The organism is Planococcus sp. TJ-307 (assembly GCF_058268435.1).
The window spans coordinates 172,039-216,378 of sequence record NZ_JBZDOJ010000005.1 but is presented as its reverse complement, the minus strand read 5'-3'; the positions used below and the strand labels follow the sequence as shown (position 1 = coordinate 216,378).

The window sequence follows — 44,340 nt, the reverse complement described above, 5'->3', positions numbered from 1 at the left end:
GGTCTGAAAAGACGCGCGATTCGCTCGTGATCTGCATAACGCTGATCAGTAGTTTTGCGCGGGCCGTTTTGCGCGACCGTTGCGTTTTGTTGACGTTTTGCTGTTCAGTTTTCAAGGTTCAAGTTGTTTGCCGCGCTCATTGGCGACTTTATTAATATATCCTATTCCGTTCTCGCTGTCAATACTATTTCAAAATATTTTTCTCGAGCCGTCTTAAGGACATATATAAATATAAACCGCCACGAGCTAAAAATCAACCTTTAATTTTCAAAAAGCGCATTTTAATTTTTTGATAGTCTGCAACAAACAGTGTAATCCCCGCCAACACTATACTTCCGCCGATAATTTGAGAGGCGCTCAGGCTTTCTCCAAGGATGTAATAGGCAAGAATAGCAGCACCTACCGGCTCAAAAAGAATCGCAATTGATATGACATTGGTACTGACCCACTTCAAAGCCCAGTTGAATAAAGTATGCCCTAACAAGTTTGGAATGAGTGCTAACAGCAAAAACCACATCCACTCGGAAGCAGGATAAGGACCAAACGATTCCCCTTTGAATAAAATATAGAAGAATAACGTTATAGTACTAATGCTATAAACTACAAATGTATAGGTTACCAGTGATAACCTTTTTCTTACATCTTGGCCGAATAACAAGTAAGCAGTAATCAATGCGCAGGCAATCAACGCCAATAAATCTCCGTATAGAGCACTGCCACTTATTTTAAAATCTCCATAACCAATTAACACACTGCCTAAAATCGCAATAGCTCCAGCCACCAAAGTCTTAAGAGAAATTTTCTCATTAAAAAAGATGTAAGTTCCGGCAAAAGCGAATAAAGGCTGCAAAGTCACGAGCACAGTTGAACTGGCGACTGATGTATAGTTGAGAGATTCAAACCACAAAATAAAATGAAATGCTAAAAAGATTCCAGCTATAGAAGTAAACAGCCAATCTCTCTTGCTTAGCTTTTTAATTTCATGGGTATATTTTAGGAAAAAGATCGGGCTCATAATCAATACGGAGAACAGCATTCTATAAAAAGCGGTAACTCCTGAATCAGCTGATGTCATCTTCACAAAAATAGCTGATAGCGCTACAGAGAAAACTCCTACTATAATAGGGATATATGGATGGATAGCCGGTTTTTCCATTCAGGCACCTCTTCTTTTACTTATTTACCGACGACGCACCTAATAAGTTTGCCACTTTCCACCATCAGAATCAATATCAGAACAAGAAATGAGGGATTGTCCTTATGGAATTTTTCAGTTCATTACAAGTCTCATCGTATGAAACATTCTTTAAACTTGTGATCGCTGCTCTTTTAAGTTTAGTTATTGGGTTGGAAAGGGAATTAAAAAGAAAGCCTGTTGGATTAAAAACAAGCGTCGTTATTTCGACTTTTAGTTGCCTATTGACGATCATCTCAATTGAGTCCGCATATATTGCACAGGGCAGCCAGTATGACAATGTTAATATCACCATGGATCCGCTGCGCCTCGCCGCACAGATTGTATCGGGTATTGGTTTCTTAGGAGCCGGTGTCATATTAAAACGCGGCAATGATTCTATATCGGGATTGACGACGGCGGCTATGATTTGGGGTGCGGGTGGAATCGGTATTGCAGTGGCAGCTGGCTTTTATATAGAGGCTGTAACTGCAGTTCTGCTTGTTTTAATCGGGATTGAACTTCTGCCTCCCCTACTCTTTAAGTTTGGACCTAAACGCTTAAAGATGGTGGAAGCGAATTTAAAAGTGATCGTCGAAGATCAAGCGGCGATAAAGGAGGTGTTCAACGAATTAAAAACTGGCGGATCAGTTGTCGAAAGTATTTCCATTACTCATACAGACCAAGAGAGTACCGCTTCCTTCCACGTGGTATCGATTCGCATGTCCTTTTCACATGAAAAAGACCCAATCGATTTGTACAAAGAAATATCCGAGATGGAAAAAGTAAAACGAGTTGAAATTGAATTGATTTGATCGAGGAGGAATTTTTATGCAAGAGTTTTTTGGTTTATTGAAAAATGGCAATAAGCCGTCTTTGACGGCAGCAATCATTAATACGTTTATCGCTATTATGAAAGGAGTCGCGTTCTTTTTTACCGGAAATGTTGCAATGTTTGCGGAGACCATGCACTCGATCGGCGATGCCGCCAATCAGTATTTCGTTTTTATCGGTTCTGCCCTTTCGAAAAAAGCGCCGACTAAACGATTCCCGAATGGTTTTGGGCGTCTATTGAATATTGTATTGCTAGGAGCCGTATTGATTGTTGGGATTATGGCTTATGAAACCATTATTGAAGGCTGGCACCAAATGACTCATCCTGTTGAAGCACAAGGATTTATTATTAGTGTGGTCGTATTATCAATTGCAATTATTCTGGAATTTTTTGTTCTTTATAAAGCAGGTAAAGAAATCTTGCACGAAGCGGGTGTTGAAGGCGGTCCGATGGCTCCATTGACCACGAGCTTTAAGCATTTGGATCGAGCGAAGCCGGCTACGAAACTAGTCTTCCTTGAAGATTTGGTTGCGACTGGAGGCGGCGTATTGGCTCTGACCGCAGTATTGATTGCGCATTATACAGGCTTTCTGCAAATTGAGGGCGCGGCTTCCATTGCAATTGGCTTTATGATGCTTTATGTAGTCGGGAAAGTCTTTTTGGACAATGCCCGAGGAGCGATCGGTGAAACAGACGAACAAATGGTCAATCACATCGCTCACTTGTTGAGCGAGCATCCTGACGTACGGGACATAAAAGAATTGGAAGTTGTAAAAGAAGGCGAATTCCTTCATGTTGAAACAAAAATTGAAGTTGATCCAAATTTAAATGTCACTCAGGCCGATGCTTTGCAGGAACGTTTAGCAGAAATTCTTCTTAGCCAACCGAGTGTCAATGACGTGATTGTTTCTCTTGATGCGGACGATGGCGAAACCCATTGGAAACATCTCAGCAATCGTCCCGCCTCACTCGATCAAAAATAAACGAAAAAAAAAAGGTTCGGCGCTATGCGCTGAACCTTTTTTCTATAGAGAAGCTTGTAGAATTTCTTTGACGTCTTGGCCTTTTAATTTTGCAAAATTGCCGAATTCGCCGTAAACCATAGCTTTTTCAACCATCAAGTCTACTTTTGAATCATCAATATCGTAGTAGTCTAAGCGTGTTGGTGCCCCCAGTGAAGTCCAAAATGCTGATAATCGATCGATTCCTTCGTACGCGATATCAGACTCCGATTTTCCTGTTGGATCCACGTCGAAGACACGAACGGCCATTTGAGCAAAACGCGCAGGGTTGATTTTTACGTTGTGGCGCATCCATTGCGGGAAGAGAATTGCCAATCCACCTGCATGGGGAATATCATAAACTGCAGATACTGCGTGCTCGATATTGTGTGAACCCCAGTCGCCTCTATAGCCCATCTCAAGGAATTTGTTCAAAGCCATTGTTCCGGCAAACAGGATCGTTTCACGGTGTTCGTAGCTCTGAGGGTCTTCCATCAATTTTGGTGCCGTTTCGATGACTGCTTTTAAGACACCTTCGCACATACGGTCTTGAACCGGTGTATTCGTCGCATCATTAAAGTATTGTTCAAAAATATGGGACATCATGTCCACAATTCCGTAGACCGTGTGGTTTTCCGGTACCGATAATGTATAGGTCGGATCCAGGATTGAGAATTGCGGGAATGACAACGGGCTTCCCCATCCATATTTCTCTTGTGTTTCTTCATTGGTAATAACAGAACCCGCATTCATTTCAGAACCGGTTGCAGCGAGTGTCAGAACTGTCCCGAAAGGCAGTGCTTCTTTGGGCTGAGCTTTGCGGGAAACGAAATCCCATGCATCTCCGTCGTACTTAGCGCCACAAGCAATGAGTTTGGTGCAGTCAATGACTGAACCGCCGCCTACTGCTAAAATCATCTCTATGCCTTCTTTTTTGCAGATTTCAATGCCTTTTTTGGCAGTTGAGATCCGTGGATTTGGTTCTACTCCTGCAAGCTCGAAAACTTCCAAGTCAGCTTCTGACAACATTTGAATGACTTCGTCGTACAGGCCATTCTTTTTGATGCTGCCGCCACCATATACAAGCAATACTTTCTTGCCGAATTTCGGCAATTCTTTCTTGGCCTCTTGCAGCTGTCCTTTGCCAAAAATAAGTTTTACCGGGTTATAAAATGAAAATGCATTCATCCAATCATCCTCCTCTATTCAAATTTTATTATGGAGTTTCTCCAATCAAAAAGCAAAAGATTGAGACGGAAAAACCGCCTGGATTGGGATCCAGGCGGTTTTTTAAAGTCTTATACCCATCCACGGAAGCGTGAAGCTTCAGCAGTTCTGCGGGCGCCGACCATATAAGCTGCCAAGCGCATATCTATATTGCGTGTTGTGGCAACGTTGTAGACATTTTCAAATGCGTCTACCAGTTTTTTGTTGAGTTTTTCGTCCACTTCTTCCTGCGTCCAGTAATAACCTTGGTTATTTTGCACCCATTCAAAGTAGGAAACCGTCACTCCACCAGAGCTTGCTAAAACATCAGGAACCAATAGGATTCCGCGGTCTGTCAGCATTTTAGTGGCTTCAGCAGTTGTCGGGCCGTTCGCTGCTTCGACAACGATAGAAGCTTTAATGTCGTTGGCATTTTCTTCTGTAATTTGGTTTGCGATCGCTGCAGGTACCAGGATGTCGCAATCCAGTTCAAACAACTCTTTGTTTGTAATGGTGTTATCAAACAACGTTGTAACCGTTCCAAAGCTGTCGCGGCGATCCAATAAATAATCAATGTCTAAGCCATCCGGATCATGAAGAGCACCGTAGGCATCTGAGATTCCGACTACTTTTGCTCCAGCGTCATGCAGGAACTTCGCAAGGAAGCTTCCGGCATTGCCAAAACCTTGAATCACAACGCGCGCCCCCTGCATATCCAGTCCGCGCTTTTTGGCAGCTTCATTAATACAGATGGTGACACCTTGAGCCGTTGCTTTGTCTCGGCCTTGAGAGCCGCCAAGAACAATCGGCTTGCCCGTAATAAAGCCAGGAGAGTTGAATTCATCGATTTTGCTGTATTCATCGTACATCCACGCCATAATCTGTGAGTTCGTAAACACGTCCGGTGCCGGAATGTCTTTGTTCGGTCCGACGATCTGGCTGATCGCACGAACGTAGCCACGGCTCAATTTTTCGATTTCATGCATGGACATTTCGCGCGGGTCACAGATGATGCCGCCTTTAGCTCCGCCATAAGGCAATTCCACAATTCCACATTTCAATGTCATCCACATTGATAAAGCAATGACCTCATCACGATTTACATCCGGATGAAAACGGACTCCACCTTTTGTCGGTCCCACTGCATCACTGTGTTGAGCACGGTAACCTGTAAAGACTTTTGTTTTGCCATCATCCATCCGTACTGGAATGCGCACTTCCAAAATCCGCATCGGTTCTTTTAGAAGTTCGTACATCGCATCTTCGTATCCAAGCTTATCCAATGCAGTTTTAATAACATTCTGCGTAGACGTCAACAAGTTCAAGTTTTCAGCCATTGTATTAGTTCGCCTCTTTTTAGTTAGTAATTACTCAGCATCTAGTGTAACACATGTCAAGATTTATGTGCCATGCCGATGTTATTTAGAGAATACTTTTTGAATGCGCTCAATCGCCCAATCCAATTCATCTTTTGTGATGATCAACGGCGGCGCAAAGCGGATGACCGTGTCATGCGTTTCTTTGCAAAGAAGACCTAACTCTTTTAATTGTTCACAGTACGGTCTTGCTGCTTCTGTCAATTCCATGCCGATGAACAACCCACGGCCTCTGACTTCTTTAACAGATGGGTGTTGGATTTCACGCAATTTGCCCATGAAGTATTCACCCAGTTCCTGCGAACGCTCTGCAAGCTTCTCGTCAAGCAATACTTCCATAGAAGCAACTGATACGGCACAAGCAAGCGGATTGCCGCCAAAAGTTGAACCGTGTGAGCCTGGATTGAATACGCCAAGTACAGATTTATCAGCAACTACACATGAAATCGGGAATACCCCGCCGCCTAGTGCTTTGCCCAAGATGTACATATCCGGATTTACATCTTCCCATTCACACGCGAACATTTTGCCAGTACGTGCAAGACCGCATTGGATTTCATCCGCAATGAAAAGAACATTGTTTTCGCGGCAAAGCTCTCTCGCAGCTTTCAAGAAACCTTGTGGAGGCATAATGATTCCGGCTTCACCTTGGATCGGTTCGATCAAGAACGCAGCAGTGTTCGGCGTAATTGCATTTTTCAATGCTTCCAAGTCACCAAAAGGAACCAAGTTGATGCCAGGAAGCATCGGACCGAAACCTTTGCGGTATTCAGGATCTGATGATAACGACACAGCTGTCATTGTACGACCGTGGAAGTTGCCGTCGCACGCAATAATTTCTGCCTGATTTTCCGCAACGCCCTTAACGTCATAAGCCCAGCGGCGAGCTGCTTTAATGGCCGTTTCCACAGCTTCAGCACCAGTGTTCATTGGCAATGCCATTTCTTTGCCGGAAATGTCACAGATCATTTGGTACCAAGGAGCCAGCTTATCATTATGGAACGCACGTGAAGTCAACGTAACACGGTCTGCCTGGTCTTTTAATGCCTGGATAATTTTTGGATGGCGATGTCCTTGGTTAACAGCTGAATAAGCTGACAGCATATCCATGAATTTATTGCCTTCAGGATCTTTGACCCAAACACCTTCTGCTTCTGTAATTACGATTGGCAGTGGGTGATAGTTGTTTGCCCCGTATTTTTCTGTTTGCTCAATAATCGTTTGTGTTTGTGTCATGTAATTTCCTCCTTTTTTTAAAAAAAGGCAGACCTTAGTCTGCCTTTTAATGAATTATTATACCAGTTTCTGATTGATTAATACATTTCAGAAGTAGTTTTTGCTTGCATGTGAAGACCGATATAGTCCGGGCCGCCTGCTTTCGAATCTGTTCCAGACATGTTGAATCCGCCAAATGATTGGTACCCAACGATAGCGCCTGTACAGCCGCGGTTAAAGTAAAGGTTTCCTACATGGAAATCTTCACGTGCTTTTTCCAGGTTCGCGCGATTGTTTGTGATCACTCCGCCAGTCAAGCCATACTCGGTGTTGTTGGCGATTTCGATTGCATGGTCAAAATCTTTTGCTTTTGTCAAGCCGACAACCGGGCCGAAGATTTCTTCCTGCATAATGCGCGCCTGCGGATCAAGATCAGCAAAAACAGTTGGGTTAACGAAGAAACCTTTAGAATCGTCGCCGTCTCCACCAGCAACCAAACGTCCTTCTTCTTTGCCGATTTCGATATAGTCCATGATTTTTTTGTATGAGTTGCCATCAATAACAGGCCCCATGTAGTTGGATTGATCAACCGGATCACCGATCGTCAATTCTTTTGTCAATTCAATTACGCGTTCCAAAACGGTATCGTAAACATCTTCAACGATAACCGCACGTGAACCCGCTGAACATTTCTGTCCGCTAAAGCCAAATGCTGATTTTACAATTGATTGTGCAGCAAGCTCAAGATCCGCTTCCTTGTCCACCACCATTGTGTTCTTGCCGCCCATTTCAGCAATCAGGCGTTTCATCCAAACTTGTCCTTCGTTTACTTTTGAAGAACGTTCTGCAATGCGCAGGCCGACTTCTTTTGAACCCGTAAATGAGATAAAGCGTGTATTCGCGTGATCTACCAAGTAATCTCCAACTTCAGAGCCTGGTCCAGGAATGTAGTTGACTACGCCTCGCGGCATGCCCGCTTCTTCCAGAACTTCAATGAATTTGTAAGCCACAACCGGTGTAGTTGAAGCTGGCTTTAATAGAACCGTGTTTCCTGCAACCATTGCAGCAACTGTTGTTCCAGCCATAATCGCAAAGGCAAAGTTCCATGGAGAGATAACAACGCCTACCCCCAATGGAATGTAGTCATAGCGGTTGTCTTCGCCTGGACGGCTTTCTACTGGCATGCCATCTTTCAAGCGCAGCATTTGGCGAGCGTAGTATTCCAGGAAATCGATGGCTTCTGCAGTATCCGCATCTGCCTCGTTCCACGGCTTACCGGCTTCTTTTGTCAAAAGTGCTGAGAATTCGTGCTTGCGGCGACGAACAATCGCAGCTGCTCTCATCAAAACATCAGCGCGAATTTCGGGTTTCACTTTTTTCCAAGTTTTAAAAGCTTCATCAGCTGCCTGCATTGCCTGCTCAGCCAATTCTTTAGTTGATTTTGACACGCGGCCAATAAGTTCTTCTTTATTTGAAGGGTTAAACGAAACAATTTTATCTTCAGTGGTTACGCGTTCGCCACCAATAATCAACGGATAGTCTTGGCCCAGGTAAGCTTCAACTGTTTTCAAGCCTTCCAGAAAGTCTGTGCGGTTTTGGTCAATCGAAAAATCTGTGAATGGTTCGTGTTTGTAGGGAATCATGTAAATCCTCCTTGAGTTTTAAGTAAGCGCAAAAAAAATTTGCACTTTTAAACTGTTTCCACTTATAATAATGCAAAAGATTGTTGCATAATTCAAGTGTTTTTATTTAAAAAGTCAAAATAATTTTGGAGTGAACAGCATGAAACCGGAAAAAAACGATTTATCGCCGTTCTATAAATTTGCTGGAGAACACGTGGCCATCGGGATTCACGCCATCGATCTCAAAGGAAAAACCGTCTTATATAATAAAAAAATGAGGGAAATTGAAGGGTTCGACTTTGAGGAACTGGCGGACCGTTCGCTGCTTGAAATGTTCCGATTCGACCAACATGAAAGTACCCTGCTGCAAGTTTTGCAAAGCGGAACACCGGTTTTTAACGTTAAGCAAACGTACTGGAACCGTAAAGGCCAGGAAATCACCACCATCAATGATACGTATCCTGTCCGCGATGGAGAAACTTTAATTGGAGCCATCGAATTATCACGCGACGTGACTACTCTAGAAAAAGTGATTTATCAGCCGCTCCGAAAATACGATGAGCCCATTACCTTCTCGACCATTACCGCTGTATCAAAAAGCATGAAAAAAGTAATTGCTACAGCCGAAAAAGCAGCAACGGCGAAACTGCCAGTGCTGCTGGTCGGGGAGTCGGGAACCGGCAAAGAATTAATTGCCGAAGCGATTCACTGGGCACACTCATCCGACAGGCAGATGTATACACTGTACTGCCACGGAACGGATGGCTCTATCATTGATCAATTGGGAGAAGACATCCAGAAAGTCGGTGATGGCACGATTTACTGCGAACGAATCGATTTGCTGCCGCTGTCTTTGCAGGAACAGTTGCTGGAAATGGCTGAGGAAGGTTCGCGCGGCAATACGTATTTCATCGCCAGTGTCGGTGACGATCCGGTTGAATTGATCTCTTCGAATAAATTATTGAAGGACTTGTTTTACTTCTTTTCCTCAATGACCATCAAAGTAGAACCACTGCGCTCCCGAAAAGAAGACATTTTGCCGTTTGTAGAAGACTACTTTTCCCGCCACCGGATGAAGGTCGGTTCAGTTGTCCGCGGATTGGATCCAGAAGTCAGTGACTTGCTGCATGCATACGACTGGCCAGGAAATTTAAAAGAACTTGAACTCTTGCTTGATGAGACCACTTCCATGCTGACAACGCAGGAAATCGTTACAGCCGACATGATGCCTCATCATTTCAAGCTTAAAAGTGATTTAAAGGATGCCCTGAAGCCTGAAGACTTTATTGTTCAATCAAATACGGAGCTTGTGCCTTTAGAAGAATATTTATTTGAGGCTGAGATGTACTATCTGCAAAAAGCGATGGATTTAAACAGCGGTAATGTAACAAAAGCCGCTGCCGCTCTCGGCATGAGCCGCCAAAATTTGCAGTACCGGTTACGAAAAATCAAAAAAAACGAAGCGCAGACATGATGTCTGTGCTTCGTTTTATGTTGTCTTACTGCCCAGAGCGTTTGATCCACTCTTGCATTTTGTCTTTCAACGAATTGAATCCTTCAGAATCGCTTTCGTTAACGTGTGATTGAAGAGATTGTTTTGGCTTTTCAGTTCTTTGAGCTGCTGGTGGCTGCTCTTGAAGTGCGCGGATTGACAAGCTGATTTTTTTAGATTTTTCATCAACTTCCAATACTTTCACGTCAACTTCTTGTCCTACTGCCAAATACTCACTTACTTCTTTTACGTAACCGTGAGTGATTTCTGAAATGTGAACCAATCCTTGTGTTTGGTCGTCTAAAGCTACGAATGCACCGTATGGCTGGATTCCAGTTACTTTACCTGAAACCGTATCGCCTGTTTGGTATGTTTTTGTCATGTTTACCCGCTCCTAGTCATATCTAATTGTCCTGTACACCTATTGGCATCTGTATATTATAGCACAGGTATATGCTTAGAGCAAAATCAGAAATTTTTTAAGTTTTCCATCCGCCATCCGACCGCAGTTTTTTCCATGAAATACATTTCCTGAATCGCGCTAGTTGGAGATTCAGTGACATATTTTATGTCAACGATGCCACTCAAATGAGTTGGCATGTTGGGGCTGAAATGAGTCCTGAAAGTAAGTTGCTCCAGTTCCGAAAATGGACGGAAGCTGGAAAGGTCCAGAAAGTACTGCAACTCTTCGTTGGTCCAGTCGGTTTCTGCCATCAGTTTTTTCATCACAGCAACATCTTCGTTTTCAGCAGCCTTGAAAAATACGCCAGCCACTTCTCCCGCTCCTGTTTCAGCCGGCAATTGGTTCTGGGAGTGATCCGATATTGACGCATAGAGAGAATCAATCGTTTGTACAAACTGTTGATTTTCATCTAGCAAATCATACGTATTGTATTGCTGGTAGTCGATTTGCCAAATTTGGTCTTTCTCTGTAACCAATACTGCATCTAATCGTTCAAGAAATTCATCTGAACCGACTTGTGGATAAATATAAACCTTATCTTTCATCCGCCCTTTATGAGAATCTGCGGAGAGTTCGATCCAATTTGCGTTTTCCGTCAGTTCTGGGATTGGCTGCCACACTTCTTGAAACACTTCGAGTGTCGGTTTGATCGGACTGTTTGCCAGCAAATGCCAAAGTGTTTCCGTATCATCCAGTTTATTGGCGTAATGATACATAAACAGCACATCAAGAGGTGGTACCCCCGCCAAAATCTGCAGATCATAAGAGGATTCGAATGACTCATATAGAGATTCAATCCGGCTATAGTCAAAATCCTTTAGGTCCACCAATTCATCCTCAATCACTAAGTTGCCATTGGGCAGCTTATCAGCGAGTTCACCTGACTTTTCCATTTCCAGAGCATCCGCCAAGTCATCGAACTTCAAATCATCATAATGCTCAGATGACGTCCAATCACTCGCTTCCATTTCTTCAAGGATCGGCAGCATCAAATAGGCTATTGGATTAGAAGAAGACACACCATTCCAAGCCTCGCGGTATTCTATTTTCACTTTTCCTTCTTCATCAAAAACCGGGAAATTGCCGCTGCCTTTTACCAACTGCCAAAAAGTTTGCAAATAGGCCACTTCTACTCCATCAAACAAAGCTGGTACTTCGTCTTCTTCCAATAATGCTTGCTCCATGGTAATTAAGTGCTGCGGAATCGTATCTAGAGGCACCAAAAAGCCACTACTATCAAAGTAAGGTTCGATGCTTAATACATTCAAATATTGCCAAGCGTATGGATCGTTCATAATCGGTTGTTGCTGATTTACAAAACTTACATCTCGCACCGTTCTAAACCGATTTTCGTTGGGGTGTGCGACCACGAATAGATTGGATTCAGGTAGAGCTTCCACAACCATGCGCAGCTCTTCGGGATAGCTTTCTGTTTGCGCCAGCAATTTTTCCGGTGACAGCTGGTCCATGACAATTGTCGATTCCAATTCCTGCCGATATTTCATTAGAATGCTATCCGCAAATACACGCAACTCATCGGTCTTAGCCGCATAATCTTGTAAAAAAACTTCCACTTCGTCGCTCAGTATAGAATTGCCCACCGATAAGGACTGCACCATGCCCCGTGGTGTTTCGACTTCCCTGAAAAGCCGCTCCACCTTGAACTGCAATTCAATAGGATCTTCTTTAAATGATTCGAGCGTTTCTTCACTGAAAACAAGTTCCATTTCGCTGTCAGCTCGTTTGACATACTCCAGTTGTTCATACTGTTCTTGAGTCATACCTAACCGTGCCGGCGAGGTTCTTTTAATGGTTTCGTATTGGCTGCGCCAATCTGCAACCATTTCGTCAGTCACTATGTCTTCTTGCTGAAAAACGGTAGTTCCTGCAGTTGATGATTGTTGATTCGTGACAGCAAAAGTTGCGCCAATGACCACAGCCAGAAATAAGGCTGCAGCTCCCAATACAATTGCCGTTTTTTTCTGCACGCGTGGCTGTGCCGATTGGAGAAGCATAGCATCTGTGGCACCAATGGACTTTTTTTCCGGTTGCTGTTGTCTAAAAGGAGGTGGTGGCGTAAAACGCTGGTACGATTTTTGAAGCATCGCCAGCCTTTGCGTTATCTGCAGCTCGTTCAACTGCAATTGAGATTGCAATTTCTGCAGTCCTTCATTCTTCAGCTCAACAAACCGTGATTCGGATTTTTTTGTAATCGTTAGGACTTCCTCTAAAGAAAGCTCTTGAAAATAAAACAAAGCTAGACAAATCCTTTGAGCCAGTTCCAATTGTTGCAGTGCATCGTGCAATTCCTGGTCTTCCAAAAACCCAAGAACTTGATGCTGTCTTTTGCTTTCGACTGAAAAATCCAGTAGTGATGCCTCATGAATGATCAGTTTGTAGAGTTCGATTTCTGCCTCTCTGGATGTGAGTTTTTCTAGTTGTGCATAAAGCGGCTCAATTGTGCGCTGTTGAAAGGCCGGCAGATGTTCGATAGAAACGCCTACTTGATATGCGAAGCGGCCCGTATTCGGTTGGACACAGTCGATCCATGTATTAAAAGCGGAGCTGTCTCCTTTTTGTGCTTGTCTGTATAGATCCTTTAGAGAAGTCATTGCCCCACCCCTTTTATTTATCGGAATAATCATTTTATTTATTTAATAGATACTTATACGCACCAAACCCTGCAGCGTTTCAAAAACTGCTATTTTTTTTAGTGCCGCTCGTGTAAAATGAGGAAATCTATATGAAATAGGAGTGATGAAGTTGAAGAAACGTGAACAATGGAGTTCCAAATTGGGCTTTATTCTTGCAGCCGCAGGAAGTGCCATCGGTTTAGGCGCCATTTGGAAGTTCCCCTATGAAACTGGCGCAAATGGCGGCAGTGTGTTTATCCTGTTGTTCATCATCAGCACTGTGGCCATTGGATTGCCGATCCTTCTTGCTGAATTTGTCATCGGCCGCAGAGGCCAGGCAGATGCAGTCAGTGGATTGAAAAAACAAGCTCCCGGGAAACCGTGGTATTTGATCGGCTGGTCCGGATTTATTTTTTCATTTTTGATTTTATCCTTTTACAGTGTCGTAGGCGGATGGGTCTTGTCTTACCTTGGACGTGCTGTGCTGTTCCAGCTGTCCGATCTAGGGGACAATGATTTTGCGGAACTGTTTACCGGCATCATCACAAATCCATGGGAAGTCCTGCTTGCCCAAGCCGCGTTCATGGGACTGACAATTTGGATCGTACAAGGCGGCATCAAAGGCGGCATCGAGCGCGCCAGCAAAATCATGATGCCCGCTTTATTAATTTTCTTTGTCGTGTTGATGGTTCGTTCGCTAACACTTGACGGTGCCATGGAAGGCGTGCGCTTTATGTTCGTTCCCGATTGGTCTTTCTTTAATTTTGAAACAGCCTTGATTGCGCTTGGCCAAGCCTTTTTCTCCCTGAGTGTCGGTGTTGCTGGTATGATCACTTATGCATCATACTTGTCAAAATCGGAAAACCTAACGCGGTCTTCCGTCAGTGTTGTATCCCTCAACATTGTCATCTCGATTATGGCAGGATTGATTATCTTCCCAGCTGTTTTCGCTTTGGGTTATACCCCTGATCAAGGCCCTGGATTGGTATTCATTATTTTGCCAGCCATATTCGACCAACTGTTTATGGGTGAGTTTTTGATGATCATCTTCTTTGTACTTTTGCTGTTTGCAACATTGACTTCGTCAATCTCCATGCTGGAAATTACGGTTTCCATTGGCGTCAAGAGCAAGTACGATCGCCGCCGCCGTGTTGCTTTAATTTTTGGGCTGATGATTTTCGTCGTCGGGATTCCAAGCGCATTGTCTTTCGGCGTCATGCCGCAGGAAATCTTCTTCGGCTTCACATTCTTCGACTTTGTTGATACGTTGACCAGCCGAATCGGGTTGCCGCTTGGTGCCTTATTCACCGCGTTATTCGCAGGCTACGTGCTGACAAAAGAAGATGCGCATAACGAATTATCGCAGCAAAAAGTATGGGTTGATGTTTGGCGCGTACTGGTTCGCTACGTCGCACCCGTTGCGATTATTGTGGTCTTTATCCAAGGAATCATTGCCATTTTTTGATCTATCTGTTTGAAAAATGCCACAACTTATCCTACCGAAAAATACCGGTGCGTGATAGTATATAAATAGAAGAAAGTTCCATATATGAAGGAGTGCATGAATTTGAAAAACGATTTACACGCCCAACTAAAAGCGCTTCGTGAAGAGCGCAACCTCTCATTAGATGAACTGGCTCTTAAAACAAGAATTGGCGTTGCCAAGCTTCAAGCTTACGAAAGCGGCGAAGAAGTGCCATCCAATTCTACTATTCTTATTCTTTCAAATGCATTGGAAGTCCCTGCTTCTAACTTAGTGGACGGCTTAGGATCTAAATAAGGATTCGACCCAAAAGAGCGTTCAGCGAAAATTCGCTGAACGCTCTTTTTTGGTTTCAAATAATGTGTTTTGCCTCGTATTTAAGCGCAATTAGTTTGTATGAAATATCCACACATTGTTCCAGCGGAATCCATTTTTTAAACGAGTCTTCGTAGATGCGCTGAATCTCTTTTGCGAGTTCCGACGGATGGTCCAGCACGTGCAGTTGAGCAACCACTTCCCCAATTTCTGCATCGTACAACTCGGAACCAATGGAAAAAGGGTCCCATTCTTCCATCACAGCACCGGCTCTTCTGTTCATTTCATTTGTATCCATTTGATTTCACCTATCAATTCTTCAACATTAACAGCTATAATAACATACACCAAAAAACAAAAGCAGAAAAACCTTTCATCCAAGGTTTTTCTGCAATCTGTTTATTGTTCCAATATTTCAATAGAATCAATGGTCACATCTTCAACCGGCTTGTCTTCTGCGGTTTCAACAGCTGCGATGGCATCTATAACTTCCATGCCTTCAATTACTTGGCCGAATACGGTGTGTTGGCCATCAAGCCAAAACGCGCCACCCTGCTCCAAGTAAGCATCCCGTATTTCTTCCGGGTATTCGACAGTGAAGTCGGCTTCATCTACTGCTGTCGGTCCTTGAACGATAAAAAACTGGCTGCCATTCGTTCCCGGTCCAGCATTCGCCATTGACAAGGCCCCTCGAATATTAAAGAGATGGTCATGGAATTCGTCTTCAAACGGTGTGCCGTAGATGCTTTCACCACCACCGCCTGTTCCGGTCGGATCTCCCGTCTGAATCATGAAATCTTCCATGACGCGGTGGAATGTCAGGCCGTCATAATAGCCGTCCTCAGCATGCGTCAAAAAGTTCTCGACTGCTTTAGGTGCAACATCTGGAAACAGCTTGATCTGCATCGTTCCCATTGACGTAGTGAACTCAACAAGTGATTCGTTTTCAGCAACTTCGGCAGATAACTGTGGGTAGCCGTCTACTTCCACTGCTTCACTCTCGGTTGACTCAGGCGTTTCTTCCGTCACTGTATCTGCCTCCTGCCCCGAGCATGCGCCCAAGAATAAGGCCAATAAAATTGGTGCCGTCATTATTTTTTTCATCTTTTTCACCCCGCCTTATTTTAGCACAGAAATTTTTTGAATTCACTGGTAAGTTTTAGCGCTTTTTTCGTGTGACGAAATAATATATAATAAGAACAGATGCTCCTCTTAGAAAGAAGGGTTCCTTATGGATACTCAGAAAAAGAATTTCTTTATTATCATGTTCACCAATTTCCTGGTTGCCGGCAGCACTACCATGATTATGCCATTTTTATCGCTGTATATTGAATCACTTGGCGATTTTACAGACGAGTATGTCCAGCGCTGGTCCGGACTAGTATTTGGTGTCACGTTCGTTGCTGCCTTAATCATGTCCCCGATTTGGGGGCGCATTGCTGATAAATATGGCTTTAAGCCTATTTTAATCATTAACGGATTCGGCATCGCCATTAGCATCTTCTTAATGGGAACAGCTGATTCTGTTTCAGAACTGTTCTTGATTCGTTTGTTCATGGGGGTTGTGACAGGATTCATCCCAACTTCGCTGGCATTTGTCAGCTCCCAAACACCGAAAGAAACAGCCGGGAAAACGCTTGGTACGCTGCAAATGGGCAGTGTCTCAGGTACGCTCTTCGGACCCGTAATTGGCGGCTTGATGGCAGATGCTTTCGGATTTGAATACACCTTTCTGATCACAGCTAGCATTATTGCCATTGCTGCATTGTTTGTGGTCTTTGGCCTGCATGAGATCAAACGCGTAAAATTAAAAGATGCTCACATCTACGCACCCAAGACCATCGTTAGTGGAATATTGAGCCATCGCTTGATGCTGAACGTTATGATCATCACCGCTTTGATTCAAATCGGCAATTTCAGTATTCAGCCGCTGTTGTCTCTTTATGTCGCAGAGTTAACCGAAGGCAGCGCCCAAGTGGCATTTCTTGCCGGGATTACATTCAGTGCAACCGGCGTCGGCAATTTGCTGTTTGCACGCCGCTGGGGAAGACTAGGCGATTCAATTGGCTACGAGAAAGTACTCGGTTTTCTGCTGCTGCTCGCTTTTGTCTTTATCATTCCCCAAGCTTTTGTCACCGAGCTTTGGCAATTGATTGTTTTGCGCTTGCTGTTCGGTATTGCTGTCGGTGGAATGATTCCCACAACGACTGCCTTAATGCGCCGTGAAGCACCCATTGAAATCCAGGGAGAGATTATGGGATACAACACCAGCTTCCGATTTCTTGGAAACATTGTCGGTCCAATGTTTGGGGGTATTCTCAGCGGCTTTATCGGGATTTCTTCGGTCTTTATCGTAACCGGTGTGCTGTTTGTTATTGGTTTTGCTTTCCTTCGCTATACATTGGCGAAACCGCAACAGGATTTTGAAGATGTCTTACTGGAACAGGAACTGAAAAACATGTAATCAAAACCCGGTTTTCAACTGAAAATCGGGTTTTTTGCTGCTTAAATCCAAATTCACAAAATTAACTTAAATGGGTTTCTTCCTATCTAAAAAGCTTGAGAGAACTTTGATAGATTCGGCTTTCTTGGTAGATGAATCATGCAAATCCACTCCATTTGCGTTATAATTTCTAATTAGAAACTCATCACATATACGCTGGAAGGAGGATTCATTTGTCATTTGTATTTTTAATCTTTTTACCTTTGCTTGCAGCTCTTTTTATTCCGCTGCTATTTAAGAAAGTCGGAAAGATCCATACGGGTTGGTTTGTGTTGGTTGTGCCCGTCGTTTTATTCATTTACTATGTATCATTGCTCCCAACTACCATCGATGGCGGCAACCTAGTCTCTGAATTCCAATGGATTCCTTCACTTGATATCGCGTTCGTCGCGTATATCGACGGACTAAGCCTGCTGTTTACATTACTGATTACCGGCATCGGGGCTTTAGTGGTGCTGTACTCGATATTTTATTTAGACAAGCACCGTGAACAATTACATAATTTCTATGTTTATCTCCTGATGTTCATGACGGCGATGCTCGGCATTGTCCAAAGTGACCACTTGATCACCCTCTACCTGTTTTGGGAATTGACCTCCATTTCATCTTTCCTATTGATCGGTTATTGGTACACCCGTGATCGTTCAAGGTTCGGTGCATTAAAATCTATGATGATCACCGTTTTTGGAGGACTGATGATGCTTGGGGGCTTTGTACTGCTGAGCATTATGGGCAATACATACTCAATACGCGAATTGATTACGCAAGCTCCCGAAATGGTCACGCACGATTTCTTCATATGGGCTCTTGTCTTGGTGCTGCTCGGTGCATTTACCAAGTCGGCCCAATTCCCGTTCTATATCTGGCTTCCAGATGCAATGGAAGCACCTACCCCTGTCAGTGCTTATTTGCACTCTGCGACAATGGTAAAAGCAGGTCTTTATTTAGTTGCTCGTCTAACTCCTGTTTTTGCCATATCCGGAACATGGATGTGGTTGGTTGCTGGAGTCGGATTGTTTACAATGTTTTGGGGTTCGTTCTTTGCACTAAAACAAAAAGACTTGAAGGGCATCTTGGCATTTTCAACGGTTTCCCAGCTTGGTTTGATCATGTCGCTTCTCGGGGCATCAGCCGCTGGTTACCATATTGAAAATATTGCGGGAACCTCTTTCATGTATGCGGGTTTTGCGGCGATATTCCATCTGATTAATCATGCTGTCTTTAAAGGCAGCCTGTTCATGGTCGCTGGAATTATTGACCACGAAACAGGCACTCGAGACATTCGCAAACTTGGCGGACTGATGAGCTTAATGCCAATCAGTTTCACTGTTGCGATGATCGGAGCCTTCTCTATGGCAGGCCTGCCTCCATTCGGCGGCTTCCTAAGCAAAGAAATGTTCTTGACAGCTATGCTGTCACTAACAGAATTTGATTTATTTTCAATGGATGTATGGGGAGTTCTCTTCCCTGTAGTCGCCTGGCTTGGTTCAGTATTTACATTTATCTACAGCTTCTATTTTGTGTTCCATACGTTTGCCGGCAAACACAAACCGGATCAATTGCCAAAACCAGCCCATGAAGCGCCAATCGGCATGCTGATTTCACCTGTGTTTCTTGCCATTTTAGTTATCGTGATTTTCTTCATCCCAAATCACGTAGGCAACTGGCTCGTGAAACCCGCCGTTATGGCCATGCAGCCTTTCTTGTACAGTTCACCCGCAGAAGTGGATGTTCACGTATCCGCGTGGCATGGTTTCAACACCGAACTCTTTATGACCCTCGGTATTTTTGCGGTCGGTGGCTTGATGTTCTGGACGCTGCACAAATGGCAGAAAAGCTATGAGCGTTTCCCAGATTCAATATCGCTAAACGCTTTATACGATAACTTGCTGTACCTCAGCGACGGTGGAGCAAACCGCTTTTCTATGTTGTATATGACTGGTTTTATTCGCTCCTATTTGGTGTACATGTTCAGTTTCGTTATCTTCATCCTTTTGGGAACATTGTATCTGACTGATGCATTTGTATTGGATTTAACCAACATTGCTCCAGTCGGTTTTTATGAAATTGTTATACTCATTGCCTTAATTGGTTCTACCATGACTATTCTTGTATCAAAATCAAGGCTGACGGCCATCATCGCTTTGGGAGCAGTCGGTTACTCAGTTGCCTTGTTCTTTGTTATTTTCCGCGCACCTGATTTAGCTTTGACCCAATTGGTCATTGAAACGATTTCCGTTGCCATGTTCTTATTGGCATTTTATCACTTGCCTCAGATGAGCCGAAAAGAAGAACGAATGGGCTTCCGTTTAGGAAATGCTGTTGTTGCAGTGGGAGTCGGCATTACGATGACTTTAATTGCTTTGGCATCCCATTCGCAAAAAGCCTTGCCTTCCATTTCCGAGTTTTACAAAGAAACGGTGTATACGGAAGCTGGCGGCGGAAATATCGTCAACGTTATCTTGGTGGATTATCGCGGGTTTGATACATTGTTTGAGATTGCTGTACTCGGCATAACGGCTATCGGCATCATCACCATGATCAAACTGCGCTTGTCTAAAAAGGAGGATCAGCATGAAAACAAATGATGTTATGCTTCAAACGGCCACTAAAGTAGTGACTTTCATCATTTTGATGTTCGCTGTCCACATTTTCTTTGCAGGGCATTATACACCAGGTGGTGGATTTGTCGGCGGATTATTGACGACCAGCGCAATTGTCCTGCTGATGCTTGCTTTCGACCTGGAAACGGTAAAAAAAATATTGCCGATAAATTACGTAACCATGACTGCAATCGGCTTATTGCTGGCACTTGCCACAGCTGCTGCATCTATCATTTTCGATGTTCCATTCTTCACTCACGCTTATGATTACTATAATTTACCGCTTTTCGGTAATACGTCTCTGCATTCGGCCTTGCTGTTCGACATTGGCGTTTACCTGGTTGTTGTCGGTGTAACGATGACCATTATTCAAACGATTGGAGAGGATGGATAATGGAAATAATTATGTCGGTTGCCATTGGATTTCTCTTTATGGCAGCTGTTTACTTAATGCTTTCAAAAAGCTTAATCCGTATAGTTATTGGGACAGGGTTGCTGAGCCATGGCGCTCACCTTCTGTTATTGACTATGGGTGGACTTGGTGGAAACTCGCCTCCTGTAGTAGCTGATGGCGTTAGCATCAGCGATTATGCTGACCCGCTGCCCCAGGCTTTGATTTTGACTGCTATTGTCATTTCATTTGCCGTTACATCATTTTTCCTTGTGCTTGCGTATCGTTCTTATCAGGAGCTCGGTACCGACAATATGGATTTGCTGAGAGGAACTGAAGATCATGAGTAACTTACTTCTATTTCCAATCATCATCCCGTTCTTTTTCGCTATTATCCTGATGATTTTCCCGAAGCGCTTAAAGCTTCAACGCATACTCGCTGCTATAGGCGTAGTAGTAACTTTAATCTCTGCAATCGTCCTGCTCACAAAAGTTCATGCAGATGGTGTACAAGTAGTTACACTCGGCAGCTGGCCGGCACCCTTTGGTATTTCAATGGTCTCGGATCCACTGTCGGCCTTATTGGTTCTTACTTCCTCAATTATCACCTTGTTCGTCGTTTTCTACAGCTTTCCAACCATTGGTATGAAGCGCGAACAATCTTATTACTACCCTGCCGTTTTATTCTTGATGGTCGGCGTTAACGGCGCTTTCACGACGGGGGATATTTTCAACTTATTCGTATTTGTTGAAGTATTGCTAATGGCTTCTTATACATTGATTGTGCATGGTGGAGAAAAACCGCAACTGCGTGAATCCATTAAGTACTTGCTGGTAAACATCATTTCATCCGCTTTGTTTGTTGCAGCCGTTGCGTTCCTTTACTCGGTTACAGGGACTTTGAACATGGCCGATTTGGCTGTAAAGATTCCACAAATTGAAGAAACAGGAATCTTGACCGTTATTGCTGTCATGTTTCTGGTTGTCTTTGGCTTTAAAGCAGCCATCTTCCCTTTGTATTTCTGGTTGCCAGGGTCTTACTATTCACCGCCGATTCCCATATTGGCGTTGTTCGGGGCATTGCTGACAAAAGTCGGCGTCTATGCGATTATGCGTACATACACGTTGTTCTTTACTATGAACGTCGGATTTACTCATGAATTGCTTGGCATCATTGCCATCCTGACCATTCTTGCCGGTTGTGTTGGCGCACTTGCCTATTTTGATGTGAAAAAAATTATTATTTACAACATTATTATTGCTGTCGGCGTTATTTTGTTCGGCATTGCTCAATTGAACCAGCCTGGAGTAGAAGGATCCATTTTCTACCTGCTCCATGATATGCTGATCAAAGCCGCTCTGTTCTTCCTTGTAGGAATTGTTGCCATATTGTTTGGCACTACTGACCTTCGGAAAATGGGTGGCCTAATCAAAACTTACCCTGTTCTTGGCTGGACGTATTTGGTTGCAGCATTTGGACTGGCTGGCATTCCACCGCTCAGCGGATTTCCCGGAAAACTGCTGATTGTCCAAGGAGGATTTGAAGGCCCGCAATTTTGGGGCAGCATCGTCATTCTGGCAACCAGCCTAATCGTCTTGTTAAGTGCAGTTCGTATTTTCATCTATGCTTTCTGGGGCGAACCGGTTGAAACCGTTCCACTGAAAAAGTCAGTGTTTAATCAAATGTTCATTCCGACAGTAATCCTTGTTGCCATTACCGTGGTATTCGGGGTCGGCGCGGAACTCTTCATGCCGTTTATTTCAGGCGCAGGTGAAGTGTTGCTGAATCCATCCATCTATATTGATGCGGTCTTAAAGGAGTAGATGACACATGGCGTTACAAATCTTATTGAATTTCTTTCTGGCTGTTGTCTGGATGTTCATGACTGTTTCCTTTAGTCCCGCTGGATTTGCAATTGGCTTTCTGATCGGTCTGGGAGTCATCATACTGATGCGTCGGTTCTTTTCATATCGGCTCTACATTTTACGTGTATGGGCCATCGCCAGATTGTTCTTGTTGTTTCTTAAAGAGCTTGCGATGTCGAGCATCCAGGTTTTACGGATTGTCATCAAACCAAATATGAACTTAAAACCAGCAATCTTCGAGTTGGAAACTGAACTGAAAGAAGATTGGGAAATTACTTTGCTGTCCGCTTTAATCACGCTGACACCTGGAACACTGGTTGTCGGCATTTCAGACGATCAGAAAAGGCTTTACATCCATGCGCTCGATTTTGAAGACATTGATGATGCGGTCAGTTCAATCAAGGAAACATTTGAACGAGCCATTTTGGAGGTGAGCCGCCCATGATGATGTTTTATTGGATTTCTCTAATCATTGTCAGTCTAGCTTTTACCGGCCTGCTATTTCGGCTCGTTAAAGGCCCGACTATCGCCGACCGGGTAGTGGCACTGGATGCCATCGGAATATCCCTTGTTTCTATTGTTGCCTTGCTGTCATTGATTATCGAAACAGAGTTTTTTCTGGAAGTCATCTTGCTGCTAAGTATCTTATCGTTTATCGGAACTATTGCTTTTGCGAAATTCCTTGAGAGAGGAGAGATTTTCGATCGAAACAACAATCGTTAACATCCTCATCATCCTATTAATGAGCACAGGAGTCATTTTCAGCCTTGTAACTGCACTGGGACTTATCAGGCTGCCAGATGTCTATACACGAACGCACGCAGCCTCTAAGAGCTCAACACTCGGTGTTCTCTGTGTGTTGACTGCGACGTTCATTCATTTCTGGTTAATTGAAGGCATTTTCAACACACAGATGGTCATCGCGATTGTCTTCTTGTTTATCACAGCGCCTGTCGGAGGGCATATGATTGGACGAGCTGCATACATGTCCGGCATCAAAGTGGCCGACGAAACAGTGCGTGATGATATGGAAGATGCCTTAGAAGAACGAAAGAAAAGACTGATGGACAACAAACCAACAGAACAATAAAAATAGCCTGCAGGCATGTTGCCTGCAGGCTATTTTTTTATTGCTCGTCTGCCATTTTTTCAACCAGCATCGCTAATGTTCTGACCATGGCGCCCGTTCCGCCTTTGGGTCCGAGATCATGAGGACCCTCTGCGTCGGAAGTACCGGCAATGTCCAAGTGAATCCAAGGTGTGTCCCCTGCAAATTCCCCAACAAAGCCGCCGCCAAAAATCATGTGGCCATCCCGTCCCGGTGAGTTGTTCAAGTCTGCAACATTGCTTTTCCGAATCCGTTTTTTATCGCTCTCTGTCAATGGCAAGCGCCAAACAAATTCGCCGCTTTCCACAGATGCCTCCAGGAAGGTTTCAAAAAATGCTTCATCGTTTGTCAACGCACCGGTTTTGTCTTTTCCTAATGCGACAATAACGCCGCCGGTCAGTGTCGCCACATCGACAATGCGCGTTGCGCCCATTTGCTTCGCATAGCTGACGGAATCAGCCAGTACGAGCCGGCCTTCAGCATCCGTGTTGAGGATCTCAATGGTTTTTCCACTCATGGATGTAATGACGTCATCCGGTTTAAAAGCATGGCCCGAAATCATATTATCGGTTGCTGCAATTACTGCCAGCACATTTTTCTCCGGCTGCAGTTCGCCAATGATTTTCATCGCACCTAGCACCGCAGCAGCACCACCCATATCGCCTTTCATTCCCACAATGCCGTCTTTTGGCTTGATTGAGTAGCCGCCTGTGTCGAAGGTTACTCCTTTGCCAACAAGCGCTAAGGGGTCTTCAAAGCCTTGTGTCGCTTTGTATTTTAAGACAATTACACGCGGCTCTTCGATAGAGCCCTGGTTGACCGCCAGAATTGCGCCCATTCCAAGCTCTTCAATTTCAGCCTTGCCTAAAATATCTGTTTCAAAGCCATACGTTTCTCCAAGTTCTCGTGCATACTCGCCCATTGCTGTAGCAGTCAAAATGTTCGCAGGCATGTTGACAAGAGTTCTCGCTTCGTTGACCGACTGGCCAAAAACAGAACCTACGATTGCAGCAGACTCTACATCTTCCGTTGACTCTTCTGCCAATAAGGTCACGGACTCCAGTTCCACCTGCGTTTCATTGGACGTGGTCTTGTAATCATCAAAACTGTAACCGCCCATGGTAATGCCTTCAGCAGCCAAAAACGCGACGTCTTCTGGTGTCATTCGATCGTTTTCAAACGACTCTAAATAAATTGCGGCATGTTTTATTTTTTTCTTCGCCAATTCCTTGCCAGCCAGCCCGAAGCAAGAACGAAGATCTTCTTCTGTCAATTTTTTGCGGTCATTTAAACCTACAAATAATACGCGCGGAATATCCCCTGACAGCGTCGGATAAGTAATCAAAGACTTTAAATCGAAAGACAAGTCCTGCTTGATCCATCCTTCTAATTTGCCATCAAAGCGCTCTGCGAATTCGCTCCATCCCTTGCTGTTTTCCGGATGCCGGCTCAGGCCGACAATGAGGATTTCGGCTCCGCTGTCTTGTGAATGCTGCTGTAAGTTGATTTGCATAAAATTCCTCCTTTTTACGTTCTCTTCAAGTGTAGCATGTAATCCGAGTTCCGAGTAGTTCGGGTAACGAAGGAATTAACATCCATTGTATTTTTCGTGTCTATGATATACTATGAGAACCTATTGGCATAGAAAGGCTGTGGTTCCGCATGGAAATTTTCTCTAATCATCCCCTTATGATCGCTTTGTTTGCCATCGTATTTGCTCAATTTGTTAAAATCCCCATCCAATATGCTGTAACGCGTGAACTCGACTGGAAGCTTTTCTCGTCAACAGGCGGTATGCCCAGCTCCCACTCAGCCGCTGTAACCTCATTAACTACGGCTGTAGCGTTCGAACATGGCGTTTCTTCCACGATATTTGCAGTGTCAACTATGTTTGCCGTTATTACCATGTACGATGCCACAGGCGTTCGTTTTCAAGCTGGGCAACAAGCCTTGACCATCAACAAAATGCGGCAGGACATCTACCTCTTCATGGATGAAACCAGAAAATGGCCTCAGAAAAAAGAAGAGGAAAAGATCCAAGAACTTAAAACCCTGCTTGGACATAAACCGAGTGAAGTGTTTATGGGCGCATTAACAGGCATCGCAATTTCCTTCATTTTTTACGGAATGCTAAGTTAACAATAAAAAATCGCCGAATCCGGAAAACCGGATTCGGCGATTTTTTATTAAAACATTTGATAACCCATTTTGCGAAGAACTTTCATGACAAAGCCCGAAGTGATGGCACCCGCCCAGCCAGCAAGCAGGACGGCGATATCACTGCTCGTCATGGAAGTGATGGTATCTCCGAGCATCGCGAAGGATTCACCCGGATTTGTAAAGTAATCGAAAACGCCCACATCATCTACAACCAATAAGATGACAATTGGGTAAACAATAGCCATCAGCCATGTCATACGAAGCAGCATATTCAATAAGAAACCGATTCCGAAAAACATAACGTAAAAAAGCAACATGGAAATAATCAATTGCACAATAGTAAATGAACTGTTCATAAACTCTAACCTCCGTTATTCCTTTCATCAGTTTACCCGAAAAAACAAAGGCTTTCAATCCAGCAGGACAGAGTTCATTGCTTTGTCACTTATAGAGGAACTGGGCAAGACAAAAATGGCTCCACACTGCATTTTTTCAAATAAAAAGAAGCAAACGGTGTTGCACAATCCGTTTGCTTCTTAATAAAAAAAGTAGAAAGCTTTCAAAATCCGTTTATGAGGTACAAGTCTGAAGAGATCCAGCCTGGGGACGGCTTGAGCCATTTCCATTCATTCTTCCTGAATTCCTTGAACTACTAAACTAGAGGACATGAACAATGTGGTGAGGCAGATTGTTGTTGCCCCGTGTATCGTATCCACCATTCACTGCATGAGAGGATCAAAACTATAAAACTACTTATTTTTTGCCTGTACCCGAACAGCAGGAGCAAGTTTCTGAACCGCCCAGTCGCAATTGGAAGTAGCCTTGTCCTGAGCAATAAGGGCATTTATTGACGCTTTTAGCTTTTTTGAAGATCGTCATCCGAAACACCTCCTTTTGTTCTTGTTTGTAATATTCTGATAATATAACATGGAATGTTTTAAAGCGCAACTAAAAAGTGAAAACACTGGTAGCAATAGCTTTCTTTCTTCGCAACTAAAACTTAAGACCTATTTTTTGAAGAACAACTTATAGTCCGAATAGCCAAAAACCTTTCCTGGATCCACATCTTCTATGGGCTCCAGCCCTTCCTCCAGCACATAAGTAGCCATTTCACGCAGCATGATGGAAGCTTCTGCATCGTTGGACAACTCTGACGGAAATAGCCATCCCGCCTCGTACAGCTCAGAAAGTTGCGCACTGATGGGTTGTTCTTCGTTTTTTGCTTTTAATAAAAAGATGGCCATATTGTCGCTGATTTGTTCTCGAATAACGCCGGAACGAAAGCCAATCATTTCTATTAACTCGCAAGCTATCCCCGTTTCTTCTTCTACCTCCCGCAAAGCTGCTTGGTCGACAGTTTCGTTTCCTTGCACAAATCCGGCCGGAAGTGACCATTTCCCGTGCAGTCCCCCGTATCTCTTTTTCACTACCAGCCATTGGCCTTTAGAGTTTATGACAAGTCCCGCTGCTCCGAGCCATACATTTCCACGTTTTGATGTTGCCATAGATTCGGTCTCCCTCCAATAATCACTAACAGCTTTCGTTTGCTCAGCTGACAGGTTCCATACAATAAAAAAAGCTCCCCGCTAAGGGAGCTTTGGATCGTCCATTTTACAGAACGTTGAATTTACCTTTTTTCAGAACCAGCATTGGTCCACCAATCATAAACAACGCGCGGTTATCAATCATTTTCTTCATGAATGATGCACGTTTGCCTGTTACTTTTTTGCCGAATACGACACCAATCGCGTCGTCATCTCCAAGTGAACAAACAGTTCCTTTAAGATCTGGAATGAATTCGACAGTCGTTTCTCCGCCCATCAACGATTTTAGATTTTTCGCTACGTTTTCACCTTGCTGCATAGCAATCTGTGCAGTTGGCGGATACGGGCGATTCGTTTCCTCGTTGATCATCAATGCGCAGTCACCGATAATGAAGACATCGTCATAACCTGGTGCACGCAAATCTTTGTCGACTTTCACGCGTGCGCGCATGTTTTCGATTGAAGTAGCTTCAATCAATCGGTTGCCGCGAACGCCTGCAGCCCAAACAACTGTACCAGCTTTGATAAAGTCAAACTCATCATCGCCTTTTTTGATTTTTACGCCTTCAGGAGTCGCTTCTACAACAGGCGTGCCGATTGAGAATTCGATTCCTTTAGACTCTAAATGGCCTACTGCGTAGTTGACAAGTTCTGGATCAAAGCCAGGCAATACCATTGGGGCAGCCTCTACACAAACAACGCGTACTTTTTCACGCGGAACATCAAACTCTTTGCATAGCTCAGGAACACGGTTAGCCAATTCCCCAAGGAATTCGATGCCCGTAAATCCAGCTCCGCCAACAATAATTGTTAAACGGCTATCGTCTTTTACTGGTTCAGCAGACCATGTCGCAAACTGGAACTCAATATGCTCACGAATATAGCGTGCAGCTTTAACATTGGCGATGGATAAAGCGTATTTATCAAGGCCTTCAATTCCGAACGTTTCACCTTCGAAACCAAGCGCAATGACAATGTAATCATATGTGAACTCGCCATTGTCGGTCGAAACTTTTTTAGCATCCACATCAATAGCTTCTACAGTCGCCTGTACAAACTTAACTTTAATGCTGTCAATCACATCTGTGATATCATAACGCACTTGGTCTGGAAGCAACGTACCTGCAGCTGCTTCATGAAGCCATGTGCTTTCGTAATGGTATTCATTCTTATTGATCAATGTAATGTCCGCAGCATCTGTGCCAAGAACTTTTTGCAAGTTTACTACAGTAGTCAAACCACCGTAACCTGCTCCTAATACTAATATTGACGGTCTTTTCAACACAATCGCAACCACCTTCAAGTCATTTTTTAACCGAATGTCGGCAAGGCAGTCAAACCTTGGCGCACCGATAAACATCTATCCTCTATATTAGCCTTAATATCATATGATTTCAACCAGGTAATGCGCTTAGTGGCACTTATCCACAACAAAAAAAGCCGGTTTGTGACCGACTGTTAACAATTTTCTGGAGTGCCTGCTTTTTTAGCTGTACGGAAAGAGGTTCCGCAGCCGCACGATGCAATGGCATTTGGATTTTCAATAGTAAAGCCGCCGCCCATGAGCGACTGTTTATAATCAACAACTGTGCCTTTCAAAATCGGGGCATCTTCTTTAGCAATCAAAAGCGGGATTCCAAACTGTTCATAAAGATCGTCTGCTTCACTTTTGGCTTTTTCAAATCCCATGCCGTATGTCAATCCGCTGCAACCGCCGCCTTTAACAGCTACGCGCAAAAAGGATCCTTCTTCTTCATTATGGCGCATCATTTCTTTTACTTGAAAAGATGCGGCTTCTGTAATTTCAACTACTTCTGTCAATTAAATCACCTTCCTATAAAGAGTATCATAGCAATTGTTTCTACTGTTGTTCAAGCCGTCCACCTTGGAACTCTTGACAACTTTGTCTAGCTGCAAAGTGGTTGCGCAGCTATGTATATTTTGTACAGAAAAAGGGACCTAGAAAAGGTCCCTTGGCATTAAAATACTTGTTCTACTTCTACGATGCCAGGAACTTCTTCTACTAACGCACGTTCAATCCCTGCTTTTAATGTAATGGTCGAACTTGGGCAGCTTCCGCATGCACCGAGCAGACGAAGTTTTACGATCCCGTCTTCTACATCGACAAGTTCGCAGTCCCCTCCGTCACGCAAAAGGAATGGACGCAATTTATCTAAGACTTCCATTACTTGATCTTCAATCAAAGCTTCAGTCATTTATATCGACTCCTTTCATTATAATCATTATAATGTGATTAGAGAGAAAAAGCCACTAATGAATTTAGAGGAGGACTAAAATTATGCAGAAAGAATTGTCCATTGAAGTCTACGGAACCGATGTGATCTGCGCAAGCTGTGTCAACGCGCCATCTTCCATTGATACTTACGAGTGGCTGGAAGCCGCCATCTCAAGGAAATACAAAGACCAGCCATTTTCAATTACCTATATTGACATTGAGAAACCTCTGGCACTTGAGCACCAAAAAGATTATGCACAGCGCATATTGGACGATGAATTTTTTTATCCGCTTGTTTTGATCGAAGGAGAAGTGGTCGGGGAAGGCTATGTTCAATTAAAGCCAGTGTACCGTGAACTTGAAAAGCATGGATTTTCTGAGGTGAAATAGAAAAAGCGCTCAATTTATGAGCGCTTTTTTCATTAGCCATTATGAAATTTGTACATCCAAAGTACGCCCGACTTCATCAAACGAGCGATGCGCCCGGTTACTGTACGGTCTGCTAAATAAGCAAACCCTTGTTTTTTGCCAAGAGAACCCAGGAAGCCTTTTAACTTAATTTCAGGCATGGTTTCAGGCAATGCCTCGCCTTTCCATGTGGCTTTTAATACTTTAACAATCTGTTCTGCCTGCTCTTCCGCTAATTGTGCAGAAGGCGCCATCGGCAATGCCGCACAATCTCCTACCACGTAGACATGCTCATCATGCGGCAGCTGGTGGTATTGGTTGATGACAACCCGTCCACTCAGATCGCTTTCAAGGCCGAGATCGCGCACCGGCTTAACCGGTTGGATGCCCGCTGTCCAAACAACCGCATCTACCGGAATCGTTTCTTCATGGTTGTAAAGCATATGAGGTGCCACTTGGGTGATATTTGAGTTGGATACCACGTCAACATTGTTGTTTTCAAACCATTTTCTGACGAAATTGCTTAAGCGCTCTGGAAAGTCACGCAGAATTCGGGGGCTGCGGTCAAACAGTTTGATTTTCAAGTCTTTTCGGCTTTCCCGCAATTCACTGGCCAATTCAATTCCGCTGAGTCCTGCGCCAACTACTCCTACTACTGCCCCTGAAGGCAAACCAAGCAACGCCTGATAAGTTGCACGGGATTTGCCGATGGTTTGGATGCTGTAAGTAAACTCCTCAGCTCCGGGCACATTGTGGTATTTGTCTTCGCAGCCTAAGCCAATAACCAGGTCGTCGTAGGCAATGCGTTCTCCATTTTCCATAAAGATGCATTTTTCCTGAAGGCCAATTTCGAGTATTTCACCATTCACAAGCTTTAAGCGCTCATGTTCCGGAAAAGGAACGCGGACGTCATGATCAGACTCTGTACCCGCAGCTAACGCATAGAATTCTGTCTTCATGCTGTGGAAAGGGGTCCGATCAATCAAAATTATTTCGGTATCCTGTGGAAGGTTAGCTGGCAATAAACGAAGCAAAATTCGCATGTTGCCGTAGCCGCCTCCAAGTAAAACTAATTTTCGCATAAAAATCTCCTTTAAATTTCGTCTGTCTCATCAATTTCTCACATATGAGTATAGCTGATTGTGATAACTTTCACAATGATTTATCCAGAAATCAATTAATTGACTCTGCACGCGAAAAAAGGTAGGATTTCGTTGTAGTGAGGTGACTTAGAATGAAACCAATTGTTGAATTTTGTATTAGCAATATTGCCAACGGTGCACAAGATTCTTTTGAAAAACTCGAACGGGATCCCAATCTCGATGTTTTGGAATACGGCTGTTTAAGCTATTGCACAAAATGTTCCGAGTCTTTATATGCCCTGGTCAATGGGGAAATCGTCGAAGCAGAATCTACGGATGAGCTGACGAAAAAAGTTTATGAGTTCATAGAAGAAAACCCGTTATTTTAAGCCGTTGAAAAGCGGCTTTTTTTCTTGTCCAAAAAACTGAAGGTTTTCTGTTAAGCTGCGCTCAGACATCCCAAAATCCAAGATTTTCAATTGAAAAGCTTGGTGGCTGCTCTTTTTTTAATACTGTCTCCATTCGAGTGACACCCGTATTGACGTGAACAGTGTCGATTCCAAAGCGGATTCCGGCCTGAATATCGGTATCATAATTATCCCCGACCATCACCATGTCACTTTTTCCAATGCCTGATTCATGATGAATAGCTTCCAGCATATGAATTTCCGGCTTGCCAATATAAACAGGATCTACATCAGTCGAAGCCGATACCAACGCCGTAAAAGCACCATTCCCCGGCATAAAGCCCTTTTCTGAAGGAAAGGCCATATCTTGATTGGTTGAGAGAAAGACTGCCCCTTTTCGAACTTCCAGACAAGCCGTTGCCAGTTTGTCATAAGTAATATTGCGGTCGATTCCCATCAGCACAATTTCTGCATCTCTGTCGACCTGTTCAATCCCTTCTTGTCGCAGCGCCTCATCCAAACCAGTTGATCCAATCAGATAAACGGTTTGTCCCGGGTACCAGCGTTTAATGTACTTGGCCGCTGCAATAGCCGAAGACACGATGCGCTCTTTTTTGGCATCAATGCCGAAACTTGCCATTTTATCTTTTAGCTGCTGCTGCGTCATGGAGGCATTGTTGGTGACAAAATAAGGCTCGATTCCTTTGAGCTGGAGACGCTCGACAAAACCGGCTGCTTCTTCAACCGGCTCTGTTCCGCGGTAAATTGTTCCATCCAAATCCAGGCAGTAGGCTCTATAAGCTTTCTTAATTGTCATCTTTCGCCTCCGGGATAAATGCCGAAACCGGCCCTAGTTCGTGAACAAGATAATGTTCAACTTTTGGTCCAAATGCTTTTAGCGACTCAAGATTGCTGTCAATAACAGCTATGATAGCTTGATGATCCACTTTCATAAACTCACGAACCAACATTTTCCGCAATGCAATCACCTGCTTCAACGGCTGATCCATTTCTTTCGTGATCACTTTCTCGTCCACCAAAATATCAATAATGTCATCGTAGCTGCCGGGATCGCGCATAATGAATCCATCAATCATCGAGTTTCCAACATCCACAATCGACTCGATAATATTTGCCCCTATACGTTCCAATGCCAGCTTCTCGCCGAATAGGGTCCACTGCTGTTGGTCTTCATAATATTCCAATAAAGAGTTCATATGCCCAATCGTTTCTGTGATGTTGCTGCGGTCAATAAAATACATAAAAATACCCTCCAATAGGCGTTAAAAAATCTTGCATTTCTTTCTTTATCATATCATAATGCATGAAAAAACCCCCGGCGGATCAAATGTCCGCTTCGGGAGTTTGCTGTTCAGGTTCTTCAATCGGTGGAGCAGCTTTTCCAACTTTCTTTATGACAAAATAGGCGCAACCAAAATTGCAATACTCATATAAATAGTCCTGCAAAGTGCTGATTTTCGTATCGTAAGTCGCCTTGTGGTTGGTATCTTCAAAAAATCCTTTTAAACGCAACTGACCGTATCCCCAGTCACCTAAAATATAATCGTATTTTGATAAAATCTCGCTAAAGCGGGCAGTGATTGCCTCTTCTTTAAACCCTTCACGATAATCAATTAATATGTCATAATCCCACTGATCCAATGTGATCAATTTTCTCACCATCCATTAGCTGTTAATAGCAGCTGCTTGCACTTCTCCGAGGCGCTGACGCTCTTTTGCAGCTGCATTGACTTGCTCATCCGCATGGTAGCTGCTTCGAACCAAAGGGCCTGCCTGGCAATGCGAGAACCCTTTTGTCATCGCAATCTCCCAGAATTCCTTGAATTCTTTTGGCGAATAATATTTTTGTACACTTAAATGTTTTTTTGTAGGCTGAAGATACTGGCCAATTGTCATAATATCGACATCATTTGCACGCAGATCATCCATAACTTCGATGATTTCCTCTTTTGTTTCACCGAGGCCAATCATCAATGAAGATTTAGTCGGAATCTCTGGATGCAGTTCTTTTGAGCGCTTCAATAACTCCAGTGAACGGTCATACTTGGCGCGTGCTCTCACTCTTGGCGTCAGACGACGTACAGTCTCTATATTGTGATTTAAAATATCCGGTTTTGCATCCATTAGCCGTTCCAGATTTTCATAGACTCCACCCATGTCAGACGGCAGGACTTCAATTGTTGTATAGGGATTGGCACGCTTGATCGCTCGGATGGTTTCAGCAAATACAGCCGAACCCCCGTCTTTCAAATCATCGCGCGCAACTGCAGTGATAACAGCGTGCTTCAAGTTCATCATCTTCACCGAAGCCGCAACACGTTCAGGCTCTTGCAAATCAAGTTCATTCGGCAAGCCGGTTTTCACCGCACAGAAGCGGCAAGCTCTCGTGCAAACAGCGCCAAGAATCATAAAAGTAGCGGTTCTCCGAGTACCCCAGCACTCATGGATGTTCGGGCATCTCGCTTCTTCGCAGACGGTATTCAGATTGTTTTCCCGCATCATTTTCTTTAAATCCGTATAGTTTTCATTGGTGTTCAGTTTGATCTTTAACCAATCGGGCTTTCTGAGATGTTCCTGCTTTGTTGACACGCACATCGTCCCCTATCTATCTGGTTTATGAATGGAATACAATTCTATTCCAAATGTATCATAAAGGCCTGTTCCTCACAAGCTCACATACTGGCTCATCTACATGGAAAGGCCCGGAAACTTATCGTTTCCGGGCCTGTCAATTATACGTTGTTTGCAGCGTCTCTTGCTTTGTTCTTTTTGCTGCTAGTGACCGCGTGAATGATGCTGGCAGCCAAGCCGCCCCAGATAATTACCACGCCGATAATCATCACGACAATAGAACTTACTGTCATATGAAGCTCCCCCTTTTAATTGCGCTCGTCATATTCTCCCTGATCTTTATGCCATTTTCCGATAGAGAATAGAATTCCGAAAATAATTGCAGCAGCTGCGACTGCTACACCACCTGACAAGGTAAACATGTTGGAATACCCTTCGTAGTTTCCAGTTTCAGTGTCAAACTCTTGCAGGATGTTCAGTTTCAACAGTCCAAACATCATGTAACCCAAAACGATTGGTGTGATGATGCCTAAACTGAATTTCCACCATGCACCCAAATGAATATCCGAGATTTCGTTGGCATGGCCTTTGAGCAGATCCGCTTTGCGGAATACCCAAACTACCAAGACAACTTCCACTAAACCGACTGCTGCAACACCGAATTGGTTGATAAAGTAATCTGCCAAATCCAGGAAGTACAAACCGCCCTGGGTCGCGAATAAAATTGAAATCAATGCAGCAAGACCACCGCCGAAAAGAACCGATTTTACGCGTGAAATCCCAAACTTCTCTGAGAATCCAGCAACATACGTTTCAGTGATGGAAATCAACGATGTTAATCCAGCCAGTGTTAAGGACAGGAAGAACATGAACCCGAATAACCCATTAAAGCCGGGGAATTCATTGATGATTTGCGGGAATACCACAAATGCCAACCCAACGCCTGCTGTTGCTACTTCACTTACGGCTACTCCCTGCTGGGATGCCATGAATCCAAGTGCGGCGAAAATACCAATACCAGCCAGCAACTCGAAACTCGAGTTGGCAAACCCAGTAATAAATGCGTTATTGGTAATATCCGATTTTTTCGGCAAGTAACTCGAGTACGTGATCATGATTGCGAATGCTACAGACAAACTGAAGAATATATGCCCGTAAGCTGCAACCCATACCGATGGATCGAGGATGGCATCAAAATCCGGCTGGAAAAACGCCTCTAACCCTACCAATGCTCCGTCCAATGTTACTGCGCGAACAACGACTGCGAAGAAAATAATTACCAAAGTCGGAATGAAAATCCGGTTGGCCATTTCAATGCCTTTTTTAACCCCTGCCAGCAAGATCCCTAACGTGATGATCCATACTAAAGCAAGTGGGATAAATACGCCCCATACAATTCCACCAGTTTGTCCTGGTTGAACTGTCAACTGCAAAAAGTCATTGAATAAGAAGTCCTGCGTATCTGTGCCCCATGCCTGGTTGAAAGAAAATATAGTATAGCGCATTGCCCAGGCGATGATAACGGCATAGTACACAGATATGATGAAGGACACGAATACGGCCCACCATCCAAGCCATTCTAATTTTTTGCCGCCCATTCTAAAGAACGATAACGGTGCAGAGCCGCGATATTTATGCCCAATCGTAAATTCCAGTATTAAGATTGGAATTCCTGCAGTTAATAATGCGAACAGGTATGGTATGAAGAATGCACCTCCACCATTTTCATACGCAACATATGGAAAACGCCAAATGTTACCCAAACCTACCGCAGAGCCGACAGCTGCCATAATAAAACCGGCACGTGTACCCCATTGCGAACGTTCCATTTCTCTTCCCCCTTTGTATCCCATTTTATTTACATAAAAATAGGAATTTTGTTTGTTTTCAGATTATTAATTAATCTAAAAATAGTATACCGAGAGGGTCTCACAAAGTAAAGATGAAATCGCAATATATTTCAAAAAAACTATTGCCGCAAAAGTAAATAGGCAGAGAATTAGCTTCTCTGCCCACTTTCTATTATGCATTTTGTTGTTTTTCAATAATAGTTGTACGTTGTGACCAGACAATGAAAAGTATAGCAAGAACCGCTAGGACGACGCCTAGGGAGATCCACAATGAACCGGTAAACCCTATGACAATATACCCTATCGCAGCAATTCCGGCTGCTGTCAACGCATATGGAATTTGCGTTAAGACATGATCCATATGGTTGCTCCCAGCTCCTGTGGAAGACAAAATCGTCGTATCGGAAATCGGTGAACAATGATCTCCGAATACTGCTCCTGCCAATACAGCTGATAAAGCAGGCAGCAGCAAGGATGGATCCGCTTCGATCATAATGGTTCCTGCAATCGGCAACAGGATACCAAACGACCCCCACGATGTTCCGGTAGAAAATGCCATAATGCCCGCTAATACAAACAAGAGAACTGGCAAAACGGCTGTTGGTACATTGCCTTCAGAAACAACATTTGCCAAGTAAGCTCCTGTTTCCAATGATCCGATCAAAGAAGTCAGCGACCAAGCAAAAATCAAAATCATTACAGCACCCATCATGGATTTGATGCCTGCCCATATGCCTTTGCCAATCCATCCAGCATTGGCTGTTTTGTTTTTATTGATTTGAAGTGCGTAAAGAACAATGGAGGTCAGTGCACCTAAAACACCACCTACAAGCAGTGAAGCCGGTACATCGGTGTTTTCAAAAATTAACCAGATATCGAAGATTTGTCCGGCATTTTGGAAGCCGGTCCAAATCATCGCACCTACCGTTCCAACGATCAACAGCAAGATTGGAAGCAGCAAGTCTCGAACACGTCCATGTGAATGTGAAGGAAACTCTTCTTTCATTTCACCTGGAATTGTTTTATCCGGATCGAAAAGCTGTCCTTTCGAAATTGCCAACACTTCGTGTTTTTTCATTTCACCAAAGTCGACGTCGCGAACAGCGACAAAAAAGACGATGGCCAGTGAAGCAACCACATAAAAGTTCATTGGCGCCATCCATAAGAAAGCTTCCAATGCAGAATACTCAACAAAAGTCTGGCCAGCCAGGATCGTGGCAATGATCCCGATAATGGCAGCACCCCAGCTTGATACAGGCGATACCACACAAACAGGCGCAGCTGTCGAATCAATAAAGTAAGCAAGTTTAGCACGTGAAACTTTGTAGCGGTCAGTGATTGGGCGTGCTACTTGCCCAACTGTCAAAGCATTGAAATAATCATCGATGAAGATGACTATTCCCAGGGCCACTGTCAGAACTTTAGCACCCCGTCGTGACTTGATGCGTGTCGAAGCCCATTCAGCGAAAGCATGGCTGCCCCCTGACAGGCTGACGAATGCTGTAATAACGCCCAGCAATAAAAGAAAAAGAATGATAAAGACGTTGTAGGCATTAAAGCCGCCATCCCAAAAAATAATTGTAAATGATGCCACAAGCTCCTGCAAGGCTTCGATTGGTGCGAACCATGTCAGAATAACAGCTGCTGCGACAATACCGGTGCCCAATGACAACAACACACGGCGCGTTAACAGCACCATGACAATTGCGATAATCGGCGGCAAAATCGAGAAAATCGTGTTCTCCATAAAAACTCCTCCTTATTTTTTGATGGGTGAAAATGAGAAAAAAAAAGGCCGACCTCTCCAGTTGGATAAGTCAGCCTTCTACAATTCGTCTGTGCGTTAAAACGTCAAACAACCCTGTAGCTCTCCACTCAAACTTTCGCTTGAATGACAGTGACATTCTTTTTCAGAATGACCCCAATCCATTTCCCGTGACTACAGGAAATGGATTTCGGCAAAACTTCCTTTCAGATACGTTCAACGCAGTCAAACTCGCGCATCCTACTGATCAGTCTTGCAGCCTCTACCCACCATTATTTATTTCCTTAATAGCATAGCCCAAACTCTTTACAAAATCAACTGCCCGTAAACTCTGAACATTCCTTCTACTTCAACGCTTTGGTGTGGAAATACTGGCTGAAAACATCCCGTAAAAAATCGGGCATAAAGTATGTTTTAGGAGCTCGTTTCAGACTTGGGAAGAAGTAGCCAAACGTCAACATATCCAGTGTCACTAAGCGATACGTTTGGTCGTGCACCGCTAATTGTCCATTCACGTAAAACCGGTGATCGATGAGCTCCATATTCAAATGCAGCATCTTGCCAAACACGACGCCGCGGAATCCCATGCCTTTCAATTCCAGCTGCGGCCAATCCGAGTTTAAGGACTGCAAGTAAATTTCTTTTAACTCCGCACCGCTTAGTTCGACCATGCATGGATTGATTGGGTGAGGAAGCATTTTGTGAAAGTCATAGCGCGTCAAGTCCCCTTCAGGCATGTCTTCCATGAAGATTCCGGCATTGAACAGAGCGCAATCAGCTCCAGCAAATTCCAGCAGTGCATGACCGAAAAGTGTCCCCAGTTCTGAGTCCTTAAACCATTCGGCTTTTAAAAATTGGGGACTGTGGAACACCAGCTCACCCATTTGTTTTTTTCCTTCTTCAATCAAAAACTCATCAAATCCTGCTTCCGTTTCCTGCAGGCGGGAAGTTTCGATTAACCGGGCAGAGGATTTTTCAAAGGCTTGCTCCACTGTAATATGGCCAATATAAAACCCGAATTTCCCGGCAGCTCCCAATAGCGTATCCCCTTGCCATTTTCCATCATGGAATGTGTGATGGGTATGCGCGCCCAAAACAATATTGATTTGCGGACATAGATCCACTAAAAGCTCATCTTCCTTGATGCCCAGATGCGATAGGCAGACGATCAAGTCTGTCTCATCTTTTATTTCCTCCACTGCTTGAATGATTGATTGTTTAGCATCCGTAATTTGCCACCCAAGCTTCCGATAAAACGGGGTAAACTCAGCAGTTGCTCCTACCAGTCCAATGCGCATTCCATTTTTCGCTTGGATAATATGATAAGGCTTCGCCCAAATCGGTCGGTTGCCGTCCAAATCGAATAAATTTGACACCACCACTTCAAAGTCAGCCTGGACATACAACTCATCCAGTTCTTCTTTTGACAGCGTGATGCCTTCATTATTGCCGATGGTGACTGCATCGTATTCGGCTTCATTTAACAGGAGTACGTTTCCTTTGCCGGCAGTGCCTTCGGTATAAGGATGCGACCGGTCAGCATGGTCACCAATATCTAAAATCAGACAGACATCCCCTTCTTCTTCGTGCCACCTTTTGCGCTCGGCTAAAAAAGACTTGATGCGCGGCCAATTCGCAAAATGGCTATGCAAATCGTTGGTATGATAAATATGGATTGTATGATTCATGAAAACACCTCTTTAAGAACTGAATATTCCTTCGTAAATTGATCGCAGCCCCAGTACCAGAAGCACAATGCGCAAAATCACCACCAACATTTCTGAATCGAGGCGTTTGTTTAATTTGGCTCCAATTTTTGCTCCGAGATATGCACCTGGCACAACCGCGATTGTATAAATCCAAGGTACATGCCCTAAAGCAATATGGGTTGCTGAGTTGACAAGTGCCGACAAAAAAACCATAAACATCGACGTGCCAATGGCCACATGCGGCGGAAACAAAAATAAAAGAATCATTGCAGGAACAATAATTGATCCCCCGCCAATGCCAAAAAGTCCCGACGCAAAGCCTACAAAAAATGTCAGCAGCAAGGCAAACCAAATGGGGTAGCCGTAGATGTATTGTCGATCCTGTGTGTCTGTGAACGTCGTTTTTCGTCCGTTGTCAACAAACCAGTGGACAGCTTTCAAATGATCACGCGTCATTAACAACAAGGATAGGAAGACGAGAAGAATGCCAAAATACAGGTTGAATGAAGGCAAGTCTAAATTTTTATTGACAAAAGCGCCGATCACGGTTCCCGGCGCACTGCCTGCGAAGAAAATAAGAGCACTTTTGTAATCCACTGTCCGAACTTTCATATAAGCCAAAGTGGAAGAAAGGCCAATAAAAACCATCATAATGACGGACAAGCCAACTATTTTCTGAGGAGAGAGTTCGGGGAAAAAGGCAAAGCTGGTGCCCAAAAACAACAAGGCCGGCACCAATATAACTCCTCCTCCAAGCCCTATCAAAGCGCCAACGATTCCGGAAACGACTCCGACAAGCGCCATGACTAAGAAAACCATTAAAATCCACCTTCAAACAAATCCAATTGTTTTGGTGAAAGTCCATCAAATGATAATCCATTCATTTTCTGAAACTCTTTTGCATCCCCTGCTGCATGGCCACCTGAATTATTATTAAAGATAACATAGACCTTGTCAGTAGTGTCAGCCAACGTCTTGACGGCACGGCTGATTTCCCCGAGCTCTTCTTTATTGTAATCATAAAGATAGCGGACTTCCCGCCAGTTTTGTCCGTGTCCAGGATTCAGCCAGCCATGAACGTTTCGCCCGTGAATGCGCAGCAGCACTTTGTCTTTTCTCGAAGAGATGGGAACCAATGGAATCGAGCCATCCCCCGCCTGCGGTTCATCACAAACTGAATGGATTAAGTTGTTGTCCCGAAGAAAATCCACCGTTTTGTCGCTCATATTGCCGGCGTACCAGGATTGATGGCGAAACTCTACTGCCAAGTCAAACTCGGTCAGTCGTCCGGTAATTTCCCGAATTTGGTCGACATTGTCCTTTTGACAATCAAACCATGGTGGAAACTGCAGCAGCACCATCGCAAGCTTTCCCTCTTCTTTCAAGGGACGCACCGATTTACAGAACGCATCAAACATCTCGTCGCGCGACTCAAATGGATTTTCGCCACGCAGGTGCCCCGTCATTCCTTGATAAGCTTTTACCACAAACTGAAAGTTTCCTGGCGTTTCCGAAATCCACTTGCGGATATTGCGTTCAGGCTGGACTGCATAAAATGAGGAATCCAATTCGACAATTGGAAAATGTGCGCCATAATCAATCAACTTTTCTGTTTTTTTTGAGCCTGGGCTATAGACATCCGGATGGTCTCCCCAACCCGTCAATCCTACGTAAATCATTGTCCCGCCTCCATTTATCGTTATTATTTTATGATAGCATAGAAAAAATAGAACGTCTTTTTTAAAGAGATATCCTTCAAGGGAATTGAGATTTTAAAGAGCATCAGTCCAATGATGTCATGCCAGCGTCTTTTGACTATGCTACACTTTTATAAGGCAAGGAGATGAGACAATCATGAAGAAAACGTGGAATCATATAGGGATTGTTGAGAAATTCGAAGCAAATCGCAACGAGGAGTTGGCTGGGCCGATGTCCGCTTATATGCGGAACCAGTTTGACTTTCTGGGCATCAAAACGCCGTTGCGGAATGCATTGCTAAAAGAACAGTTTTCGGAGTATCAACTTCCCGAACCAAACCAGTTAACAAATGAAGTATGGAAACTGTATAACTTGGCCGAACGGGAATACCAGTATGCAGCAATTGCTTTATTGGAAAAGATGAAGAACCAATTAACCATGGAAGATTTGCCTTTTCTTCGTAAACTCATTGAAAGCAAGTCTTGGTGGGACAGTGTCGATTCCATTGCTCCACGAACTCTTGGACACGTTATTTTAAAAGAGCGGAGTGCCGGAACAGAAGCCATGTTTGCCTGGTCTGAGGCCCCTAACATGTGGACGAACCGCGCAGCTATTCTTCATCAATTAAAATACAAGCAACAGACAGATACTGACGCATTGGCCCGCATTCTTTTGCAGCACGCTGCCTCTCCAGAGTTTTTCATCCAAAAGTCTATTGGTTGGGCACTGCGTGAATACGCCAAGACGGATGCCCAGTGGGTCGTATCTTTTGTATCAGATCACGCATTAATGCCGCTTAGTAAGCGAGAAGCACTGAAACACATCAAAAATCCCCTCTAGCATCGGTTGGCGAGGCTAAAGGGGATTTCACTTATCCAATTGATTTTTTGATTGTATAAAACAAGCCGCCGAGACCTTTGCCACTGCTAAAGATGGATTTGGCCGATTCCATCAATTCTTTCTTTTCAGTCTCATCAATTTTTCCATCTTCGTAAGCGAGTTTGGCTTGCTCAAATACTTCTTTTGCTTGCCCCAGATCTGCATTGCTGAGCTTTTGTTTTAACGCATCAAATGTTTGGCTCATATCAATTATACCTCCCCAAATTTTTCTTTTAAGCTTCTATACCCCCTGATTGGGACGTAAAACAGCATAACTTACCGTACGTGTCATTATGTTTGCCGCAAGAAAAATCCACACAAATAACCCTTGGCATGAAACACCATGCCAAGGGTTATTTACAATTCTATTAACCGATAGAGCCTTCCATTTCGAACTTGATTAAACGGTTCATTTCCACCGCATATTCCATTGGAAGTTCTTTCGTGAACGGCTCAATAAAGCCCATTACGATCATTTCTGTTGCTTCTTGTTCTGAAACGCCACGGCTCATCAAGTAGAACAATTGCTCTTCCGATACTTTTGAAACTTTCGCTTCATGCTCCAAAGAAACGTTATCGTTTAAGATCTCGTTGTATGGAATTGTATCCGAAGTTGATTGGTTGTCCATGATCAGCGTGTCACATTCAATGTTTGAACGTGCGCCGTCTGCTTTGCGTCCAAAATGAACCATCCCGCGGTATGAAACTTTACCGCCTTGTTTCGAAATGGATTTTGAAACAATAGATGAAGACGTGTTTGGAGCCAAGTGAATCATTTTTGCTCCAGCATCCTGGTGTTGGCCTTTGCCGGCAATTGCGATTGACAAGGTCATGCCGCGTGCGCCTTCGCCTTTTAGGTAAACAGCTGGGTATTTCATAGTCACTTTTGAACCGATATTGCCATCAATCCATTCCATTGTGCCGTTAGCGTCAACAAATGCACGCTTCGTTACAAGGTTAAAGACGTTGTTTGCCCAGTTTTGAATCGTTGTATAACGGCAATAAGCATCTTTTTTCACGATAATTTCCACAACAGCTGAGTGAAGTGAATTTGTCGTGTAAACAGGAGCTGTACAGCCTTCTACATAGTGAACGCTTGCACCTTCATCAACGATGATCAACGTACGCTCAAACTGGCCCATGTTCTCTGAGTTGATGCGGAAGTAAGCCTGAAGCGGTGATTCTACTTTAATGCCTTTAGGCACATAGATGAATGATCCACCAGACCAAACCGCGGTGTTCAACGCAGCAAATTTATTGTCAGCTGCCGGAATAACCGACTGCCAATGTTCTTTGAAAAGGTCTTCGTTTTCACGAAGTGCAGCACCAGTATCTTTAAAAACGATCCCCATGTCTTCCAATTCAACTTTCATGTTGTGGTAAACCACTTCAGATTCGTATTGAGCTGATACACCAGCCAAATACTTTTGCTCTGCTTCTGGAATCCCTAACTTGTCGAATGTGCGTTTGATTTCTTCAGGAACTTCATCCCATGAAGTTTGGCTCGCTTCTGATGGTTTTACGTAATACGTAATCTCATCAAAGTTTAGCGAACTTAAATCGCCGCCCCATTGTGGCATCGGCATTGAATAAAACAACTTCAATGCTTTTAGACGGGAATTCAACATCCATTCCGGTTCTTCTTTGATTTTCGAAATTTCTCTTACAATTCCTTCAGTCAGGCCACGCTTCGATCTGAAAACTGAAACATCCTTGTCGTGGAACCCATATTTATAATCACCGATTTCTGGCATTTGTTTCGCCATTGTCGTTCCTCCGTTCTCTGTTACGATTTTTCTTCGTTTTGTACGCCTTTTTCCATGGCTTTCCATGCTAAAGTCGCACATTTGATACGGGCTGGAAACTGAGAAACGCCTTGCAATGCTTCGATATCGCCAAGGTCGATCGAATCATCGTAATCCTTGCCGAGCATCATATCTGAAAAGATGCCGGAAAGCTTTAATGCCGTATCAATTTCCTGACCCTTGACGGCCTGTGTCATCATCGACGCAGAAGCCATTGAAATCGAACATCCTTCACCGTCAAACTTCGCATCTTTGACAATGCCGTCTTCGACCTGCAAAGTCAAGTGGATGCGGTCTCCACAGGTCGGGTTGTTCATCTCGATATTGACGCTATTGTCTTCAATCGTCCCTTTGTTGCGGGGCGTTTTATAATGATCCATAATGACACGTCGGTATAGTTGGTCTAAGTTATTAGAAGACATCGTTAAAATACTCCTTTGCCGAACGCAATCCTTCCACTAAGCGGTCAACATCTGACTCGCTGTTGTATAAGTAGAAGCTTGCGCGTGCTGTAGCTGAAACTTCCAGCCATTTCATCAAAGGCTGAGCGCAATGGTGACCTGCACGAACCGCAATGCCGCTCATATCGAGGACCGTTGCGACGTCGTGAGGGTGGACATCATTCAAGTTGAACGTTACGATCCCAGCCCGCTGCTGCGGATCAGCCGGACCGTAAATTTCCAATCCTTCAATGCTGCTCATTTTTTCCATTGCATAAGCAGCCATTTGATGTTCGTGCTTTTCGATTTCATTCAAGCCGATTTCGTTTAGAAAATCGATTGCTGCGCCTAACCCGACAGCGCCTGCAATGATCGGTGTGCCGCCTTCAAACTTCCAAGGCAGCTCTTTCCATGTCGAATCGTACAATCCGACAAAGTCGATCATTTCTCCGCCAAACTCCACCGGTTCCATATTATTC

Annotated in this window: 48 protein-coding genes and 1 riboswitch (1 of these 49 only partly in view); of the genes, 17 read left to right on the top strand and 31 right to left on the bottom strand. The window is 44.0% G+C overall.

Translation table 11 applies throughout. From position 1 onward, the window contains the following. Window positions 1-253 precede the first annotated feature (253 nt). Window positions 254-1,156: a DMT family transporter gene (locus AC4EHK_RS17115; protein WP_490979969.1), complete on the bottom strand. Its 903-nt coding sequence runs from the start codon at window positions 1,154-1,156 to the stop codon at window positions 254-256. Between the two features lie 104 nt (window positions 1,157-1,260). Here AC4EHK_RS17115 and AC4EHK_RS17110 point away from each other — a divergent pair, with 104 nt between their 5' ends. Both AC4EHK_RS17110 and AC4EHK_RS17105 read left to right on the top strand, forming a co-directional pair. Beyond that, the gene (locus AC4EHK_RS17110) at window positions 1,261-1,989 is read left to right on the top strand and encodes an MgtC/SapB family protein (protein ID WP_490979968.1); all 729 of its coding nucleotides are present in this window, start codon (window positions 1,261-1,263) and stop codon (window positions 1,987-1,989) included. A 16-nt stretch (window positions 1,990-2,005) separates the two neighbouring features. Further along, window positions 2,006-2,992 carry a cation diffusion facilitator family transporter gene (locus AC4EHK_RS17105; protein ID WP_490979967.1) on the top strand — a complete coding sequence of 329 codons (987 nt, stop codon included), beginning with the start codon at window positions 2,006-2,008 and terminating at the stop codon, window positions 2,990-2,992. A gap of 42 nt (window positions 2,993-3,034) precedes the next feature. Here AC4EHK_RS17105 and AC4EHK_RS17100 read toward each other — a convergent pair whose 3' ends face one another. The 4 genes from AC4EHK_RS17100 to pruA form a co-directional block, all read right to left on the bottom strand. Continuing rightward, complete coding sequence (locus AC4EHK_RS17100; protein WP_490979966.1) at window positions 3,035-4,198, bottom strand: iron-containing alcohol dehydrogenase; 1,164 nt, start codon at window positions 4,196-4,198, stop codon at window positions 3,035-3,037. Between the two features lie 110 nt (window positions 4,199-4,308). Continuing rightward, on the bottom strand, window positions 4,309-5,553 hold the full coding sequence (locus tag AC4EHK_RS17095; protein ID WP_223641994.1) for a Glu/Leu/Phe/Val family dehydrogenase: 1,245 nt from the start codon (window positions 5,551-5,553) through the stop codon (window positions 4,309-4,311). An 81-nt stretch (window positions 5,554-5,634) separates the two neighbouring features. Next, a complete protein-coding gene (locus tag AC4EHK_RS17090; RefSeq protein WP_490979965.1) occupies window positions 5,635-6,828 on the bottom strand; it encodes an ornithine--oxo-acid transaminase in 1,194 nt (397 codons plus the stop codon). Between the two features lie 77 nt (window positions 6,829-6,905). Beyond that, the gene (gene pruA, locus AC4EHK_RS17085; RefSeq protein WP_490979964.1) at window positions 6,906-8,450 is read right to left on the bottom strand and encodes an L-glutamate gamma-semialdehyde dehydrogenase; all 1,545 of its coding nucleotides are present in this window, start codon (window positions 8,448-8,450) and stop codon (window positions 6,906-6,908) included. 139 nt (window positions 8,451-8,589) lie between these two features. Here pruA and AC4EHK_RS17080 point away from each other — a divergent pair, with 139 nt between their 5' ends. Beyond that, entirely contained in the window at window positions 8,590-9,903 is a 1,314-nt protein-coding gene (locus tag AC4EHK_RS17080; RefSeq protein ID WP_490979963.1) for a sigma 54-interacting transcriptional regulator, read from the top strand. Window positions 9,904-9,928: 25 nt separating this feature from the next. Here the strand turns inward: AC4EHK_RS17080 and yugI are convergent, their stop codons facing one another. Further along, on the bottom strand, window positions 9,929-10,303 hold the full coding sequence (gene yugI, locus AC4EHK_RS17075) for a S1 domain-containing post-transcriptional regulator GSP13 (protein WP_142828969.1): 375 nt from the start codon (window positions 10,301-10,303) through the stop codon (window positions 9,929-9,931). 86 nt (window positions 10,304-10,389) lie between these two features. Then, window positions 10,390-12,996, bottom strand: coding sequence for an RNA polymerase sigma factor (locus tag AC4EHK_RS17070; protein WP_490979962.1), 2,607 nt, complete (start codon window positions 12,994-12,996; stop codon window positions 10,390-10,392). Between the two features lie 151 nt (window positions 12,997-13,147). On the opposite strand from AC4EHK_RS17070, the gene AC4EHK_RS17065 reads away from it, so the two are divergent. Next, window positions 13,148-14,482: a sodium-dependent transporter gene (locus tag AC4EHK_RS17065; RefSeq protein WP_490979961.1), complete on the top strand. Its 1,335-nt coding sequence runs from the start codon at window positions 13,148-13,150 to the stop codon at window positions 14,480-14,482. A 96-nt stretch (window positions 14,483-14,578) separates the two neighbouring features. Then, on the top strand, window positions 14,579-14,797 hold the full coding sequence (locus AC4EHK_RS17060; RefSeq protein WP_490979960.1) for a helix-turn-helix domain-containing protein: 219 nt from the start codon (window positions 14,579-14,581) through the stop codon (window positions 14,795-14,797). A 55-nt stretch (window positions 14,798-14,852) separates the two neighbouring features. Here AC4EHK_RS17060 and AC4EHK_RS17055 read toward each other — a convergent pair whose 3' ends face one another. Then, window positions 14,853-15,113 (bottom strand): DUF1871 family protein, encoded by a 261-nt coding sequence (locus AC4EHK_RS17055; RefSeq protein ID WP_490979959.1) that lies wholly within the window; start codon window positions 15,111-15,113, stop codon window positions 14,853-14,855. A gap of 101 nt (window positions 15,114-15,214) precedes the next feature. Beyond that, window positions 15,215-15,919 carry a peptidylprolyl isomerase gene (locus tag AC4EHK_RS17050; protein WP_490979958.1) on the bottom strand — a complete coding sequence of 235 codons (705 nt, stop codon included), beginning with the start codon at window positions 15,917-15,919 and terminating at the stop codon, window positions 15,215-15,217. Between the two features lie 127 nt (window positions 15,920-16,046). On the opposite strand from AC4EHK_RS17050, the gene AC4EHK_RS17045 reads away from it, so the two are divergent. From AC4EHK_RS17045 to mnhG, 8 genes are all read left to right on the top strand, one after another. Continuing rightward, a complete protein-coding gene (locus tag AC4EHK_RS17045) occupies window positions 16,047-17,279 on the top strand; it encodes an MFS transporter (RefSeq protein ID WP_490979957.1) in 1,233 nt (410 codons plus the stop codon). A gap of 212 nt (window positions 17,280-17,491) precedes the next feature. After that, window positions 17,492-19,906: a Na+/H+ antiporter subunit A gene (locus tag AC4EHK_RS17040; RefSeq protein WP_490979956.1), complete on the top strand. Its 2,415-nt coding sequence runs from the start codon at window positions 17,492-17,494 to the stop codon at window positions 19,904-19,906. After that, the gene (locus AC4EHK_RS17035) at window positions 19,893-20,315 is read left to right on the top strand and encodes a Na(+)/H(+) antiporter subunit B (protein WP_490979955.1); all 423 of its coding nucleotides are present in this window, start codon (window positions 19,893-19,895) and stop codon (window positions 20,313-20,315) included. Before AC4EHK_RS17040 ends, AC4EHK_RS17035 begins: the two co-directional genes overlap by 14 nt. Then, window positions 20,315-20,662: a Na(+)/H(+) antiporter subunit C gene (locus AC4EHK_RS17030; RefSeq protein WP_490979954.1), complete on the top strand. Its 348-nt coding sequence runs from the start codon at window positions 20,315-20,317 to the stop codon at window positions 20,660-20,662. The genes AC4EHK_RS17035 and AC4EHK_RS17030 overlap by 1 nt, the downstream gene beginning before the upstream one ends. Further along, window positions 20,655-22,136 carry a Na+/H+ antiporter subunit D gene (locus AC4EHK_RS17025; RefSeq protein WP_490979953.1) on the top strand — a complete coding sequence of 494 codons (1,482 nt, stop codon included), beginning with the start codon at window positions 20,655-20,657 and terminating at the stop codon, window positions 22,134-22,136. Before AC4EHK_RS17030 ends, AC4EHK_RS17025 begins: the two co-directional genes overlap by 8 nt. A gap of 7 nt (window positions 22,137-22,143) precedes the next feature. Further along, window positions 22,144-22,623, top strand: coding sequence for a Na+/H+ antiporter subunit E (locus AC4EHK_RS17020; RefSeq protein WP_490979952.1), 480 nt, complete (start codon window positions 22,144-22,146; stop codon window positions 22,621-22,623). After that, the gene (locus AC4EHK_RS17015) at window positions 22,620-22,901 is read left to right on the top strand and encodes a Na(+)/H(+) antiporter subunit F1 (RefSeq protein WP_490979951.1); all 282 of its coding nucleotides are present in this window, start codon (window positions 22,620-22,622) and stop codon (window positions 22,899-22,901) included. Before AC4EHK_RS17020 ends, AC4EHK_RS17015 begins: the two co-directional genes overlap by 4 nt. Then, window positions 22,861-23,268: a monovalent cation/H(+) antiporter subunit G gene (gene mnhG, locus AC4EHK_RS17010; protein ID WP_490979950.1), complete on the top strand. Its 408-nt coding sequence runs from the start codon at window positions 22,861-22,863 to the stop codon at window positions 23,266-23,268. The genes AC4EHK_RS17015 and mnhG overlap by 41 nt, the downstream gene beginning before the upstream one ends. A 37-nt stretch (window positions 23,269-23,305) precedes the next feature. Here the strand turns inward: mnhG and AC4EHK_RS17005 are convergent, their stop codons facing one another. Next, window positions 23,306-24,799 carry a leucyl aminopeptidase gene (locus AC4EHK_RS17005; protein WP_490979949.1) on the bottom strand — a complete coding sequence of 498 codons (1,494 nt, stop codon included), beginning with the start codon at window positions 24,797-24,799 and terminating at the stop codon, window positions 23,306-23,308. Window positions 24,800-24,948: 149 nt separating this feature from the next. On the opposite strand from AC4EHK_RS17005, the gene AC4EHK_RS17000 reads away from it, so the two are divergent. After that, the gene (locus tag AC4EHK_RS17000) at window positions 24,949-25,425 is read left to right on the top strand and encodes a divergent PAP2 family protein (RefSeq protein ID WP_490979948.1); all 477 of its coding nucleotides are present in this window, start codon (window positions 24,949-24,951) and stop codon (window positions 25,423-25,425) included. Window positions 25,426-25,472: 47 nt separating this feature from the next. Here the strand turns inward: AC4EHK_RS17000 and AC4EHK_RS16995 are convergent, their stop codons facing one another. From AC4EHK_RS16995 to AC4EHK_RS16970, 6 genes are all read right to left on the bottom strand, one after another. Next, on the bottom strand, window positions 25,473-25,802 hold the full coding sequence (locus AC4EHK_RS16995; protein ID WP_490979947.1) for a YuiB family protein: 330 nt from the start codon (window positions 25,800-25,802) through the stop codon (window positions 25,473-25,475). A gap of 397 nt (window positions 25,803-26,199) precedes the next feature. Next, window positions 26,200-26,325 carry a YuiA family protein gene (locus AC4EHK_RS16990; RefSeq protein ID WP_490979946.1) on the bottom strand — a complete coding sequence of 42 codons (126 nt, stop codon included), beginning with the start codon at window positions 26,323-26,325 and terminating at the stop codon, window positions 26,200-26,202. Window positions 26,326-26,453: 128 nt separating this feature from the next. Further along, window positions 26,454-26,951: an NUDIX domain-containing protein gene (locus AC4EHK_RS16985; RefSeq protein WP_490979945.1), complete on the bottom strand. Its 498-nt coding sequence runs from the start codon at window positions 26,949-26,951 to the stop codon at window positions 26,454-26,456. A gap of 106 nt (window positions 26,952-27,057) precedes the next feature. Further along, entirely contained in the window at window positions 27,058-28,272 is a 1,215-nt protein-coding gene (locus AC4EHK_RS16980) for an NAD(P)/FAD-dependent oxidoreductase (protein ID WP_490979972.1), read from the bottom strand. Window positions 28,273-28,448: 176 nt separating this feature from the next. Continuing rightward, on the bottom strand, window positions 28,449-28,811 hold the full coding sequence (locus AC4EHK_RS16975; RefSeq protein WP_490979944.1) for a HesB/IscA family protein: 363 nt from the start codon (window positions 28,809-28,811) through the stop codon (window positions 28,449-28,451). Between the two features lie 158 nt (window positions 28,812-28,969). Continuing rightward, window positions 28,970-29,206: a NifU family protein gene (locus AC4EHK_RS16970; RefSeq protein ID WP_142828952.1), complete on the bottom strand. Its 237-nt coding sequence runs from the start codon at window positions 29,204-29,206 to the stop codon at window positions 28,970-28,972. Between the two features lie 83 nt (window positions 29,207-29,289). On the opposite strand from AC4EHK_RS16970, the gene AC4EHK_RS16965 reads away from it, so the two are divergent. Next, window positions 29,290-29,616, top strand: coding sequence for a YuzD family protein (locus AC4EHK_RS16965; protein WP_490979943.1), 327 nt, complete (start codon window positions 29,290-29,292; stop codon window positions 29,614-29,616). A gap of 32 nt (window positions 29,617-29,648) precedes the next feature. Here the strand turns inward: AC4EHK_RS16965 and AC4EHK_RS16960 are convergent, their stop codons facing one another. Further along, window positions 29,649-30,716, bottom strand: a complete 1,068-nt coding sequence (locus tag AC4EHK_RS16960) for an NAD(P)/FAD-dependent oxidoreductase (RefSeq protein WP_490979942.1) — start codon at window positions 30,714-30,716, stop codon at window positions 29,649-29,651. Between the two features lie 152 nt (window positions 30,717-30,868). Here AC4EHK_RS16960 and AC4EHK_RS16955 point away from each other — a divergent pair, with 152 nt between their 5' ends. Continuing rightward, a complete protein-coding gene (locus AC4EHK_RS16955) occupies window positions 30,869-31,105 on the top strand; it encodes a YuzB family protein (protein ID WP_006828519.1) in 237 nt (78 codons plus the stop codon). Between the two features lie 61 nt (window positions 31,106-31,166). Here the strand turns inward: AC4EHK_RS16955 and AC4EHK_RS16950 are convergent, their stop codons facing one another. The 10 genes from AC4EHK_RS16950 to AC4EHK_RS16905 form a co-directional block, all read right to left on the bottom strand. Further along, complete coding sequence (locus tag AC4EHK_RS16950) at window positions 31,167-31,940, bottom strand: TIGR01457 family HAD-type hydrolase (protein ID WP_490979941.1); 774 nt, start codon at window positions 31,938-31,940, stop codon at window positions 31,167-31,169. Then, entirely contained in the window at window positions 31,930-32,385 is a 456-nt protein-coding gene (locus AC4EHK_RS16945; protein ID WP_490979940.1) for a DUF86 domain-containing protein, read from the bottom strand. The genes AC4EHK_RS16950 and AC4EHK_RS16945 overlap by 11 nt, the downstream gene beginning before the upstream one ends. An 82-nt stretch (window positions 32,386-32,467) precedes the next feature. Then, window positions 32,468-32,794: a YutD family protein gene (locus tag AC4EHK_RS16940; RefSeq protein WP_490979971.1), complete on the bottom strand. Its 327-nt coding sequence runs from the start codon at window positions 32,792-32,794 to the stop codon at window positions 32,468-32,470. Window positions 32,795-32,809: 15 nt separating this feature from the next. After that, window positions 32,810-33,733, bottom strand: coding sequence for a lipoyl synthase (gene lipA, locus AC4EHK_RS16935; RefSeq protein ID WP_490979939.1), 924 nt, complete (start codon window positions 33,731-33,733; stop codon window positions 32,810-32,812). A gap of 143 nt (window positions 33,734-33,876) precedes the next feature. Next, on the bottom strand, window positions 33,877-34,008 hold the full coding sequence (locus tag AC4EHK_RS16930) for a MetS family NSS transporter small subunit (RefSeq protein WP_490979938.1): 132 nt from the start codon (window positions 34,006-34,008) through the stop codon (window positions 33,877-33,879). Window positions 34,009-34,023: 15 nt separating this feature from the next. Next, window positions 34,024-35,544 (bottom strand): sodium-dependent transporter, encoded by a 1,521-nt coding sequence (locus AC4EHK_RS16925; protein ID WP_490979937.1) that lies wholly within the window; start codon window positions 35,542-35,544, stop codon window positions 34,024-34,026. Between the two features lie 193 nt (window positions 35,545-35,737). After that, a complete protein-coding gene (locus AC4EHK_RS16920; protein ID WP_490979936.1) occupies window positions 35,738-37,312 on the bottom strand; it encodes a Na+/H+ antiporter NhaC family protein in 1,575 nt (524 codons plus the stop codon). 109 nt (window positions 37,313-37,421) lie between these two features. Continuing rightward, window positions 37,422-37,603: riboswitch (Lysine riboswitch) on the bottom strand. 71 nt (window positions 37,604-37,674) lie between these two features. After that, the gene (locus tag AC4EHK_RS16915) at window positions 37,675-39,018 is read right to left on the bottom strand and encodes a bifunctional metallophosphatase/5'-nucleotidase (RefSeq protein WP_490979935.1); all 1,344 of its coding nucleotides are present in this window, start codon (window positions 39,016-39,018) and stop codon (window positions 37,675-37,677) included. 12 nt (window positions 39,019-39,030) lie between these two features. Continuing rightward, window positions 39,031-39,858, bottom strand: a complete 828-nt coding sequence (locus AC4EHK_RS16910; RefSeq protein WP_490979934.1) for a sulfite exporter TauE/SafE family protein — start codon at window positions 39,856-39,858, stop codon at window positions 39,031-39,033. Continuing rightward, a complete protein-coding gene (locus AC4EHK_RS16905) occupies window positions 39,858-40,718 on the bottom strand; it encodes a DUF72 domain-containing protein (RefSeq protein ID WP_490979933.1) in 861 nt (286 codons plus the stop codon). Before AC4EHK_RS16905 ends, AC4EHK_RS16910 begins: the two co-directional genes overlap by 1 nt. A 175-nt stretch (window positions 40,719-40,893) precedes the next feature. Here AC4EHK_RS16905 and AC4EHK_RS16900 point away from each other — a divergent pair, with 175 nt between their 5' ends. Beyond that, window positions 40,894-41,577 carry a DNA alkylation repair protein gene (locus AC4EHK_RS16900; RefSeq protein WP_490979932.1) on the top strand — a complete coding sequence of 228 codons (684 nt, stop codon included), beginning with the start codon at window positions 40,894-40,896 and terminating at the stop codon, window positions 41,575-41,577. 31 nt (window positions 41,578-41,608) lie between these two features. Here AC4EHK_RS16900 and AC4EHK_RS16895 read toward each other — a convergent pair whose 3' ends face one another. The 4 genes from AC4EHK_RS16895 to AC4EHK_RS16880 all read right to left on the bottom strand — a co-directional run. Next, window positions 41,609-41,821: a hypothetical protein gene (locus tag AC4EHK_RS16895; protein ID WP_490979931.1), complete on the bottom strand. Its 213-nt coding sequence runs from the start codon at window positions 41,819-41,821 to the stop codon at window positions 41,609-41,611. Window positions 41,822-41,984: 163 nt separating this feature from the next. Then, window positions 41,985-43,382 (bottom strand): Fe-S cluster assembly protein SufB, encoded by a 1,398-nt coding sequence (gene sufB / locus AC4EHK_RS16890; RefSeq protein WP_490979930.1) that lies wholly within the window; start codon window positions 43,380-43,382, stop codon window positions 41,985-41,987. Between the two features lie 20 nt (window positions 43,383-43,402). Continuing rightward, entirely contained in the window at window positions 43,403-43,843 is a 441-nt protein-coding gene (sufU, locus tag AC4EHK_RS16885; protein WP_308788304.1) for a Fe-S cluster assembly sulfur transfer protein SufU, read from the bottom strand. After that, window positions 43,833-44,340, bottom strand: partial view of a cysteine desulfurase gene (locus AC4EHK_RS16880; RefSeq protein WP_490979929.1) — the final stretch only. The gene runs 722 nt beyond the window's last position; 508 of the gene's 1,230 nt are visible here — the last part of the coding sequence; the start codon falls outside the window, past its right edge; its stop codon occupies window positions 43,833-43,835. The genes sufU and AC4EHK_RS16880 overlap by 11 nt, the downstream gene beginning before the upstream one ends.

Bases quoted from the DNA above. Each gene is read 5' to 3' on its own strand.
- AC4EHK_RS17030 (WP_490979954.1), top strand. From the start codon at position 20,315: ATGGAAATAATTATGTCGGTTGCCATTGGATTTCTCTTTATGGCAGCT.
- AC4EHK_RS16920 (WP_490979936.1), bottom strand. From the start codon at position 37,312: ATGGAGAACACGATTTTCTCGATTTTGCCGCCGATTATCGCAATTGTC.
- AC4EHK_RS17080 (WP_490979963.1), top strand. From the start codon at position 8,590: ATGAAACCGGAAAAAAACGATTTATCGCCGTTCTATAAATTTGCTGGA.
- AC4EHK_RS17070 (WP_490979962.1), bottom strand. From the start codon at position 12,996: ATGACTTCTCTAAAGGATCTATACAGACAAGCACAAAAAGGAGACAGC.
- AC4EHK_RS17025 (WP_490979953.1), top strand. From the start codon at position 20,655: ATGAGTAACTTACTTCTATTTCCAATCATCATCCCGTTCTTTTTCGCT.
- AC4EHK_RS17020 (WP_490979952.1), top strand. From the start codon at position 22,144: ATGGCGTTACAAATCTTATTGAATTTCTTTCTGGCTGTTGTCTGGATG.
- AC4EHK_RS17015 (WP_490979951.1), top strand. From the start codon at position 22,620: ATGATGATGTTTTATTGGATTTCTCTAATCATTGTCAGTCTAGCTTTT.
- AC4EHK_RS16950 (WP_490979941.1), bottom strand. From the start codon at position 31,940: ATGACAATTAAGAAAGCTTATAGAGCCTACTGCCTGGATTTGGATGGA.
- AC4EHK_RS16990 (WP_490979946.1), bottom strand. From the start codon at position 26,325: ATGACGATCTTCAAAAAAGCTAAAAGCGTCAATAAATGCCCTTATTGC.
- AC4EHK_RS16960 (WP_490979942.1), bottom strand. From the start codon at position 30,716: ATGCGAAAATTAGTTTTACTTGGAGGCGGCTACGGCAACATGCGAATT.
- AC4EHK_RS17110 (WP_490979968.1), top strand. From the start codon at position 1,261: ATGGAATTTTTCAGTTCATTACAAGTCTCATCGTATGAAACATTCTTT.
- AC4EHK_RS16930 (WP_490979938.1), bottom strand. From the start codon at position 34,008: ATGACAGTAAGTTCTATTGTCGTGATGATTATCGGCGTGGTAATTATC.
- AC4EHK_RS17095 (WP_223641994.1), bottom strand. From the start codon at position 5,553: ATGGCTGAAAACTTGAACTTGTTGACGTCTACGCAGAATGTTATTAAA.
- AC4EHK_RS16910 (WP_490979934.1), bottom strand. From the start codon at position 39,858: ATGGTTTTCTTAGTCATGGCGCTTGTCGGAGTCGTTTCCGGAATCGTT.
- AC4EHK_RS17115 (WP_490979969.1), bottom strand. From the start codon at position 1,156: ATGGAAAAACCGGCTATCCATCCATATATCCCTATTATAGTAGGAGTT.
- sufB (WP_490979930.1), bottom strand. From the start codon at position 43,382: ATGGCGAAACAAATGCCAGAAATCGGTGATTATAAATATGGGTTCCAC.
- AC4EHK_RS17100 (WP_490979966.1), bottom strand. From the start codon at position 4,198: ATGAATGCATTTTCATTTTATAACCCGGTAAAACTTATTTTTGGCAAA.
- AC4EHK_RS17035 (WP_490979955.1), top strand. From the start codon at position 19,893: ATGAAAACAAATGATGTTATGCTTCAAACGGCCACTAAAGTAGTGACT.
- sufU (WP_308788304.1), bottom strand. From the start codon at position 43,843: ATGTCTTCTAATAACTTAGACCAACTATACCGACGTGTCATTATGGAT.
- AC4EHK_RS17045 (WP_490979957.1), top strand. From the start codon at position 16,047: ATGGATACTCAGAAAAAGAATTTCTTTATTATCATGTTCACCAATTTC.
- AC4EHK_RS17005 (WP_490979949.1), bottom strand. From the start codon at position 24,799: ATGCAAATCAACTTACAGCAGCATTCACAAGACAGCGGAGCCGAAATC.
- AC4EHK_RS16965 (WP_490979943.1), top strand. From the start codon at position 29,290: ATGCAGAAAGAATTGTCCATTGAAGTCTACGGAACCGATGTGATCTGC.
- AC4EHK_RS16970 (WP_142828952.1), bottom strand. From the start codon at position 29,206: ATGACTGAAGCTTTGATTGAAGATCAAGTAATGGAAGTCTTAGATAAA.
- AC4EHK_RS16955 (WP_006828519.1), top strand. From the start codon at position 30,869: ATGAAACCAATTGTTGAATTTTGTATTAGCAATATTGCCAACGGTGCA.
- AC4EHK_RS17050 (WP_490979958.1), bottom strand. From the start codon at position 15,919: ATGAAAAAAATAATGACGGCACCAATTTTATTGGCCTTATTCTTGGGC.
- AC4EHK_RS16945 (WP_490979940.1), bottom strand. From the start codon at position 32,385: ATGTATTTTATTGACCGCAGCAACATCACAGAAACGATTGGGCATATG.
- AC4EHK_RS16895 (WP_490979931.1), bottom strand. From the start codon at position 41,821: ATGAGCCAAACATTTGATGCGTTAAAACAAAAGCTCAGCAATGCAGAT.
- AC4EHK_RS17060 (WP_490979960.1), top strand. From the start codon at position 14,579: ATGAATTTGAAAAACGATTTACACGCCCAACTAAAAGCGCTTCGTGAA.
- AC4EHK_RS17105 (WP_490979967.1), top strand. From the start codon at position 2,006: ATGCAAGAGTTTTTTGGTTTATTGAAAAATGGCAATAAGCCGTCTTTG.
- pruA (WP_490979964.1), bottom strand. From the start codon at position 8,450: ATGATTCCCTACAAACACGAACCATTCACAGATTTTTCGATTGACCAA.
- yugI (WP_142828969.1), bottom strand. From the start codon at position 10,303: ATGACAAAAACATACCAAACAGGCGATACGGTTTCAGGTAAAGTAACT.
- AC4EHK_RS17000 (WP_490979948.1), top strand. From the start codon at position 24,949: ATGGAAATTTTCTCTAATCATCCCCTTATGATCGCTTTGTTTGCCATC.
- AC4EHK_RS17090 (WP_490979965.1), bottom strand. From the start codon at position 6,828: ATGACACAAACACAAACGATTATTGAGCAAACAGAAAAATACGGGGCA.
- AC4EHK_RS16915 (WP_490979935.1), bottom strand. From the start codon at position 39,018: ATGAATCATACAATCCATATTTATCATACCAACGATTTGCATAGCCAT.
- AC4EHK_RS16905 (WP_490979933.1), bottom strand. From the start codon at position 40,718: ATGATTTACGTAGGATTGACGGGTTGGGGAGACCATCCGGATGTCTAT.
- AC4EHK_RS16985 (WP_490979945.1), bottom strand. From the start codon at position 26,951: ATGGCAACATCAAAACGTGGAAATGTATGGCTCGGAGCAGCGGGACTT.
- AC4EHK_RS16900 (WP_490979932.1), top strand. From the start codon at position 40,894: ATGAAGAAAACGTGGAATCATATAGGGATTGTTGAGAAATTCGAAGCA.
- AC4EHK_RS16995 (WP_490979947.1), bottom strand. From the start codon at position 25,802: ATGAACAGTTCATTTACTATTGTGCAATTGATTATTTCCATGTTGCTT.
- AC4EHK_RS17055 (WP_490979959.1), bottom strand. From the start codon at position 15,113: ATGGATACAAATGAAATGAACAGAAGAGCCGGTGCTGTGATGGAAGAA.
- AC4EHK_RS16925 (WP_490979937.1), bottom strand. From the start codon at position 35,544: ATGGAACGTTCGCAATGGGGTACACGTGCCGGTTTTATTATGGCAGCT.